General features: G+C 61.5%; 40 protein-coding genes and 3 pseudogenes. 15 read left to right on the plus strand and 28 right to left on the minus strand.

What is annotated here, in order from left to right; translation table 11 throughout:
- Window positions 1-124: 124 nt before the first annotated feature.
- The 8 genes from QZ409_RS10135 to ccoN form a co-directional block, all read right to left on the minus strand.
- Window positions 125-574 (minus strand): peptidylprolyl isomerase, encoded by a 450-nt coding sequence (locus QZ409_RS10135; protein ID WP_296710255.1) that lies wholly within the window; start codon window positions 572-574, stop codon window positions 125-127.
- Between the two features lie 64 nt (window positions 575-638).
- On the minus strand, window positions 639-788 hold the full coding sequence (gene ccoS, locus QZ409_RS10140) for a cbb3-type cytochrome oxidase assembly protein CcoS (RefSeq protein WP_296710258.1): 150 nt from the start codon (window positions 786-788) through the stop codon (window positions 639-641).
- Entirely contained in the window at window positions 785-1,633 is an 849-nt protein-coding gene (locus QZ409_RS10145) for a DUF2189 domain-containing protein (RefSeq protein ID WP_296710261.1), read from the minus strand. The genes ccoS and QZ409_RS10145 overlap by 4 nt, the downstream gene beginning before the upstream one ends.
- A gap of 7 nt (window positions 1,634-1,640) precedes the next feature.
- The gene (locus tag QZ409_RS10150) at window positions 1,641-1,847 is read right to left on the minus strand and encodes a hypothetical protein (RefSeq protein WP_296710264.1); all 207 of its coding nucleotides are present in this window, start codon (window positions 1,845-1,847) and stop codon (window positions 1,641-1,643) included.
- A complete protein-coding gene (gene ccoP / locus QZ409_RS10155; RefSeq protein ID WP_296710267.1) occupies window positions 1,844-2,722 on the minus strand; it encodes a cytochrome-c oxidase, cbb3-type subunit III in 879 nt (292 codons plus the stop codon). The genes QZ409_RS10150 and ccoP overlap by 4 nt, the downstream gene beginning before the upstream one ends.
- Window positions 2,713-2,871, minus strand: a complete 159-nt coding sequence (locus QZ409_RS10160; RefSeq protein WP_296710271.1) for a cbb3-type cytochrome c oxidase subunit 3 — start codon at window positions 2,869-2,871, stop codon at window positions 2,713-2,715. Before QZ409_RS10160 ends, ccoP begins: the two co-directional genes overlap by 10 nt.
- A gap of 10 nt (window positions 2,872-2,881) precedes the next feature.
- The gene (ccoO, locus tag QZ409_RS10165) at window positions 2,882-3,625 is read right to left on the minus strand and encodes a cytochrome-c oxidase, cbb3-type subunit II (protein WP_296710362.1); all 744 of its coding nucleotides are present in this window, start codon (window positions 3,623-3,625) and stop codon (window positions 2,882-2,884) included.
- 9 nt (window positions 3,626-3,634) lie between these two features.
- Window positions 3,635-5,323 (minus strand): cytochrome-c oxidase, cbb3-type subunit I, encoded by a 1,689-nt coding sequence (gene ccoN, locus QZ409_RS10170; protein ID WP_296710274.1) that lies wholly within the window; start codon window positions 5,321-5,323, stop codon window positions 3,635-3,637.
- Window positions 5,324-5,739: 416 nt separating this feature from the next.
- On the opposite strand from ccoN, the gene QZ409_RS10175 reads away from it, so the two are divergent.
- Window positions 5,740-6,153 (plus strand): helix-turn-helix domain-containing protein, encoded by a 414-nt coding sequence (locus tag QZ409_RS10175; protein ID WP_296710276.1) that lies wholly within the window; start codon window positions 5,740-5,742, stop codon window positions 6,151-6,153.
- On the opposite strand, the gene QZ409_RS10180 is transcribed toward QZ409_RS10175, so the two are convergent.
- Window positions 6,050-6,448 (minus strand): DUF3422 family protein, encoded by a 399-nt coding sequence (locus tag QZ409_RS10180; protein ID WP_342394835.1) that lies wholly within the window; start codon window positions 6,446-6,448, stop codon window positions 6,050-6,052. The two genes, QZ409_RS10175 and QZ409_RS10180, sit on opposite strands and share 104 nt — an antisense overlap.
- A 109-nt stretch (window positions 6,449-6,557) precedes the next feature.
- Between QZ409_RS10180 and QZ409_RS10185 the strand changes: the two genes are divergently transcribed.
- A complete protein-coding gene (locus tag QZ409_RS10185; protein ID WP_296710279.1) occupies window positions 6,558-6,878 on the plus strand; it encodes a hypothetical protein in 321 nt (106 codons plus the stop codon).
- Window positions 6,879-6,890: 12 nt separating this feature from the next.
- Here QZ409_RS10185 and QZ409_RS10190 read toward each other — a convergent pair whose 3' ends face one another.
- The 8 genes from QZ409_RS10190 to QZ409_RS10225 form a co-directional block, all read right to left on the minus strand.
- Window positions 6,891-7,811 carry a DUF2493 domain-containing protein gene (locus tag QZ409_RS10190; RefSeq protein ID WP_296710283.1) on the minus strand — a complete coding sequence of 307 codons (921 nt, stop codon included), beginning with the start codon at window positions 7,809-7,811 and terminating at the stop codon, window positions 6,891-6,893.
- 314 nt (window positions 7,812-8,125) lie between these two features.
- The gene (locus tag QZ409_RS10195; protein ID WP_296710286.1) at window positions 8,126-9,160 is read right to left on the minus strand and encodes a toprim domain-containing protein; all 1,035 of its coding nucleotides are present in this window, start codon (window positions 9,158-9,160) and stop codon (window positions 8,126-8,128) included.
- Window positions 9,160-13,482 (minus strand): strawberry notch family protein, encoded by a 4,323-nt coding sequence (locus tag QZ409_RS10200; RefSeq protein WP_296710289.1) that lies wholly within the window; start codon window positions 13,480-13,482, stop codon window positions 9,160-9,162. Before QZ409_RS10200 ends, QZ409_RS10195 begins: the two co-directional genes overlap by 1 nt.
- 155 nt (window positions 13,483-13,637) lie before the next feature.
- Complete coding sequence (locus QZ409_RS10205) at window positions 13,638-13,865, minus strand: DUF6117 family protein (RefSeq protein ID WP_296710291.1); 228 nt, start codon at window positions 13,863-13,865, stop codon at window positions 13,638-13,640.
- Window positions 13,862-14,278 carry a hypothetical protein gene (locus QZ409_RS10210; RefSeq protein WP_296710294.1) on the minus strand — a complete coding sequence of 139 codons (417 nt, stop codon included), beginning with the start codon at window positions 14,276-14,278 and terminating at the stop codon, window positions 13,862-13,864. The genes QZ409_RS10205 and QZ409_RS10210 overlap by 4 nt, the downstream gene beginning before the upstream one ends.
- Before the next feature lie 71 nt (window positions 14,279-14,349).
- Window positions 14,350-14,571: a hypothetical protein gene (locus QZ409_RS10215; protein WP_296710297.1), complete on the minus strand. Its 222-nt coding sequence runs from the start codon at window positions 14,569-14,571 to the stop codon at window positions 14,350-14,352.
- 53 nt (window positions 14,572-14,624) lie between these two features.
- On the minus strand, window positions 14,625-16,769 hold the full coding sequence (locus QZ409_RS10220) for a ParB/RepB/Spo0J family partition protein (protein WP_296710301.1): 2,145 nt from the start codon (window positions 16,767-16,769) through the stop codon (window positions 14,625-14,627).
- A gap of 168 nt (window positions 16,770-16,937) precedes the next feature.
- Window positions 16,938-18,134 (minus strand): DUF932 domain-containing protein, encoded by a 1,197-nt coding sequence (locus QZ409_RS10225; RefSeq protein ID WP_296710304.1) that lies wholly within the window; start codon window positions 18,132-18,134, stop codon window positions 16,938-16,940.
- Window positions 18,135-18,815: 681 nt separating this feature from the next.
- Between QZ409_RS10225 and ltrA the strand changes: the two genes are divergently transcribed.
- Complete coding sequence (gene ltrA / locus QZ409_RS10230) at window positions 18,816-20,390, plus strand: group II intron reverse transcriptase/maturase (protein ID WP_296710308.1); 1,575 nt, start codon at window positions 18,816-18,818, stop codon at window positions 20,388-20,390.
- Window positions 20,391-20,867: 477 nt separating this feature from the next.
- Entirely contained in the window at window positions 20,868-21,170 is a 303-nt protein-coding gene (locus QZ409_RS10235; RefSeq protein WP_296710312.1) for a hypothetical protein, read from the plus strand.
- Between the two features lie 113 nt (window positions 21,171-21,283).
- On the opposite strand, the pseudogene QZ409_RS10240 reads toward QZ409_RS10235, so the two are convergent.
- Window positions 21,284-21,415: pseudogene (locus QZ409_RS10240) on the minus strand (antirestriction protein ArdC); the annotation flags it as partial.
- Window positions 21,416-21,826: 411 nt separating this feature from the next.
- On the opposite strand from QZ409_RS10240, the gene QZ409_RS10245 reads away from it, so the two are divergent.
- From QZ409_RS10245 to QZ409_RS10255, 3 genes are all read left to right on the plus strand, one after another.
- A complete protein-coding gene (locus tag QZ409_RS10245) occupies window positions 21,827-22,246 on the plus strand; it encodes a type II toxin-antitoxin system MqsA family antitoxin (protein WP_296710316.1) in 420 nt (139 codons plus the stop codon).
- A gap of 140 nt (window positions 22,247-22,386) precedes the next feature.
- The gene (locus QZ409_RS10250; RefSeq protein ID WP_296710319.1) at window positions 22,387-23,109 is read left to right on the plus strand and encodes a hypothetical protein; all 723 of its coding nucleotides are present in this window, start codon (window positions 22,387-22,389) and stop codon (window positions 23,107-23,109) included.
- A 17-nt stretch (window positions 23,110-23,126) separates the two neighbouring features.
- Window positions 23,127-23,732 (plus strand): RES family NAD+ phosphorylase, encoded by a 606-nt coding sequence (locus tag QZ409_RS10255; protein WP_296710366.1) that lies wholly within the window; start codon window positions 23,127-23,129, stop codon window positions 23,730-23,732.
- A 54-nt stretch (window positions 23,733-23,786) separates the two neighbouring features.
- On the opposite strand, the gene QZ409_RS10260 is transcribed toward QZ409_RS10255, so the two are convergent.
- Together QZ409_RS10260 and QZ409_RS10265 are read right to left on the minus strand one after the other, a co-directional pair.
- On the minus strand, window positions 23,787-23,957 hold the full coding sequence (locus QZ409_RS10260) for a hypothetical protein (protein WP_243065728.1): 171 nt from the start codon (window positions 23,955-23,957) through the stop codon (window positions 23,787-23,789).
- Between the two features lie 457 nt (window positions 23,958-24,414).
- Window positions 24,415-24,525: pseudogene (locus QZ409_RS10265) on the minus strand (ATP-binding protein); the annotation flags it as partial.
- A gap of 375 nt (window positions 24,526-24,900) precedes the next feature.
- Here QZ409_RS10265 and QZ409_RS10270 point away from each other — a divergent pair.
- Both QZ409_RS10270 and QZ409_RS10275 read left to right on the plus strand, forming a co-directional pair.
- On the plus strand, window positions 24,901-25,308 hold the full coding sequence (locus QZ409_RS10270) for a hypothetical protein (RefSeq protein ID WP_296710327.1): 408 nt from the start codon (window positions 24,901-24,903) through the stop codon (window positions 25,306-25,308).
- A 165-nt stretch (window positions 25,309-25,473) separates the two neighbouring features.
- Window positions 25,474-28,200, plus strand: coding sequence for a phospholipase D-like domain-containing protein (locus QZ409_RS10275; protein WP_296710330.1), 2,727 nt, complete (start codon window positions 25,474-25,476; stop codon window positions 28,198-28,200).
- 278 nt (window positions 28,201-28,478) lie between these two features.
- Here the strand turns inward: QZ409_RS10275 and QZ409_RS10280 are convergent, their stop codons facing one another.
- The 6 genes from QZ409_RS10280 to QZ409_RS10305 form a co-directional block, all read right to left on the minus strand.
- Window positions 28,479-30,341 carry a thiamine pyrophosphate-binding protein gene (locus QZ409_RS10280; RefSeq protein ID WP_296710333.1) on the minus strand — a complete coding sequence of 621 codons (1,863 nt, stop codon included), beginning with the start codon at window positions 30,339-30,341 and terminating at the stop codon, window positions 28,479-28,481.
- A gap of 20 nt (window positions 30,342-30,361) precedes the next feature.
- A complete protein-coding gene (locus QZ409_RS10285) occupies window positions 30,362-32,029 on the minus strand; it encodes an FAD-dependent oxidoreductase (RefSeq protein WP_296710337.1) in 1,668 nt (555 codons plus the stop codon).
- A 36-nt stretch (window positions 32,030-32,065) separates the two neighbouring features.
- Window positions 32,066-33,052: a hypothetical protein gene (locus QZ409_RS10290; protein ID WP_296710340.1), complete on the minus strand. Its 987-nt coding sequence runs from the start codon at window positions 33,050-33,052 to the stop codon at window positions 32,066-32,068.
- A gap of 23 nt (window positions 33,053-33,075) precedes the next feature.
- Window positions 33,076-35,277 (minus strand): pyridoxal-dependent decarboxylase, encoded by a 2,202-nt coding sequence (locus tag QZ409_RS10295; RefSeq protein ID WP_296710367.1) that lies wholly within the window; start codon window positions 35,275-35,277, stop codon window positions 33,076-33,078.
- Between the two features lie 5 nt (window positions 35,278-35,282).
- On the minus strand, window positions 35,283-39,272 hold the full coding sequence (locus QZ409_RS10300) for a M36 family metallopeptidase (RefSeq protein ID WP_296710342.1): 3,990 nt from the start codon (window positions 39,270-39,272) through the stop codon (window positions 35,283-35,285).
- Between the two features lie 171 nt (window positions 39,273-39,443).
- Window positions 39,444-39,788, minus strand: coding sequence for a hypothetical protein (locus tag QZ409_RS10305; protein ID WP_296710345.1), 345 nt, complete (start codon window positions 39,786-39,788; stop codon window positions 39,444-39,446).
- 8 nt (window positions 39,789-39,796) lie between these two features.
- On the opposite strand from QZ409_RS10305, the gene QZ409_RS10310 reads away from it, so the two are divergent.
- Complete coding sequence (locus QZ409_RS10310) at window positions 39,797-40,126, plus strand: hypothetical protein (protein ID WP_296710347.1); 330 nt, start codon at window positions 39,797-39,799, stop codon at window positions 40,124-40,126.
- 494 nt (window positions 40,127-40,620) lie between these two features.
- Here QZ409_RS10310 and QZ409_RS10315 read toward each other — a convergent pair whose 3' ends face one another.
- Together QZ409_RS10315 and QZ409_RS10320 are read right to left on the minus strand one after the other, a co-directional pair.
- Window positions 40,621-42,645, minus strand: coding sequence for a prolyl oligopeptidase family serine peptidase (locus QZ409_RS10315; protein ID WP_296710349.1), 2,025 nt, complete (start codon window positions 42,643-42,645; stop codon window positions 40,621-40,623).
- A 373-nt stretch (window positions 42,646-43,018) separates the two neighbouring features.
- Window positions 43,019-43,240: pseudogene (locus QZ409_RS10320) on the minus strand (hypothetical protein); the annotation flags it as partial.
- Between the two features lie 394 nt (window positions 43,241-43,634).
- Between QZ409_RS10320 and QZ409_RS10325 the strand changes: the two are divergent.
- The 5 genes from QZ409_RS10325 to QZ409_RS10345 all read left to right on the plus strand — a co-directional run bounded on the left by QZ409_RS10325 (window position 43,635) and on the right by QZ409_RS10345 (window position 50,495).
- Window positions 43,635-44,582, plus strand: coding sequence for a hypothetical protein (locus QZ409_RS10325; RefSeq protein WP_296710352.1), 948 nt, complete (start codon window positions 43,635-43,637; stop codon window positions 44,580-44,582).
- Window positions 44,583-44,707: 125 nt separating this feature from the next.
- Window positions 44,708-46,429, plus strand: a complete 1,722-nt coding sequence (locus QZ409_RS10330; RefSeq protein WP_296710355.1) for a M4 family metallopeptidase — start codon at window positions 44,708-44,710, stop codon at window positions 46,427-46,429.
- Window positions 46,430-46,528: 99 nt separating this feature from the next.
- Window positions 46,529-47,860 (plus strand): hypothetical protein, encoded by a 1,332-nt coding sequence (locus QZ409_RS10335; RefSeq protein WP_296710356.1) that lies wholly within the window; start codon window positions 46,529-46,531, stop codon window positions 47,858-47,860.
- Window positions 47,850-49,463, plus strand: a complete 1,614-nt coding sequence (locus tag QZ409_RS10340) for a hypothetical protein (protein WP_296710358.1) — start codon at window positions 47,850-47,852, stop codon at window positions 49,461-49,463. Before QZ409_RS10335 ends, QZ409_RS10340 begins: the two co-directional genes overlap by 11 nt.
- A gap of 210 nt (window positions 49,464-49,673) precedes the next feature.
- Window positions 49,674-50,495 carry a ferritin-like domain-containing protein gene (locus tag QZ409_RS10345; RefSeq protein WP_296710360.1) on the plus strand — a complete coding sequence of 274 codons (822 nt, stop codon included), beginning with the start codon at window positions 49,674-49,676 and terminating at the stop codon, window positions 50,493-50,495.
- The last annotated feature ends 96 nt before the right edge of the window (window positions 50,496-50,591 follow it).

Here is a 50,591-nt window from a genome sequence, read left to right on the forward strand (position 1 = left end):
ATCGCCGACGGCGCTCGGCGCCGGAAATAACCGTCATTCGTCCCATGCTGCGCAGCTAACCTCGCTCATAAAGCCGACTTAGCTGCGAAGCATCGCTCTGGGGCCCTAATTACTGCAAGGCGCGTCACGCCGAAGGGATACCGAGCCGGAACAGCGCCTGTTCGAATTCAGGCACGACATCGCCCGGGCCAATCTGGCCGAGATTGCCACCGTGCCGCCCAGACGAGCAGTTGGAAAGCTCGGCGGCCATCGCGGCGAACCGTTCGGGGTCGCGCAGCAATTCGTTGAGCGCCGCCTCCGCCCTGGCGCGGACTTTCGGAACGGCCGTCAGGGGCGTCACCTGAAACAGAATGTGGCGCGCATGCACCAGGTCGCCGCAGATGGATTCGTGCGGATGCTTCTCGTAATAACGCCGGCGCTCTTCGTCGGTGGGCGCCGGCGTGACGACCTCGCGGGCCAGCAGTCCCTCGATAGCGTTATCGATTTCAGCTTCATCTTTTTCGGCACCGTCCAGCAGCTTCACGGCGACCGCTCGCTGCCTCAGCTGTTCCCGCGCGGCGGAAAGCTTCGTCAAACTACGTCCGCGTTACGCGCCCAACTCAAGCTAACGAACGCCATCGATTTTACGGGTCCAAGCCCTAAAGTGGCCGGTCGTCATCATGGAGAATACGCTCCGCCGCCCCTTGCAAGTCATCGTATTGGCCATCGCCAAGCGACCAAAAGAAGGCGGCGAGGCCGATCACGCCCATGAACAATGAGACAACAATCAGGAGTATCATATCGCTCATACGGTCGATCGCCCGATGTCCTGGGCCGATGCGACGCTTACCGGCGGGGCGCTCATTGCTCGATAGGCGTGCCACGCGCCGTGGCCGACAATCGGGAAGAGAATGAGCAGTCCGAGGAAGCCCGTCGCCAAGGAGACAAGCATCAGCGCCAATACGATCGCGCCCCACGCGAGCGCTGCGCCGAGGTTGTTCCACACTAACGCCACGCTCGAACCCATCGCGGTGAACGCGTCGACCTGCTCGTCGAGCAGCATCGGCAGCGAGAAGGCGCTGATCGCGAAGGAGAAAGCGGCAAAAATCGCGCCGACGAACGTTCCCACGATCAAGATCATCCAGCCAACCTCAGTTGTGAACAAGACCTGCGTAATGTTTTGAAAACCCGGAAAAGGGCGCACTCCGAAGAAGAGCGCGTAAATGATCACGGCCGCGCGAAGCCACGTCAGCATCAAGAGAGAGAGAAGCGCGCCGGTAAAAAGAACCTGTCCGCCCGACGCCGGCCTCACGAAAATCATCGAATTGAACGTCGGCCGCTCGCCGGCCTCAAGACGACGGCTCTTCTCGTAAAGCCCGAGCGCGAGCAGCGGTCCGACGACCATGAAGCCGGACAGAGCGGGGAGCAGGATGTAATCCGCGCCGAAGCGAAAAAGACCGAACACGACGACGTCTGAAACGAGAAAAACGAGGACGCCGTACGCCAGGCTTTGGCCCGGATAAGCGGTAAAATCGCGCCAACCGGCCGCCAGCCAGTCGAGGGCCGACTTTGCGGAGACGTCGCGCTTCCATCGTTGTACGTGCGGCAACGGCGGAGAGACGGGAGGAAGGCTGCTCGACACGTTTCGCTCCATTCTCGCCCTATGGCGCGCAGGCCGATTCCGCCGCGCTGAAGACGCCATCGCGGAGAGAGCTGTCGCCGAGTTGTTTATGGGGTATGCAATGCGGATCGGTCGCGAACGCGACCTGGATCATTCTCCAGTTCGCGGCGGCGAACAACAACGTCGCGCCGACCACGAGGATCCATGTCACGGCGTGGACCCGAAGAGCCGAGACCTTGGCTTTCACGGCGCTTTGCCTCGCATGTCGACGATGTACAACGCCAAAATCTTCCGTTGCGTCACAGAAAGCCGGTTCTCCCACGTCGGCATGTGGCCTTGGCGACCGCCCCAGACCGTTTCGTGCAAGGTCGCCAGGTCCCCGCCGTAGAGCCAGGCGTGGTCGCGAAGCGTCGGCGCGCCCATGTCGGGATTGCCTTCGGCATTCTCCCCGTGACAAGCGGCGCAATTGGACGTGAAGACAGCTTTCCCTGCCGTAACCGCTGAGGCGGAGCCGTCAGGAGCACGGTTGGAAAGGCTCGCGACATAGGCGACGACGTCATTGACGTCGGCTTCAGAGATCATCTTGTCGCGGCCCCAGGCCGGCATTTGCGACGCTCGCGATTTCGGATTGGCCGAGTTGACGCCGTAACTGATCGTATCAAAAATCGCATCGGCCGAACCGCCCCACAGCCAATGATCCGTCATGAGGTTCGGGAATCCCTTTTGACCTTTTAGATCCCGCCGATGGCAAGCGGCGCAATTGTCGTTGAATAGCGCCGGCCCGACGTCGCGCACCGCGCTCATGAGGGCCGCATCCTTCTGGATCTCGGCGAAAGGCTTTTGCGCGATCTGCTCCGCCCAGTCGCGCCGCGCCACGGCCGCCTTCGCCAGGGCGGCCTCGACATCGGTTTTTTGGTCCTCGCCGAGCAATCCCTTGGTGAAGCTCTTGCCCGTCGGCCACGCGGGCAGCAGGATCCAAAGCACAACCGCGACAGCGAAGAAGATTGCGAAAATGATGTAGATCACCTTTGGGACGGCCGTGTTCAGTTCAATGATGCCATTCCATTCGTGACCGGTCGTCAAATGGCCGGTATATGGATCTCGCTCTTGTTTTACCGCCACGGCTTATCCTCCTCTCCTTCGTCGAGGACGGCTTTCGCCGCCTTCCGGAACCGTTCGCGGTTGGCCGGCCAATAGGCGTACGCGATCACGGCTACGGACAGGCCGATGAAGATAAAAAGTCCGTAGGCTTTGGCGAAGATCGCCAGCATTGCGTAAAGGTTAGTCATTGTCTGGCGGCTTTTTATTTGCGCCGGCGTCATCCTCGATGTTGGTCTGTTTGCCGACCATCTGCAGATAGGCGACGAGCGCGTCCATTTCGGTCACCCTCGACGTTGAACCGGCAAATTCGCGGACGTTTGTCGCCTCGCCATAACGCTTGAGGAGCGCGGCGGCACCCGAGGAATCGGCGGCGACCTGGGCGGTCGCGTCGGCGGACGCGTTGTCGATCATGTCCCGCGTATAGGGCACGCCGACGGCGCGCAGGGCGGCGAGATTTTCGCCCAACTCCGCCGTCTTCAAGTCCCTTTGCGCGAGAAAAGCATAGCGCGGCATGATCGACTGCGGGACGACCGCGCGCGGGTCGATCAAATGCCGAACATGCCACTCGTCGGAATATTTTCCGCCGATCCGCGCCAGATCGGGCCCGATGCGCTTCGAGCCCCAAAGCATTGGATGGTCGTATTTCGACTCCACTGCAAGCGAATAATGGCCGTAGCGATCGACCTCGTCCTGGAGCGTGCGGATCATTTGCGAATGGCAGAGATAGCAACCTTCGCGGACGTAAATGTCGCGGCCGGCCACCTCGAGAGGCGTCAGGACTCGCATATTCGGCGCCGCCTCGACCGTGCCCTCGATCGTGAACAAAGGCGCGATTTCGACCAAACCGCCGATGCTCGCGGCGACGACGATGCCGATAAGAAGCGTCGTCGTTCTACGCTCAAGGCGATAGTGGACGTTGAACAACATCTCGGATCACTCCGCAGGCCGGGGTAATGGGGAAGACGCAGGCCGGGGTAGCGGGACCGGGCCGAGCGCGTCCTCGACTTTGCGCCGCGCCGGCCCGAAAGCGTCTACAGGCGTGCGTACGGTCTTGAAAACGTTGTAGCAGCAGACCAAAACGCCGATCAGGAAGATGAGGCCGCCGAGGGCGCGCGCGATGTAATAGGGATGCATCGCGACAACGCTGTCGACGAAGGAATAGGCGAGCGTGCCGTGCTCATTGTAGGTTCGCCACATGAGCCCTTGCAGGATGCCGGAATTCCACATCGCCAGCACATAGATCACCGCGCCGCTCAGCGCGCACCAGAAGTGCACTTCGACGAGGCGCGGCGAATACATCGACGGTTTTTTCCAGACCCAAGGCACCATCGCATAGAGCGAGCCGAACGTGATCATCGCCACCCAGCCGAGCGAGCCGGCGTGCACATGGGCGATCGTCCAATCGGTGTAGTGCGAGAGCGAATTCACGGGCCGGATCGCCATGAACGATCCCTCGAACGTCGTGAGGCCGTAAAATACCGCCGCGACCATCATGAAGCGCAAGGTCGCGTCATCGCGAACCTTGTCCCACGCGCCATTGAGGGTCATCAGTGCGTTCCCCGCCGACGCCCACGAGGGCACGAGGAGCATCAGGGAGAATGACATCCCCAGGATCTGCACCCACTCCGGCAAAGCCGTATAGTGGAGATGGTGCGAGCCCACCCAAATATAGAAGAACGTGATGCCCCAGAAGCTAATGATAGAGATTCGATAGGAGTAAATCGGCCGTCCAGCCCGCTTCGGCATGAAATAATAGAGCATGCCGAGGAAGCCGGCGGTCAGGAAGAACGCCACCGCATTGTGGCCGTACCACCATTCTGTCATCGCATCCTGGACGCCCCCGAATAAAGAATAGCTTTTGGCGCGCGTGAATGAGATCGGAACGGCGAGGTTGTTGACGACGTATAGGATGGCGACGATGACGATGAACGCAAGATAATACCAGTTCGCAACATAAATATGGGGTTCTTTTCGCCTTGCGAGCGTCCTTAGGTAGATAATGAGGTAAACGATCCAGACCGTCACCAACCAAAGACCGGCGTACCATTCCGGCTCCGCATATTCTTTGGACTTTGTGACCCCCATCAAATAGCCGGTCGCGCCCAGGACGCAGAAGAGGTTGTATCCGAGAACCACGAACAGCGGCGCCACCTGGTCGGGCATACGCGCACGCGAGCTTCGCTGAACGACATAGAACGACGTCCCGATAAGAGCGTTGCCGCCGAAGCCGAAGATTACGCCGGTCGTGTGGTCGGGCCGGATTCTGCCAAAGGAGGACCAAGGCAGATCGAAACTGAGACTCGGCCACGCGAGTTGAAGCGCCGCCCAGAGGCCGAAGAGCATGCCAACTACGGCCCAAGCGAGCGAAAAGACAACCGCGACTTTGATTGGCTCATCGTAATACGAGCCGGCGCGATCCACATTGGACGGCGGCAAATTGTAGCACCGGATCAGGAATATCGTTGCGACGAGACCATATGCCATGACCACGTAGCCGTGGATGCCGAAGGGATCGCCGTTTCCCAATGCAGCCATCGTCAACCCGATGACAGTGACGCATATCGCGATGGCGAGAGCCGCCTGCCGCTCTCCAGTGGTGAGCGTTCGAATGATCTCTTTCATCTCTCGCCTCTATCTTCGGCGGCGATGCTCTGACCTCTCCACATCATCCAGTCGGACTGGAGTCTGGGATTGAGCTTCGCGCCAGCGAATGAATAGCGGGCGTAACAGCCCGTTCACTAAGTAGGCCGGTTGATCAATCGCCTCGAGCACGGCGAGGTAAAGAGCGCGTCGATTTTTCGCGATTGACCACGGCTACATTGGCCAAGACGAGAGTATCGGCGGCTTGATAGGCGAGAATAAGCGCGTTTTTTTTGCGCATGCGGCTCCCTGGCAAGATTATGCGCCAATAGGCTCAGTAGTCGGAGAAGCTATAGCTTTCCGCGAGGCGCAGGGTTAAGAACCCCATCCCTGGACGTCTCCGAGCGACCCGTGCCAACTATATCGCATTACGATAATTCTCAACCATAGATTCAGCGATGTCAAGAAGATCTGCCCCCCTGCACGACAGCGACTATGCCGCGCTCGCCGATTTCCGGGCCGCGCTGCGAGGTTTCACCGCCTTCAGCGAAACGAAAGCCGCCGAGGTCGGGCTGACGCCCCGGCAGCATCAGGCGCTGCTCGCGATCCGAGGGAAGGCGCCGGGACAGGCTACGATTGGCTATGTCGCCGAGCGGCTGATCCTGAAGCCGCACAGCGCGTCTGAACTGGTTGACCGGCTTGATGCAATGGGCCTTATCATTCGCCAGACTGCCGCAGGGGATCGACGCAAGACTATCCTCGTTCTCACTAATCAAGCCAACGCACTTCTCGCAGCCCTGTCCGCCTCGCATCGGGAAGAAATCCGGCGGCTAAAGCCACTTCTGCTCGATCTGCTGAACCGTTTCGGCTGATGCGCTGTGTGACCCCATCACCGCAACTCCCAGTCGCCCAATGCGAAGTGATAAAATTCGGCATCCTCCGGGGGGCCTTCTCCCCGCTCGCTTCGCATAACGCGAGAATTGCCCGGCGGTCCGCGCGTGCTTCCTCGTCACTGGTTGCAAAGGCGAAATGATAGACGCGCCGTGGCGCCTCAACAGGAAGGAAAGGGCGCGCATGGAGTTCGGCGAGGATGGCGGAGCGCGCTTCGTGTTCGCTCATGCGTGTCTGGTCATTTGCCATGCCGTGCCCGCCGTTCGGGCGCTCCATTGTTTTTTATCCTCTCATTCGCTCAAGGCAATTCCCGGTATAAACCGGTCGCCGCGCCTCAGCTATTTTCGTAGCGCCCCAGCACGTTAATGCCGAAATAGCAAAGAGTGTGAAGCCGCTTGCAAAATCGATCCCTGATTCAGCAAGCCGCGCGCGGGCCAAGATTGCAAACCTCCTGGCGGCGCAGCAAGCGCGGCCCAGCCGGCGAACAACAACCAAGAGCCAAATCGAACGAGCATCCGATTTTGGCCATATCTTGCCCTTCGGTCTAAGACTGCTTGCCGCCGTCGTCGAAGGTTTTGACCGCGAATTTCCGGAAAGGGTCAAAATCGCCTGTTCGGGCGTTGACCGCTTTCTGCCGATGCCTGTCGACGGCGCACCCCTGCGGGGTGTGCCTAAGGCCGGAGCACGACAGCAAGATATTGCGTGATAAGCGACCGGACTAGCCACGGTCGAAACGATAGACCGGAATGCCCATCTTGCGGGCCTTATCGGCAAGATTGTCCTGAATGCCCGTGCCGGGGACAATGATGACGCCGATCGGCATCACGTTCAGCATCTGATCGTTGCGCTTGAAGGGCGCGGCCTTGGCGTGCTTGGTCCAGTCGGGCTTGAACGCGATCTGTTGCACCTTGCGGGTGTCTGCCCAACGAGCGGCGATTTTCTCGGCGCCTTTCGTCGATCCGCCATGCAGCAGCACCATGTCGGGATGTTTGGCGTGGACCTGATCGAGCTTGGCCCAGATCAGCTTGTGATCGCCGGCCTCGCCGCCGGAGAAGGCGATTTTCGGACCGGCGGGCATGAGCACTTGCGTTTCCGCGCGCTTCTTCGCCGCAAGGAATTCTCGGCTGTCGATCATTGCAGAGGTGAGATTGCGATGATTGACCATGGAGCCGGCGCGCGGTCTCCAGCTTGAGCCCGTCTGCCGCTCGAAATGCTCCGCGGCCTGGTCGCGCATCAGTTCGAATGCATCGCGGCGCTCGATCAGGGTCTGACCTTCAGCCGTCAGGCGCTCCAGTTCGACCGATTTGACCTCGCTGCCATCCTGTTCCTTTTGCAACCGGCGTTGCGCCTGCTCGTTATCATCGAGTTCGCGTTCGATGCGGCTGGCGGCGCGGTGGAACAGGTTGACCGTCGACCAGAGCAAATCTTCGAGATCGGGTTCGAGGCGCGTGTCGGACAGCGTGGCGATCAAAGCATCGAAAATATCGGCTATGGCGCCGGCGACACGATTGCCCTCGGGGAGGGGCCGCGGATCAGGCTCGTCGGCGAAGGGACGAAAGCCATAGAGCTGAAGCTCTTGCAGGACATGGTCGGTTGGAGAGGAATGATGCCGGGGTTCGAGGGTGCCGCGCTCGTTCATGGGATGCTCCGTCGGATTGGACCGCGCCCGTCGCGGCCTTCCTGGGCGCCGGAGCCGGCGGGCGGGCGGGACCTGCACCCGGAGCGAAGCGCAGGGCCGCAGCGTCAGCGGAGGATGGCGAAGGCCGGCGATTTTGCTTCGCGATGCAAAGGCGCGCAGCGCCGGCGGAAAATCGTCGGCCGCAGCCATTGCCGGTCCTGACCGTTTGCCGGCCGATCGCCCCTCTGGAAGGCCCCGGGCGCGGCTCTTTCCGACGGTTGCGCCACAACCCGAAGCACCGACGCTTCGAGTTCCCGTGCTCCTCCCATTTCCGGCTATGCCGCAAGGCTCATGAAGCGCGCGACGTCCTCCGGCGTGACCTGTACCCGCACATGCGCCCGAAGCGTGGCAATGCCAAAGCCGACCAGATCGTCATTGAAGTCGCCGAGCATCGGCGTCAGCGCGACCGCCTCGATTCCGGCCTCGTTCGCTCGTTGCGTCAACTGGTCGCGCGCCCAGTCGCCAGCCGGATCCTTATCGCAGGCGATATAGAGGCGGCGTAAGGAAGGTGGGAACAGGATGGCGGCGAGATGGGCAGCGGAGAGCGCCGCCGCCATCGGCATATGGGGCAGGGCGGATTTCAGGGAGAGGATGGTTTCGACGCCTTCTCCCACCGCCATGATTTCGGACGGACGACCGAAACGAACCGCGTGACCGAGCAGGTCGCCCATCGCTTTGCGCTGCGTGTCGATCGGCGCCTTGCCCGAGCCGTCAGGCGAAAGCCAGGTGCGCTGCGCGCCGGTGACCGCCCCGGCAAGATCGGTGACGGCGGCGATCATGGCTGGCCATGTCTGCGTCGGGCCATGGTCGTCTGGCCGATAAAAGCAGTGTGGATGGAAGCGCAGATTGGCCAAATCGCGGAAGACAGCGATCCGGCGTTGGCGCAAATAGTTCTCAGCGGTTGTGCCGGCGATCGGTTGGGACATCGCCCATAACCGCCGCGCGGCTTCGGTTGAACCTGATCGCGCTTTGTCGCCTCTTGGCGCAAGCTTAAATTGCGCCACCTGCGGCAAACCAAGGAAGCGGCGGGCTTCTTCGGCGACATCGCAGAATTCGGTCAGGCCGCACACTTCGCGGATGACATCGAGAAGGTCGCCATGTTCCCCAGTGGCGGCGTCGAGCCATTTTCCGGCGCGGCCTTTTCGCGAATCCCTCAGCCGGACGAACATCGAGCGGCCCGGAGTGTTGCGAACATCGCCGACAAGCCAATAATTGCCCTGGCGGCGGCCATTGGATAGATAATGGCGGCATGTCGCCTCGGCGTTCTGGCCGAGGCGACATGCAAGATCGGAGGCGTCGCTGCGGGGCATCACGCCGCCTCGCGTTCGCAGACCCGTTCGATCGGATAGGTCTCGAACAGCCTGCCGAGCACCGTGACGCCATTGGCGTCCGCCGGCACGAAAAACCGCAGCTTCCACGAAATGATCTCGCTGAACAGGCCATAGGCCCGCAGCCGCTCACGCATGGCTTCGCCAAAGCCCGCCAATTCGATGCGATTGGCGCCCATGACCCGCGACCGGCGAAGCAGAAGCCCTTCGGCAAGTTGGAGAATTGCCGCGCCTTCCAGCAGTACGGTATGCGCGTCCTCTGGGCTCAGCGGCGCCATGCCGGGCATCGCGGCATTGGCGGCCCAGGCTGCGGAGACGCGACGACCGATGATCCTTTCGCCTTCATCGGTCTGGAGCCGATAGACGCGCGTCGATTCATCTGGAAGCCGCTTCCACACCGGCAACAAAAGGCCCGCGACAACATGCAGGATGTTTTCGGAAAATTCCGGCAATTGCGCCAATTCGGCGTTCCAGCCGGCGACGAAAACATCCCGTTCGGCTTCTCGCCAATGGCTGTCGTCCATCATTTTCAGCGAGGCGTGATGCTGCTCCATCGGCCTGACCAGCCGGACGCGTCGCTCGATCTCGCCGTCATCGAGCATGATCGACGGCGCCGGCGTTTGAACCGCGGCGCGGCCCGAGCGCTCATTGACCAGCAATGTCCCTTGGCCATCGCACAGGTAGGCCATGGCGTCATCAAGCGCGACCGGGCGGTTGCGCCGCTTTTCCGCAATCGTCAGCAAGCGGGTTTCGGCGCCGCTCGACGGATGGGTGTAGATGGCGCGCCGATCCGTGACGACAAAACTCTCGGCCGTCAAGGTTTCCAATCCGAGATCATAGACGCCGGAGGCGACGGCGCCGGCAATCTTGGCGTCGAGCAATTGTTCGAAGGCGGTGAACAGCACGCCTTGAAGCGCGATGGTCAGAGCCAGCAGGCGGTTGAGGAAAGTGGTGATTGGCGGCAGGTCGTCCTTGACGCCATTTGCATCCACGAGTTTCAGGCCGGTCGCCTCCTCGAACCTCTCCAGAGAACAGCCTTCGATTTTGCCTCGCGCCAGCAGCAGATAGAGCTGCCGCAGCGCGTCTCGGGCATAGACGCTTTCGAGATTGTCTTCGGGTCGAAACAGGCCCTGGCCGCCGGTCTGACGCTGGCCGCGGGTGATCGCTCCCAATGTGTCGAGCCGGCGGGCGATGGTGCTGAGAAAGCGCTTTTCCGCCTTCACATCGGTCGCAATCGGCCGGAACAAAGGCGGCTGCTTCTGATTGGTGCGGTTGGTGCGGCCAAGCCCCTGGATCGCCGCATCCGCTTTCCAGCCGGGCTCCAACAGATAATGGACGCGCAGCCGCTGATTCCTGGCCGACAGTTCCGCGTGATAACTGCGCCCGGTCCCGCCCGCGTCGGAAAACACCAATATGCGTTTCTTGTCGTCCATGAATGCGGCGGTTTCCCCGAGATTGGCGGAAGACGCACGATTTTCGACCACCAGCCGGTCGCCGCCCGCTACGGACTTGCGGATGATGCGGCGCGAGCGGCCGGTCACTTCGGCGACCACATCCACGCCAAAGCGCTGCACGATCTGGTCGAGCGCGCCGGGAACCGGAGGCAAACCCGCCAGATGTTCGATCAGATTGTCGCGGCGGCGGACCGCCTCACGGCTTTCGACCGGCTGGCCGTCCCGATAAACCGGCCGCGACGACAGATTGCCCTCGCCGTCGGTGAAAGGCTCGTAGAGCTGAACCGGGAAGGAATGGGCGAGATAGTCCAGGACATATTCCCTCGGCGTAATATCGACGCGAACGTCGTTCCATTCCTCCGTGGGGATTTCGGCGAGGCGGCGCTCCATCAGCGCCTCGCCGGTCGAGACGATTTGCACCACGGCGGCATGGCCCTGTTGGAGATCCCGCTCGACGGACGATACAAGCGTCGGCGTCTTCATGCTGGTGAGCAAATGGCCGAAAAAGCGCTGCTTGGCGCTCTCAAACGCCGAGCGCGCCGCGGATTTGGCCTGCCGGTTCAATGTCCCTTCCGAGCCGGTGATGTTGGCGGCCTTCATCGCGGCGTCGAGATTGTTATGGATGACGGCAAAAGCCCCGGCATAGGCGTCATAGATGCGGCGCTGCTCGTCGGTGAGTTTGTGCTCGAGGAGTTCATATTCCACGCCGTCATAAGACAGCGAGCGCGCGGTATAGAGGCCGAGCGCCCGTAAATCGCGAGCCAGAACTTCCATGGCGGCGACGCCGCCATCCTCGATCGCAGTGACGAATTCCGCGCGGGTGGCGAAAGGAAAGTCCTCGCCGCCCCAAAGGCCCAGCCTCTGGGCATAGGCAAGATTATGAACCGTCGTGGCGCCGGTCGCGGAAACATAGACGATGCGAGCGTTAGGCAGCGCGTGCTGAAGGCGCAACCCGGCGCGGCCCTGCTGCGAGGCAGCGATCTCGCTGCGCTCGCTTTTGCCACCGCCAGCATTTTGCATGGCGTGGCTTTCATCGAAAATCACCGCGCCGTCAAAATCGGCGCCCAGCCATTCGACGATCTGTTTGACGCGCGAGATTTTCTCGCCACGATCATCCGAGCGCAGCGTCGCATAGGTCGTGAACAGGATCCCTTCCGCCAGCGCGATTTTCCTGCCCTGCGGGAAGCGCGAGAGCGGCGTGACCAGCAGGCGCTCCATGCCGAGCGCCGACCAATCGCGCTGGGCATCCTCGATCAGCTTGTCGGATTTGCTGATCCACAGCGCCTTGCGGCGCCCGCGCAGCCAATTGTCGAGAAGAATTCCGGCGGACTGGCGGCCCTTGCCCGCGCCTGTGCCATCGCCAAGCATGAAACCGCGACGAAAGCGCACCGCGCCCTCAGCACCTTCGGCGGCGGCTTTGACCAAGTCGAAGGTCTCATCGACCGTCCAGGCGCCGGCGAGAAACTCGCCATGGGCTTCGCCTGCATAAATCACGGTTTCGAGCTGAGCGTCGGATAGCAAGCCGTCGCTGACGATGTATTGCGGAAGCCTCGGCCTGTAGCTCGGTTTGGGCGGGGCGACGCTGGCCATGGCCGCCGACTGCACCAGCCGGGTCGGATGGGGCAGGGCGCCTGAAATCCGAATCGACTGCAATCCATAATCTTCGTAGATCGCCTCGGTCAGACGCCCGCCTTCCGGAGGCGTCCAGTCCACGGCTTCATAGACGAGATCGACTGCTTCCAGCTCGTCTAGGGTTTGCCGGCGGAGGATGGCGGTTGTTCCGCTCGATCGTCCGGGCCTGGTCGTTGCGGCGGGGGGCAGGGGGCTTTTCGCCGGGGGCGGCGAGACAGGGAGACGGGTAGGGACATGCCGCTTGATCCAACCAAGCAAAGTCGCGACGTCGGGCGCGACACCGACGGAGGCAGGGAATTGGTTTGGATTTTCGGCTGGGCGCTTGTCAAAGACCGTGAGCCGCGTCGCGAAATTCGTACCGTGCCGGGAATAGACCGCGCCATCGATGGCGGCAGTGAAGACCATGGCGGCGCGTTCCTGCAAGCCCACGAAAGCCTCGCGCCATGCCGGCGTCTCCGGCGAGAGATTGGCGCCGGTGATGGTCACCAAACGGCCGCCGGTCTCCAAACGGCCTAATGCCGAGGCGATATGGCGAAGGGCGGCGTCGGCCACGCGTCCCTCCACATGCGCCATGGCCGAGAAGGGCGGGTTCATCAGCACGACGGTCGGCGCGGCGCTGCCGGCGAGATGATCGTCGATCTGCGCCGCGTCAAAGCGGCTGACGGATGCTGCCGGGAAAAGAGCAGCAAGCAAATCAGCGCGCGTTTCCGCCCATTCGTTGAGGATTAGCCGGCCGCCGGCGATTTCGGCGAGAACCGCGAGCAGGCCAGTACCGGCCGAGGGCTCCAGCACAACATCCGTCGGCGCGACGGCGGCGGCGGTGAGCGCCGCAAGGCCCAGCGGGACCGGCGTAGAAAATTGCTGAAGCGCCTGGCTCTGTTCGGAGCGCCGCGTATGGCTCGGCAAGAGCCCGGCGATTTTGGTCAGGGCAGCAAGACGCGCCGCTGGCGAAGCATTCTTGCGAAAAAGGGCGCGACCATATTTGCGGAAAAACAGCACACTCGCTGCCTCGCATGCCTCATAAGCGTCTTTCCAGTTCCAAGCGCCCGACGAATCCGATGCGGCGAAGGCCAGCTCCATGGCTTCGCGCAGAATAGCGGCCTCGATGCGTTCGCCACGTTCGAGATTGGGAAGAAGAGCCTGTCCGGCGGAGAAGATTGCGGCGGCGTTGGAACCGGACGCGACCGGCGCGGCGATCACGGGGGACAAAATGTTCATGGGAAGAGCCCTTGGAGAGCGGCAAGGGAAAAGGCCGGATGGCGCTCTCTCTCAAACCGCCCGGACCTATCCCCTCCCGGCGACCCTCTTCCTCTCAACAGGCTGACATAAAAAAAGCGCCCGACATGCCGCCGGGCGCTGAAATTCCAAGTGCATCAAGACGAGGACTTAGGCGGAGGAACGTAAGCCTCATAAGGATTCCCATCCGCGAGATGGCCGAAGGGGGTGAAGAGGAAATCGGATCCCTCGCGCCCCACGGCGCAAATGACGTAACGCGGCTCGCCGGTCAGGGCGTCGGCGCATTCCATCAATGCGAGATGGCCGTTTTCCGCGGCGCGCAGCAGCGTCTGGAAATTGGCGTGTGCGTGATCGGGGATGCTCATGATTTGCCTCCCGCGTCGGCGATCGTCTGCGCAATCCAGTTTTCGGTGTCGATCCAGTCGACAGTTTCGCCAGTGGCGAGATCGAGCACATGAGCTCCGCCGCCAAAGCCATCGAGTCTCGGCTTCGAGCATGTGTTCGAATATTGGAAGCCCCAACACCCGGATAGGCCGAATTCCGAGGCGCAGATTTTGACGAAGCGGATCACCGATTCCGGATCGCCCGCGCCCTCGTCGCGCATCCAGAGCTGACTGCCCGCGTCCTCCGAGGGAACCGAAACGAAAAACCCATTGCTGAACTGCGCCTCCAGGGCGCCATCAGCGCAATCCGCCTCGTAGATTTCGATCGCGCGCGCCGCGTTTTCTGGCGCGCTGACATCAAGCAGGCACGAGAAGTGGGTGAAATAATCGGCCATGTCAGGCTCCTGAGAAAAGAAAGCCCGGCGCGAAGCCGGGCTCGGGGATCGGTTTGAAATCAGGGGAGGGCTCAAAGCCCAAACTCCCAGGACGGCCAAGCCTGACCGTCATCGGCGGCGGCGACCGCTTCCGCGAGATAGGCCGCGTCGCCCGCGACGGCGGTCGGATCGCGAACCGGCGTGTCGTCGATGACCGTCACCCGCGCGACAAGCCCATCTTCGACCTCGACATGCACCGGCACGAAATATAGAAACACCACGCGCCGAACAGGCGGAGAATTTTTCTGCAACATGAGACTGCTCCTTGAAAAAGGCGGAGAGCTTTTTCGCTCTCCGCCCGCGCCGTTCATTCGGCGGCGAGGACGCCGCTTTGGTCGTCTTCGGCTTCAGAGACCTCATCGTCATCGCCGCCGTCGGCAAGGAATGCGGGCAGCGCATCTTCGCCCTGGTCCGCGTCGGCAGAGCTCTCGACGAGGGGCGCCGCATCGGGATTATCGAGCCGCAGCGGCTCGGGCAGCCAGTTGCAATCGGCCAGCAGCCGCTGTGCCTCCTTGGCCATGTCGCCCTTTTTGAGATGCTCGAGCATTTGCGCCGCCCTGTCGCCGGCTCCTTCGCGCACCGCTTCGAGTATCCGCGCCTTGGTGACGCGTCCCAGGTAATTGCCGACCATCGGCCGCCAGCCGGCCTCCACCATGTCGAGGCCTGTCGCCCGCGCCAGGCGATCGGCTTGGCGCATGCGGCTTTTCAGGCCGTGCTCGGTGACGCCAGAGGCCCCATAGGGATTCGGCCTTTCGTAAAGCGCATTGACGCCATAGCTCACGCAATGGGCAAGCAGCGCCATGCGGCTCCCCTCGTCAAGCGCCGCCAGCCAATCCCACAGCGCTTCATCATCGGCGGGAATATGGTCGCCCCAGCTTTCGCGCCGCTCGTCGATGGATTTCGCGGAAGGACAGTCTTTCAGCTCCTCCGTCTGCGCCGAGAAGAAGACGTGCCGGACGTTTGCCTCCAGACATCCCGGGCCAGCCGGGTGCAGGAAATTGTCCGACACCAGTTTGTGCAGCAAGGCCGTCACGGCGATATGCGGGTTGTTGGCGACGGCGTCGCGAAGCGCCAAAGTGCGGTGCGCGGTCAATTCGGTGAGGAGACGGTCGGGCAGGGGCTTGATGCCCTCGTCCTCCTCTTCGTCCGGCTGCGCGGGCTCGCCGCCGAGGGTGATGACCGCGCGTTGAACCGCCGCAGCTTCGACCGGCTCAGCGGTCAAAGCCTCGCATTCGGGCGCCTCCTCGCCTTCGGCCGTGATGGGCGGTTCATCCGCTGGGCGCACATAACCGCGATCGACGGAGAGCGCGCCATCCGCGGCGATGCTGACGAAGGCGCCCGCGCGCGCGATTTCGACAGGGTCGCAGCGAAGGGGACGATTTTCGAAATTCTCGAGCGCCGTCTCGATTTCGCCGAGACGCCGGTCGATCTCTTCCGGCAGTTCCTCGGCCGTCTCATATTCGCTTTCGAGCTTGTCGCGTTCAGCCTGGAGCGCTTCCATCGCCGTCCGTTCGTCCTCGGTCAGCTCGGGCGCCGCGCCCAAAAGCTCCCGCAATCCATAGGCGACGCCATAGGGCAGGCTGACCGCGACCTCGATCCATTTCCAGCCCTCGGCGGCGATTTCTTCCGCCGCGGCCTTGAGCTTGTCCGCCGCCAAACGGTCGAGCAGGGCGACGTCCTGCAGCCAGCCGCCATCGTCGGACTGGAACAGGTCGCGCAAGACAACGCCGCCAGCGGCTTCATAAGCTTCGATGCCGACGAACAGCCCGCGCTTGTCCGAGGCGCGCACCGTGGTTTCCGTCAGCATGCGACGGATCTGATAAGGCTCCTTCTGCCAGCCGTTCCGGATCGCCTCCCAGACCTGTTCCTGGCGGGCGTGATCCTGCGAGACGGTGAAGGCCATCAACTGTTCGAGCGTCATGCCATCATCGGCGTAAATATCGAGCAGCGCGGTCGACAAGGAAGCGAGCCGCAGGCGCTGTTTCACGACATTGACGCCGACGAAAAAGGCGGCGGCGATGGCTTCCTCGCTCATGCCTTTCTCGCGCATCGCCTGAAAGGCGCGATACTGGTCAAGCGGATGCAAAGGCGCGCGCTCGATATTCTCCGCGAGCGACACTTCCTCGATCAGGATGTCGTCATTCGCTTCCGACACGATGCAGGGCACGGGCGCGGTCTTGTTGAGCCGCTTCTGTTTCACCAGCAGCTCCAGCGCGCGGTAACGCCTTCCGCCCGCCGGGACTTCGAATGTTCCGGTCTCCTGGCCACCGGCGTCGAGCACGGCGCGGACGTGCAAGCTCTGGATCAGGCCGCGTCGGCCGATGGATTCAGCCAATTCCTCAATCGACAGGCCAGCCTTCAAGCGGCGAACATTCGCCTGGCTCAATACCAGCTTGTTGAAGGGGATGTCGCGCGCGGACGCGAGGGTGATTTTCTGGACGGCAGTCGCCATGGTCTTTACTCCGCGACGGGCGCCGAGAGCCTCTCTCTCCTGCCAAAACCCGTCACGACGCGAAGCGCCGCCCTTTTCCTCTGAAGGGCGACGCAAAGGGCTCGGGTCGAGCAGGTGAGAGCAGGTTGGACCGGAAGCGCGCGCAACTGCGTTTCCGATCCATGATGTTCAAGCCGCGCGATCCAGCAGCTTTTTCGCCTTGGCCTCCATGTCCAGGCGGGCGTCCTGATGCGGTCTGTCCCGGGCGACTGCGGTGATGCCCTGCACGAAATCGAAAATGCTTTCGGGCGGGCGGCCTTCTTCGGACAGCATCGCGTCGATGATCTTGCCGGTTTCGGCTTTCGAGAACCCGCGCCGCCGAAGGAATTCGCTGCGATCCTCGTCGTTGCGCGCGACGATCTTTTCGCGCGCCGCCTTGACGCCGTTGACGAAAGGCATGGGCGAAGAATTCGCGAAATTCAGCAGAGCAGGGGCCGCCTCATGGGCAAAGCGCGAGGCGGCATATTTGGAGTGGCGGATGGTGATTTCCTCGAAATCCTCGACGCCCCAGAGGTTCCGGTTCTGGCAGACCGCGCGCAGGTAAAAGCTCGCTATGCCCAGCGTCTTGGCGCCGACTTCGGAATTCCAGCAATAAAAGCCGCGAAAGAAAATATCGGGCGAACCGTCGGGCAGGCGGCCTGCCTCGATCGGATTCAGATCGTCGACCAGAAACAGGAAAACGTCGCGGTCGCTCGCATAAAGCGTCGTCGTATCCTTGGTGATGTCGACGCGCGGATTATAGACTCCGGTGGACCAATCGAGCACGCCCGGCACTTTCCAGCGCGTGTCGCCCGTTCCATCGCCGGCGATGCGCTGCACCGCCTCTACCAGCTCATGGTCAAAGATACGGCCATAATCGGGACCCGTGACCGCGCGCAGCTCGACGCGGCCGTCTTCGGTTTCGAGGGTCTTGACCTGCTCGGCGCGGTGTTGGGTCAAGCCATATTGCAGATTGATGCCCGCCAGCGCCGCCGGAAGCTGGCGCAGATAGGCGGCCGGGGCGCCCACCAGGCTCGCAAGCTGCCCGAAACTCCAATGGGTGGGCGCAACAGGGCTTTTCGCACCCGGCAAGGACAGCGACAGCCTTTCCGGATTGTCGCGACTGGCTTCGACCTGAATCAGCGCGCTCTCGACGACGCGGGAGCGGCTGCGCTCCGCGCGGCCGCCGACCGCGCGCGCCAACTCCGTCAATGACAGATAGCGCTCGTCGGCAGGGCGCGAAAACCACTCCGACGAGACGCGGCCAACCCTCTGGCCGCGACTCACATCCACCTTATAGCCGCTGCTCGCATCGCGCCGCGCGTCCAAAACCTCAACCTGGGTCATGATGAAAATCTCCCTGACGGGCGCGAAAGACTTCTCTCTCGACACTCAACCCGTCATTGCGCCAAGCGCAGCCCTCTAACTCTCCGTACGCCAAGTGCACAACCCACTGACAACAAAGGAGGATCAACAGCTGGGTTAAAACTACCGAACAGTCCAGCGGGGTGCAAGTCCCTGACCGCCACACGGTGCAGCGTGGGGCGAGAAGCAAACGGGTGAGGTAAGCCGGGTACTTCCGGCAAGCCATAAATCAGTAGAACCCGTTAAAGCCGGGCGCGAGGGGACTTCCGATCCCGAGGCGGCCCGGCCAGCAAGTCCGTCATGGAGAGGGCAACCGAACCGATGGCAGACGCCCCGTCAAGAGGGATTTCACCAACTCGGAAGTGGGTGAAATGGTCGCAAGACCTGTGAAGCGCCGGCGCGTTGTTCAGAGGTGCGCGCCAGGGACATCGGAAATTTTCCGATGTCAGCCACCGAGAAAGCCTGCAAGGCTCGATGGCCAGAATTCACACGGGGTACAGTCGGCTCCTGCAACGGACAAGGGACGGCGGTGGAACTTGGGAACCCGCCCGCATTTCCGCGCTCTCTCCTTCTGGGAGGAAGGGCGGATAGCCGAAATGACCGGCGATCATGCGGACGGGGGCGGAGCCTGCGTAGTAGTCCGAGGGCGGGAAAGCCGTCCACATGGCGAAGGCAGGCAGTGAATACATTTTGCAAGCAGGAGAAGGACTCATGTCCGACGCGGCGAATACCGGGTTTATTCTCGACATGCAGCGCAAACTGTATCGGTGGAGTACCGCGAACCCCGCCAAGGTGTTCGCGGATCTGTTCAATATCGTCTGCGACCGCAGAACGCTCACCCACGCCTGGCAAAGGCTGGCTCGCAACGCGGGCAGCAACACGCCGGGTACGGACGGCGTGACGCGGGAAATGATCCAAAAGCGCTCCAATGGCGTCGCGGGACTTCTGGAGGAAATCCGGCAAGACCTGCGGCACGGAACCTACCGGCCCCAACCGGTTCGGCAGAGGTTGATTCCGAAACCGGGCAAACCGGGAAAGTTCAGGCCATTGGGCATCCCCACGCTTAAGGATCGACTGGTCCAAATGGCGCTCAAAATGGTGCTGGAGCCCATATTCGAGGCGGATTTCTATCCTATCTCTTATGGTTTCCGGCCCGGTCGAAGCACCCACGATGCACTGGCGAGAACTCAACAACGCCTGCACCCTTCATCCGTTGGTCCATCGCGGACCCGCTATGTGATCGAGGGCGACATCAAGGGCTGCTTCGACGCCATCGATCATCATGTGCTGATGGAGCGAGTGCGCCGCCGCATCAAGGATCGCAAGGTCCTGCGGCTCGTACTTGCCTTTCTGAAAGCCGAGATCATGATCGAGGGCAGCCTTCGGCATTCGGTGACGGGCACCCCGCAAGGGGGCGTCATTTCGCCGTTGTTGGCCAACATTTATTTGACGGCCATAGACGAGCGATACCGACGCTGGGTTCCCGGCCCACGGGAAGAAGCGGCAAAAGCAACCAATCGCCACAACTGGGATCGGAAGCTTGGCCGCCCAATCTTCTATATGGTGCGCTACGCGGACGACTTCGTCGTCCTTGTGCAAGGGACCCGCGAAGATGCCGAAGGAGAGCGGCAGGCGCTGGCGCAGTTCCTCAACGAGGAGCTGCACATGGAACTGTCGATGGAGAAGACCAGGATCACCGATGTTCGCGAAGGCTTCGACTTTCTGGGATATCGGGTCGTGCAGAAGAAGTCGCCCGCAACGAGGCGACACGTCGGCAACCTCTTCATCCCGAAGGGGAAGCTGCAACTTTTGCGCGACAAGATCAGGGCTAAGGTGAGAAAAACGCCAACTGGCTGGACCCTCGCCGATCTCATCGACAAGCTCAACCCAGTCATCGTCGGATGGCGGAACTACTATCGCTATGCCTCCCGGGCATGGAAGGAGTTCTCGAAACTCGACTGGTGGCTGGATCAGCGTATCGCACTCTGGTTGCGCAGAAAACACGACAAAACAACGTGGGCGGAATTGTTCCGCCATTATGCGCAATCCAGATGCGGGAAGCGCAAAAGGTGGCGTCAAGAGAAAAGGGAAATCGCCCTCTTCGCCGAGGCCCATCAGCAGCGCTTCCCCGACCGGGGCATACGAATACCAAACGGATGGAACGCCGTCCAAGACGAACGGTTCCGCAAGGGAGCCGACAAGCACTGGGAGGCGTTCAACACCCTCGCCTTTTTGTGAGGGCCACCCGTGGCAATCGCCACGCATGGAGAGCCGGATGCCGGGAAACTTGCACGTCCGGTTCGGGGAGAGGGATGAAGAAACCTGCCCCGGCAACGGGGCAAGGCGCTTCATCCCTACTCTACGAGATGAAGGGAGAACGCTCAGTTCGACGCTTAACTCGGCCAATTCCTCGACCGAAATGCCGCACTGAATCCGGCGTAAGTTCGACTGGCTGAGAACGAGCTTGTTGAAGGGAATGTCCCGGGCGCTGCCTAGGACGATTTTCTGGATGGCGGGCGCGAATGCCTTTCCTTCGCGGAGGACCCGGCCGAAAGCCAAACTCGTGACCTCCCTATCCGTCGCGAAGTCCTCGGCCTATTGCCCCTCTATGTGAGCAAGGTTGCGGCCTTGCGCAGCAATAGAGCCTTCACCTTTCGGCCGTAGGATTCCAAAGCTCGGGCGCGTGGACGCAACACGCCCGAGCGGGGGGCTTTGGTGAGGAATACAGAACCGCACGAATCGCTGGAAGACGACGCGATCGATGCTCATCGCGCCTATTTGCAAGCGCTGCTCGCGTGGGAGCGGACGACGCACGAAGCTTCCTGTCCGATCTGCGGCTCAAAGAATATGTCCGTCGAGGCCCACAAAAGCGCCATTGTCGCCGCAGAGGCGCACAAGGAGGCTTGCCGCGTGCGGTTTCGCGACTTCGTCGACCAGTTGGGATACGTGCCGCGACAAGACGACCTCGCCCTGCCGGACGAGCGGTATTCCCCGGCTTGCGGTTCGCGCGTGAACTGACGCGTGCGCCGGCGCCGCAGCATCAGAATTTCGCCACGCGCCCTCCCAATATCTGACTGATGAAACGGTGGAATTGGCGGAGACGGTCCATCGCCGCCAGGGACTGGAGCGCCTCAGGCGACTCGAGGGTCGGTCGCGTCGGTCTCGGGCTCATTCACAGCTATTGGCAGAAAGCCAAAGAGGTAGTCGGCGGCCTTGCTCGCCTGCGAGGCGGCGCGGACGATGGCGCGATTGCCCGCGCGCATGCCCGCCACGGCAGGGCAGCCTGCCCAGCGATCCCTGGCCGATCGCCGGTCGCGCGACCGATCGTCACCGGAGGCGGAGACCCACATGGGGCTCCGTGAAGCCGCGCAGCCGGCGGAATAGAGCGGGGCCGGTCTCGGACGCGCCCCTTGAATTGCCCTCTTTATGGTGGCATGTTGCGACAACGGAAAAACGTCGGCCGACTTACGATCTCGAGGCCATCAAGCTCGCGATCGGTTCGGTTGAGACGCTGGCGATGACGCGATCGGCTTTGCGCGACGCGACGGCGCTCGGATTCGGTCGCGGCGGGATCGTCGAGATGATCAGCGGATCGAACGGTCGTTGTTCTTCAAATCGATCCAGGCGGACGTGATCACCGAGTTCGCCGTGATGTCGTTCAAGGAGAAATCACCATGGCCTCGCAAGAGAAGATTCTTCCCGACACGATGGCCTCACCCGAGACCGGCGAAACGCTGACGCGCGGCGTGCGCCCCTTCGTTGTCGCTTATAAGGGCGAGACGATCACCGTCGATCTGCCGGGCTATTATCCGGTCGGAGAGGGTGATGGCGTGCATGTCGGCAAGGACATGGGCGTGGTCGACGAGGCGCTGCGCGCTCTCAAGGAAAAGCTCGAAGGCGTGCCCTCGCCGGCGACGATCCGGCGCGTGCGAACCAAGCTCAAGCTGTCTCAGCGCGAAGCCGGCGCGCTTCTCAAAGTGGGCGAGAACGCCTTCGACAAATACGAGCGCGGCCTCGTCGAGCCGAGCGGCCCGACGAGCCAGTTGATTAAGATCCTCGACCGGCACCCCGAAATCATCGACGAGCTGCGATAGACGCCTGCCGGGACCAGAGAGAGGCCCGCCGGCGGGGCCGGTCCCCGGGCGCGCCCCTTGTTCTCCGGCCGGGCGGCAGAAAACTGACGAACTTGACGAAACTGACAACAATGACCATATTGCTGGCCGGAGGCCTGTCCATGACAGTCACGAAAAGCAAGAGCGGTCGCTCCCCCAAGCAGGGATCGAAGCGGGCCGCGTCACTGACCATCGGGTTGGCGACGAGCGGGCCGGTGCCCCGCGTCACTCCGTCTTCGGGCAAGATTTCGCTCGCTCCCAACCTGTTGAAAGGCGTCGTCGCCCGCAAAGGCGCGGCAAAAGGCGTTCTCTCGGGCTTCGGCCGTGCGGTGTTGCAAGCCGAACGCACCGGCAAACCCGTCCGAATGACCATTTTGGTCGAGCCGAAGGCCATTTCGCCACATATCGCCGTCGAGGAAGTGGACACGCCAACGGGCGACGCACTCGATACAGCTCTGGCCGCGGCGAGGACACGCGGCGACGCGCGCGCAGCGGACATACTGAACGGCGAGGACATGCTGACCGCCGACGCTTTCGCGGAGGAGATCGGCGCGACGCGCGAGACGGTTCACAAGAAACGCCGTCGACACGAAGTGCTCGGGCTGGAAGGGCCGAAGCGCGGCGTTCGCTTCCCGAAATGGCAGGTGAGCCGGTCGGGCGAGCTGCTGCCGGGCTTGCCGCTGCTGTTTCGCAGTCTCGGTGAACATCCCTGGGCGGTCTATCGGTTCTTGCTGCAGGAACACGCTGAACTCGGCGGCAGCACGGCGCTCGAAGCGCTGCGGCGCGGCCGCGTCGAGGACGTGATCGCGGTGGCAGGCTCGATCGGCGCCGGCGCGTTCGCCTGAACATGCCATTGTCAGGCATGCTCCCACCGAAGGGATTCGCGTCGCGACCGCTGGCGCTCGCCGATATCGCGGCAGGCACGGTCTGGCGGCGGCTTTATCAAACCCGTTTCACCGATCCGCTCGGCTACGGCTTGGGGCCAAGCCGTTTCAGCGACCCGGAAACGAGTTTCCTTCCACCCGCACGTTTCGGCGTCGTCTATCTTGGCAGCAGCGTGAAGGTTTGCTTTCTGGAGGCGATTCTGCGCGATCGTGGCGTCGGACGGACCCGCGCCTTTCCGATCGAATGGGCCGAGCTCGAAATGTGGACCTGCGGTGAGCTCCGGATTGACGCGGCGTTGAGCCTCGTCGACCTCCGGGGCGACGGTCTCGTGCGGATGGGAATCCCGACCGATGTGGCGCGCGCGAGTTCGCAGGATCTCGGGCGCGCCTGGTCACGGGCGTTCTGGTCGCATGACGCCAAACCGGACGGGATCATTTACGACTCGCGGCTGAACGGCGAGACCAATATCGGTCTCTATGACAGGGCGCTGACCAAGGTCGCCGCGACCGCGACGCCGCGGCTCGTCGACTGCCGGGCCGAGCTCGCAAGCATCATCAACGACTTCGATCTCGCGATCGTCTGACACTTGTACGACGACCGCGATCGGGAGCCCCTGAGGCTCCCGAGGAACCCGCCGTCAACGCGTCCACGGGTCGTATTCAAAAAGTATCATTGCGGGATCACCGTCGAATTCGTCGGAGGGCAGGACGCCGTAGCCGCCGTCGGATTTGAAGAGTGTGACACAGACCATCAGCGTCTTGGCGAGGCTCCAGGCGTGGGTCTGAGCGAGGGTGAGATTCTGCGACATTGTTCCGGCTCCCGTCTTGGGCGGGGCCATCCCCGCTCGACAGGCGCCCGAAGCGTCCGGATCGTGGGCGCGATCACCTCGCAGGCGGAGCCGCAGAGGCCGCATGCGCGCATAGCGGACCCCTTGCGGGTTGATCGTCAAGGCCGCGGCCGCGACCAAGGAGTGCGCTGAGACAGAGCGGGTTGGCGCCGCGCGAGGCGAGAGGCCGAACGGCGGCATGCCGCTATAGATCGCTTCATAGCACCCGGCCCTAATCCGATAGGTCTCCTGCCAGATGCCGACATCGCCCCGACCATCCTTGACGCGGCGGATAAACTCGCCACGCTGGCCAGTGGATTCGCGCCGGCGCGCGGGTATAGGCCTCATGGTGTTCGAAAGATCGCCAATATTGCACGATCAGGCGGGCCGACAGTCCGCTATGTCCCAGAAATCGGGGCTTCCGGCACACGGATATTTCGGCGGCGACGCTCGCCTTGAAAGGAAAACGTTCGTTGCCGTTTTCGACGATGTGGCAATAATGCGTCAGGCAATCGAGCAAGGCAGTTGCCATTTTGGCGTTGCAGAACATGCCACCCGTTAGCGAGCCGAATGCATGCTCTACTTCAGCTACGATGCGCTTCTCTCTTACAGAAATCTCGACCGGAAGCGGGACGCGCTCATCGCGGGGAACGAAAACACCATTGCGTCCGGGCAGTCGGGAATTGGTACCGCCTTCGGCCTCCGAAACATTGCCACAACATGGAATGTTGACCGCCCGATAAATAAAATCTCTCCGTTCGCGTAGGTTGTCACAAATATTCCAACCAACGTGCGGCTTAATTTATGGTCTGCAAGCGCGACAAGGGAGGCGTACGTGAAATTCGGAAAATTCGATAGTTTCGAGACGTTCATCGATTCTTATCGGGCGGCCGAGCGGCGCAAGGCGTCCGAGGACCTTGCGACCATGCCGCAGGATCTTGCTCTCGAAAAGATCCGCAGCGACAAGGTGCGCGCGGTTGTCGAGGTCAAAGCTAAGGTCGCCGAGGATCTTGGCAATGAGGGAGGCGAGGCCTCGCACCAACATTTCTTGATCAACATCGATAGCGCGAAGCAGATTGCTGAGGCTGTTGAGGACGACGTCAATCGTGTCATCGAGGCGCAAGAAAACGTCTTTCTCGCCATCCGTTATGGCGATTCCATGGGCCTGACAGCGCCCGTCGAAGGCATGACCGTCGGTGCCGCGTTCGACGCGCAGGGCGAGTGGATTCCGAAAGACAAAGCCTATGCGCACGGCGGTGAAAATATGTCGGTGCTTCATTTCACGCACCATCCGCTCGGCTTCATATGCTCGCCTTTGCGCTGTTACAGCTGACCACCTACCAAAGAGGGGAGACCGACAATGCCTCTGGACGCCTACCAGGCCGAACAGACGCGCAAGCGCTTCGACGAGCGCAGGGCCGAGCGCGCCGAAAACGAGCGGTTGATGCGCGAAGGACGCCTACTCTCGATTGATACGCCGCAACGCGTCGCCAAATTCTTGGCGCGTCGCGGCCTAGTCGACACGCCGGCAGGTTATGTCTTTGCCTCCGGAGCGCCGGACACGGTGTCCGACGAACTCGCGGGCGCGTCGGGGGCGGAAGTCCTCGAACGCATAATGGGCAACAACGACCTCATGGGCATCGCCTTTCTCGAACAAGGCATGCGCCTCTCGCGGACCGTCTGCCGTGTCTGGGTCGACGCGACTGCCGCCGGCGGCGCCGCCGCCTTTGGTACCGGTTTTCTCGTCTCGCCCAGTCTCATGCTCACGAACCACCATGTGCTCGGTGATCCGGAGGTGGCGGCTCGATCGCTCGCACAGTTCGACTATGCGCTGCACGAGGATGGAAGCCCTTATCCTGCCGCGCTATTCGAAGTCGATGTGGACCGGTTTCACCTCGCCGACAAAGCGCTCGATTTCGCGCTCGTCGCGTTGAAGCCAAACTCAAGAGAAGGCCGCCCACTGCCGGAATACGGCTGGAACCAACTAATTGCCGACGAAGGCAAGGCCATCGAGGCGCAGTACAGCAATATCATCCAACACCCCGCCGCCGGCTACAAGCAACTGGCGCTGCGTGAGAACCGCATCGTTGATATCTTCAGCGATTATTTGCATTACACGGCCGACACACTCGGCGGCTCGTCGGGCTCTCCCGTGTTTAACGATCGCTGGGAAGTCATCGCCCTTCACCATTCGGGCGTTTGGGCGACGAATGCGGCGGGCAAACCGCTTTGCGTCGATGGCGTCACCGTTTGGCGTCCAGAAATGGGCGAGGACCAGCTGAAATGGCTCTATAATGAGGGAGTGCGGGTCAGTTCGCTCGTCAGGTTCATACAGGCGCAGCCGGTAGGCGCGTCGCGCAAGGAACTCGTCGAAGAAATGCTTAACATGGTGGCGCGCCCGACGGCGTCGGCACCCGCAGCCACTGGCGGACGACAAGCCGAACAGACTGCCTATGCCAACGCAGATGGCGTCGCTACCTGGACGATTCCCTTGCGCATATCCATGTCGATCGGCGACACTGCCCCGGCGCGTGTCCGACCGCCGGCCGCCGTTGCGCCACCCCTTCCTGAGGTGGCCGCGAAAGCGCCAACCCGACCAGAAAAGCCACCGAACGCCGGCGAACATGTCGGCGATGCCGAATTATTGCGCGAGGCGCAACAGGCTTTCGGTCGGTATGGCGCGTTGAAAGTGCGCCTCGGTTACGAGTTCCGTGACGGCGTCATAACGAAGAACCGCGCATTGGTCGTAACCGTCGCGGAAAAGGCTTCGATGACCACACTACGGACGCTCGGTTACGATCGCCTGCCCGATACGTTTCGAGGGATGCCGGTGCAGGTAACACCGCAAACCCCGGAAGATATCATGGCGGAGCAATTGGGGCCGGCTGGTCACGAGCGACTTGCCAGCTTCGCCATGCCCCGCGCCGAAGAAATCACATACAAGCCGCCGGCGGGCGTCAACCTTGGACGGGTAACAGACCGCATGAAGGTGACTGCGCATGTCAGCCCCGACGTGGGCTGGCCGACGCTCGCGCCATTCCTTTCAGCGACGCGCCGCCGACTCGTCGTTGGCATGTATGACTTCGGTGCGCCGCATATTGTTAAAGCGACGGAAGCCATGGGCAAGAAGACCGGCTTCCAGAAATTCACGCTGAGCATGCGCGAACACGGTTCGCTTGGCGATCCCGAGGGCGACGGCGTCAAAGCGAACGATTACGACAACGCTGACGCGGCGAAGGAGCTTGCCAATCAGCTCAAGGCGAAATTCGAATGCGCCTTTGTCGCGCAGGGCCTAGTGAACGGCTGGATAGCCAAAGCGTACCACATTAAGGTCGCTGTGCGCGACAGTTCGGCATTCTGGATTTCGAGCGGCAATTGGCAATCGTCAAACCAGCCCGACGTTGCACCGCTAAACGACAATCCGCAGACGATCGAGCCCCTGCACACATATAATCGCGAATGGCACGCAATTGTCGAACATGACGAATTGGCGAAGACATTCGAAGCCTATCTGCTCAACGACTTCAACAACAACCCGGCCGCTGAAGAAGCAGCCCAAATTCCGTTGCCCGATCTCTTTGTGCCCATCGAATTGCCGGGACTCGATCTCGAAGCCACGCCTGCTTTTCGCTATTTTGAGCCTTTCATCGATGACCGGCAATTCTCAGTGACCCCGCTGCTGACGCCCGATCGCTTTGTCGAACCTGTCGTCGAACTGATCAACCGCGCGCAAAACGAAATATTGCTCCAGAATCAGACCTTCGCCGCGCCCTTGGACGGGCAGGACGAACTCGCCCAACTCATCGACGCGATCATCGGCCAGCAGAACCGGGGCGTAAAGGTTCGCATCATCATTCGCAAGTTCATGGCCGCCAAAGACCGACAGAACCTTGAAATGCTGGCCGATCGCGGCCTCGATCCTGCGAGCGTGCGCTATCAGATCAACAGCCATACAAAAGGTCTCATCATCGACCGCAAGGAAGTGCTCCTCGGTAGCCAGAACTGGACGCAACTGGGCGTCACACTCAATCGTGACGCCAGCCTGCTGTTCGAGGACCCAGCTCTCGCGCAATATTTTGCGCAGATCTTCGATCATGATTGGAACGTGCTGGCCTCGCCGAAGATCGGCAGCGGCAAGACCGCGACACGCGTCGCCAGAGCCAATGAGGCGACGCCGCCGGGCTTCGTCCGCATCAGCGCGGCGGACGTCCTTAATCCACCCTAATGTAAGTCATGACCTTCCTCATTGGAGCGCCCTAGTTCTGAACTGGGCTCCGCCGCGAGGCGATAGGGCAGGAAGAACCGTTTCAGTGACGAGCATATCGTTGGGATTTTGAAAGAGCATCACTCCGGAATAAACGGGATCAACGATGCAACCTTTCGTGGCCGGCGTCGAAATACCGCAGGATGGAAATCTCGAATGCGTGACACTCATTTCGGCGGTGCGAAGAATCATTTTTCCACGTGTCAGCAAACATTGTGTGTCAATCGGTTTGAGCGCCATCAGTCGAATGCCGCAGCGACCACGGTCGTGGCACCTTGCCGGGTATTTGCGATCTCGCCCAAGAGGGCACGAGCTGACGTTTGGGGGCCGAAGGTATCCCGGAGCGCTTGCGGCAAATCGCGGGAGTCCAGTTCAACGGCCACGATTGCCGGGCGCTCGCGTTCGTCAGCGAGCGCCTCGAGTACCGCTTCCAGTTCAGCGTGTGTTTGGACGGCATAACCGATGCCGTGCAGTCCTTCCGCAAGCTTGACGTAATCCCAGCGCGGCAACACGTCGAAGAACGACGGCTCTGTGCCGGGATTTGGGAAGAATTTTTCGTCAGCGGGAAGCACCTGCATGTCAACCAGGTATTGCTCGACGGCATAGATGCCGTTGTCGAAGACGAACAGAATCGCCGGAATCTTTTGCCGGGCGAGGGTGGAAAAGGCTTGCGGGATCATCTGGAAGCCACCGTCGCCGACAAAGGCGATAGGGCGGCCGCCCGGCACCGCAGTGCCGGCGCCCAAGGCTGCCCCGACCGTATAGCCGATCGAGAGCCAGGCCGTTTGCGCCACCCATCGCCCCGAGACTTGCAGAGGGATCGCCGCGGACGGGAACAAGGCGACGCTGGTATCGACCAGATAGACCCGATCCTCGCCCTTGGCGGGTGTCATCGCCCATCCGCGCATGCGCTCAAAGAACGAATCCCAGGTGAGTCGAGCCGCCCTGTTCGCCGTGGCGGCAGCCATGGCAAGCGGCGGGCTCGCATTGCGAGCCTCGATCAGCTCTGCGAAGCCGGACGGAGCAGCGTGTGAGCGCGATGCGGCCGACCCGCCAGACGCGCCCTTGACGAGATCCCGTACGAGCAGGTCGAGCGGAACGTTCTGATACGTGTCCCCCATGACCCGAACGCTGCGCCGGGCTGCGACCACGAGCTGGTCTTGCGCCCGCTTGGCGACGATGCCGTAAAAATCGCTAAGGATGGTGCCCAGACCGATCAAGCAATCGGCGTCCTCCACTACCTGCCTGATGTTGGCCGGTGCAAACGCACTATCATAGACGCCAATGAACCGGTGCGCGTTATCTGTTTCAGAGATCAGCCCCTTCGCCATGAGCGTCGTCGTGTATGGGATACCCAGCGCATCGACGAGCGTCTGGAACTCACGCTCGAGCTGCAGCCGCTGCAGGAGTTCCCCACCCCATAAGACTGGGCGTTTTGCGCGTTCGAGCCGGTCGAGGATGGCGGTGGCTGCCGCCCGGGCTGCGACCGCTTGCTCCTGGGGTTCTACGATTTCCGGCGCCGCCGCAAGTGGACCAGCTGGGTCCGCGCAGTGCTGGCCCCAGAGGTCCTGCAAGACTTCGATGTAGACTGGGCGGCCCGTCGCCAGGCAGCCGCCCAGAACGGCATCGATCTGTGCCGGCGCCTCGAATGGGTCGCTGATCACAGCGGTCAGGACGAAGTTCTGGCTGCGGAACGGATCGGTAATTTGCCGGAAGACATGCTCGTCCGTCCGCATGGTATCGATCGCGTGTGCGAACAGCACACCCTGACTGATCAGTTGTTCGACCTTCGTCGTGGGTGCGCTGCCGTTGATCAGCACGACTGGCAGCACCTCGACATACGACCCGGCAAACGCATTGAGGGCACTTAAGGAACCCACACCGTACGTGACGCAGCAGATTCCGATCCTGCGGGTCAGCCGGGCGTAAGCGTCGGCGGCGTAGCCAGCTTCCATTTCGTTGCTCGTTCCGATCCAGGTGAGCTTGCCGGAACGTTGGGCAGCTAGCAGGAACTCGGCGTTGTAGTTTCCGGGAACGCCGAACATGTGCTTGCCGCCGAGCTCGGCGAGGCGGTCGATCAGGTATTGCTTGATTGTGGTCATCCGATCCTCCCGAACCCAAACTATCGCGGCCGTGCTTTGTCCCATATGGTTTTGGTGCTCGGCGCGACCGCGGCCCGCAGTGCGGCCGGGGAGGCCGGTTTCGCCGGCTCCGACAAACCGAATTCCTCTTGCAAAAGATCGTCGGTCGTCTCCAGCGCGCCTTCGACCCAGCCCTGCTGATGCGACCAAGCCTCGCCGCAGATATAAACCGGTGCCGTCGGGACCGGGCGCCGGATGCGTTGCGCTACCTGCCGCGCGTTTACGCCGATTTTCCAGAAGTGCCAGCCGCCGCCGAAAGGCTCCTGCGTCCAATCCTGATAGACGGCAGCGTAGGGGGCGATGATTTGGGCGGTAGCCGGATCGGGCACGTCACTAAGCCCGTGGATCTCGCGCAATTGGTCCTGCAGTTCGGCGACCATCGAGGCGGAGGCGGAGCGGTCGCGAATTGGATTGGGGATCGGCACGCCCGGCGGCACTGCGAACGGCGGCGGTTCGTAATGGGCCGTGTCGCGCGCCAGTCCGGACCAGTACTGGACTGAACTGCTGTCATTATAGCTGGCCATCAGAATGGCGTTGACGTCCCTTGGCCGGCTGCCCCCCGGCGGCCTGACGTCGTCGTCGGGAAGCCAGTAGTAGCACTGTCGCACGGGCAGATCCGTCACCGATCGGCCGGAGAAGAGGCTACGTTCTTGCCACCAAGGGCGACGATATGCGGCGAAGATCTTGAACGCGGGCTGCGCCAACACCGTTTTCAGGTCATCTTGGAACTGCGGATCGGAGAACAAGAAACTATCCTGGTGCAGCAACTCGATCGACCGCCGCGGCAGCGCCAGGATCACGTGCCGCGCCCGTATGATCTTTGCCGCCGCCGGGTCGAGCTGCCGGTTCCGAAACGTGGCTGGATTTGTATCGAAGGTGAGTTGCACCGCCGTGTCGTGGAGGTCCAGCCGATGAAGGCGATGTTGCAGCCGAATCGTGGCCCCGTTTGCCTCCGCTTCCGCGCCGAGCCGGAGCGGGATCGACTGATAGCCGTCATCGAAGGCGAAATAGTCCAAACCCGGACCGAAGTCGGCCAGAAGGAAAGGGATCGCCTCGGCCGCGCTCCAGTTGCCAACGATGCTTTCGTAGCCGCCCGCGTCGCGCACCATTTGGTAGGCTTCGAGGCTGCATTCGTCGAGGAGCAAGTTCCAGAAGCCGACGTTGCGGAGCTGGCCGAGCCGATGTCGATGCTTGAGGCAGACCTCGACGAGCAACTCGCCCGGGGAGCGTCCCCGCTCGCCCCGATCCAGCCGATAGGGTGGAACGAAGGATGGCCGGGACCAGTCGGCCGAGGTAAAATGTTGGCCTCGCAAATAGTAGAGATTGCTCTGGGTTGGATCCACGACGCTCAGCGGGCGCGTTTCGAGCTTGAACCTCTCCTTGAGCGCAACAACGCGCCAGTGGCTGTTGAGGTAGCGCATGCCGCCCAGCTCAATCTTGCGATGCTGGGTGCCCGGCAGGTCCATGGAGAGTAGCCGGCCGCCGATCCGATCACTGTACTCGAACAGGCCGACCCGCGGCTTCTTGCCCGACTCGGTCCAGAGCTTGGTTCCCTCCCCCCCGGTAAGGATCCGCCAGGCTGCGTAGACGCCGGCGACGCCGCCGCCTACGATTGCGACGTCCAACTCCTCGATCGGTTTATCCGGCATGAGCCACCCCCAGTCCTCGACCGTCTTCCGGCCGGGTTATTTTCGTAACGCGGCGAGGTTGCGCCAAAACGTTTCCAAACTTTCGAGGCCTTGGAACGCGGCGCTCCAAATCGTCGCGTCGCAGACGAGCAGCGTGCCCGCGAACATGTTCGGGCGCGCCTGCAGCAACGCGTTAAACGACTTATGGCCGGCCTGGACGAACGGGTGTGGCGCAGCAGCCGGGTTGATCGTCTGCAGCGCCAACACGTCCATTGTCTCGTCCATCCCGGGAAGCGAGAGGTGCGGCAGATGCGGATGCAGATTGAAGGTCCGCACGCCGCGTAGCAGGCCGTTTCGGTCGAGGTCGGCGCGTGTTTCGAGCGGCGCGGGCGACCCGTCGGGCGCCGTCGCCGGATTGAGGCCATACAGGTTTGCGAACGGCAGACCGAGTCCCCGCGCAAGCGACAGGCAGAAGGCGCCGAAGCGTTGCTGCGGCGGGATTGTCGGGTCGCCGTGATGGCGGTACTCGATCTCTTGCGACCGCAGCGCGTTCTCCCCTGGCACCAGCGCGGTCCCGCCGATGTCGTGGTGGGGACACAACACGAGGCAGTGGCTCTCGTCGGAGAGGAAATGACGGACGAGCTCGATCTCGCCCGGCGCTGCTTCCTGCCGGCCGCCGGATGCAGGCGCACGGACGTGGTCAAGACTAACCACGATCAGCGTGTCAATATCTGCGAGCAGCCTCTCGTCGAGGTGTCCCGTCGGCGGCTTGTCCCCTTCCCTCTGGATCAGCACGACCTCATTGCCGGTCGCCTCCCGGATGACTCGCTGGAAGTGCTGGAAGTCAGAGAGGATGACGTGGTCAAGGAAGCCCTCGATTCCCTGCGGAAAGCGTGCGGGATCCCGCAACTGCTCAAACTCCGGCCACAGAATCCGCCGGAACTCGAAGAGAGTTGGGTAGCGGTTGTCGAGCACGTGGAGATTTGCCCCAATCTCCCGCGGGCGACTCCATGCGAAATACAGTCCGAACCGGCGTGATTTCATACTGGGCCCCTCCGCGGTCCCGGTCAGTAGCCTCGGCTGCCCTGCAGCTCGCTAATCGCATCGAGCGCGGCCTTGCGCAACTCGCGCGCGAGCACGTCGATGAAGGAGCCGTCGCTGGTTTCGGTGACCCAAGGGTCCATGACGACTGAGCGGAGCACGGTGATGACCTCCTCGCCTTCTGCCTCCACGGACGCCAGCCCGAGCCGCGTCCTGAGGTCTTGCATGAACGTTTGGCCATACGCGCTCTTTGCAAAGTCCGTGGTGCTGACGATCATGTCCGAGCTGTAAATGTCCGCGCCGGGTTTAATGCTCAGCCGGCCGTAGATCGCGCGGTTCAACCGGTTTGCTCGCACGAGCTCCGAGTTGCCGCGAAAGTTGAATGCGTAGGACAGGATGTTCTGGTCCGGCCCGATTTCCTGCAGCAGCGCCATAGCTGCCGGATCGCTTCGGATCTCGTCGTTCGTCTTGGTGTCGATCAGCTCAAGGATCTCGGTCCGCTCTGCGGCGATGGCGGCCTGATCCTGGCCGCGCCGTTCCGCCGGCAGCCGCGGGACGGGCACGACCACAAACGGATCGGAGGGACCGGCTAGGGACAGCAGCCGGGCGTAGAGCTTACGGCAGCTGAAAAGCGCCTGGCAGATAATCTTGCCGTAACCCTCCCGGGTAGGACGGATCACCCGGTGGCTCAGATAGACCGCCGCTGCGGCGGCGCCTGGCTTGGAGCCTTCCACCCCATAAATGCCGACCGTCGGTTCGGCGTTTCCATGGTAGATGACTGGCGCGCTGAAGGTCACTAGATCGCGCATGGCGCCGTTCCGGTAGCAGAGCGCTCCAGCCGGGTATGGGATGTAGCCAGACTTGTGGGGATCCACGGTGATCGAATCCACACGGGCGAGCGCCTCCAGTTGGCGCGCGGTATATGCGCTGATTGGAGCTCCAACCGGTGGGCCACCAACGAAGCCGACCCCGGGATGCGGCAGGTCGAACGGCTCGTTGATGACAGAGCGGTGATAGCCGCCCCAGGCAGCGTCCGCGTGCACATGGAACACTAGGCCTTTCTTCGCATATTCCTCGCGCAGTGCCAGAATCTCGGCTAGCGGATCGACCGCGCTCTCCTCCGTTGTGCCGATGACCGCAACGACGGCAACGATTGGGTGCTGGCCGGCGAGGCAGGAGTCGAGATGTTCACGGAGATCCTGCAGGTCCTGCCGCGCATCGCGGTCCACCGCGATGTTGACGAGGCTGGCCGCCCCGAGCCCAAGCAGCGCGACTGCCTTCGGGTGCGAGTAGTGCTTGGTGCCCGGCACGAAGACACGTGCTGCGCCCAGGCCGCCCAGGAAGCGCTGCGAGAACTCGGCCATGCCGAGTTGCTGCAGCGAGAAGCGCCCGATTGCCGCGTTCAGGTCTGCGGATGCGATCTCAAACTCGCGCTCAAGCCGCGCCGGGATATTGAGCACTACGTCGGCCTCGAGATTGAGCATGGACCAAGCGTCGAGGTCCACCAGCCTCGCCCGCGTTCCGTCAGGCCTCGTGATTTCGAAATGGGCTGCAGCGCCCAGGTTGGGCGAGGCCGTGTCGGTAATGGCCGCCTTCACGGCAAGCGGGTAGAATCGGAGGTTTCGCGCCGACCAAATCGCTTCGATGTTGGCTACCGTTCCGTCGCAGGTTATGTGTCCCCAGGGGCGGATGCCAGCGCCGTCCTTCGGGATGACGTAGCCCAACATCCGACACAGGTCGTCGCCTACGAGCAGCTCGAGATATGTGGTTGCGGTCGAGCCCTCGAAAGCAACGTTATTGGGGTTGTAGAGCATGGCTGAGAAGTAGCCAAGCATGCCAGGGATCGTCAGATCCCAGTTCATGTGACCCTGGTAACGCATACTGAAAAACGGAACTGATTTTTTCAGGAAGGCGAGCAGTTCGTCCAGCCCCTCTTGAAGCGCGTCCAGCGCCCGCACGTAGTCGTCCGAGCGCTTGATTGCCTCCGTGATGTGGGTAGGGTCCGCGGGGTGATAGTTGCGGCGCCAGAACACATGGTCGCGTATTGCGAGCGTGACCATACGCTCGAACATGTCCGCGTTCTCTCCTTTCGTCCCGAGGAACCACGCTTCCGGTCCACGTGTACCCGGTCCTGCCAGGGTGGGGCGGTTCTCGGCCGCGGCGATCCACGCGAGCGCGGCCCGGGCTTGGTCCAGCTGCTGACCACTGGCGTCGCGAGGCTTTTCCATTCCGGTCACGCGACCGGCACCGGAACAACATCCTCGATGATCCCATCCACCCCCGCATCCGCCGTCGTCGCGTTCGGGCCCATTCCGAACCGGCCGAAGGCTGCGAGCGCCGCCCGGCGCGCGGTTACATGAACGGTCTGCGGGATGCGGCGCTGATCCAGCATGTGGTCGAGTGCTAGCAGGATGGCATCGCGCGCATCGAGGAAGGACGGGTTGGCAGGGGTGAGCTTCAGCCCATCGACCACCATCTGCCAGCCGAGCCGGTAACCGTCCACGTTGCCCAGGACTGCACGCATGCGGCGGATCATCATCATGAGGGCGGCGCACCAGATCTCACCCGTCTGATGGACGTCCGGCAGGCCATTGGGGTCGGGGTCATCCGTTTCAGGATTGAAGCGCGGGAACGTACTCACGTTGCCATATGTGAACGGGTAGCGGTCGTCGTAGGGGTTCGAACGGATGCCGGTCTGGTTGTTCACGACCCAATTCCCAGTAATGACCCGCTCGTCCTGACCGTTCTGCGCTCGGTAGAAGTTCTGAATGGTGAGGGCGAAGAAGTCGCTCCACCCCTCGCCCATGCCTCCGCTTTGCGCGGCGTCCAGCGTGTGCCCTTGCCGCGTCCCGCCGACGAGGCGGTTAGTCAAGCCATGCGTGAACTCGTGGAAGACGACGTCCGCGTCGAAGGCGGTGTGCCGGTTGGTGCTCTGGACGAGGCCCATGTTCATGATCGGCGGCGTTCCGTCCTCGGCGGTGGACATGTTCGCGGTGCCGCGGACCGCGCCGCTGTGAGCGAGCGCGCGGACCTGGTCGCCACCGACGCCCGTATGGGTGAAGTTCACTTTCTGGAAGTTGCCGGCCGCTTCATCAAAGCCGAGAATATACAAGAAATCATGCATGTAGTTGCAGAAGTAGAAGATGTTGAGCAACTTCTGATTGTCGTCGAACCGGTCGGCCGGGTTGAACTCGACCACATTCCCGTTCGGGGCCCCAGTGAGCGACCTAGTGCTGAAGTTGAGGGTCGCGACAGTTGCGTTGCCGACCGTCTTGTCCACCTCCACCCAATCGGCGGGAAAGCCCGCCAGAGGCGCGCCCGGCATGACTGGGAAGTCGGCGATCGGCCGGGGGAAGTCCGTCATGCGTCGGTCGGCGATGCCGGGACTGAACTCGAAGACGTTCCCGCGCGCCTGGGCCATGTGCATCATATCGCGTACGTACAGTATTTCGCCAGCGGTCCGATCCGCCGAGACGATCACCGCATACTGCTCAAACTCGGTCTCCCGTGTGAATACGCCATACCAGCCGAGCCTTGGACCGGCGACCTGGTCGAATATCACAAGATGGGCCGGGACCGGTTTGGAGAACGGTTTTTCCGAAGCTTGTGCGTCCGGGGACGTGGCGACCCAGTCCACCACGCTCGGCTGCGAAGGCAGGGTTGGGAAGCCGGCGATCACCTTCGGCTCGAACCCGTCCAGCTTGAATGATGCCTGAGTGGCCTCTTGGCCGAACTCGTCCTTGACGGTGCGCGCCCCAGCAGACGCCAGGTACTTGGCGGCGGTGGCGACAGCCTGCTCCGCTATCATCATTGGCGCGGTATCCACTTCCGTGGCGAGAACTACGCCGTCTCCGAGCACATCAGCTTCCTGACCTCCTGGCGCGAACCGCACCGTATGCGTGGTCCGGAACATTGGCACGCCGCGGTAGAATTGCTGGAAGTGAACGATTTCTGCGGCTGAGCTGGTCCGTTGCGGCACCGGATCGGGCACGAACTCGGTTCCGTCTGAGGGCCTAGCGGCCGTAAAGCCTGCGGCCCGCACCCGCTCGGTCCGCAAAACAGAGAGCGCGCGGCTAATCACAGAGCCAGTAGGCTGGCGTGGGGCCGAGGCGGCCCCAGGCATCGCCTCAGCCGCGACAAGAGCCTCTGGGAAGCTAGAATGAGCGTTCAGGCGCAGGCGGCGGGCGCCGGGCGGCGCGGCGGTCTCCAGCGGCCGGACAGCCTGGTTGAAATTTCCGGTGTCAATTTCCCGTGCCATTTGTGTCCTCCCCGTCATCAAGTTGGCAGGTGTTGTGGCAAATTGCGGCGCGACGCCGGCCACGCCTTTTGCTGATATCCAGGCGGCAGCGGCAACGGCGCGCGCGATATCTGCGGCGAAGTCCGCAACGACGACCCTATCGCCAGCCCGGTGATAGTTCGGGTTGGCTTGAGGCGCGGGCGAGTCCGGTGCCGGACCGACGAAGAAATCTTCGGAGACGACACAGGCTGCGTAACCCTGGGCCTGGAACGGGGCATGGTCGCTACGCCCTGCCGCCGGGTCGTCGGCGCCATAGACCTGCACCGGCTCCAATGCTGGCGAGACGAGCGGGGCAACCTGGCCCAGCACGCTCGCCAGGGCGAGTGAACGCGCCTGGACCTCCGCCGACGGCGCGTAGCCGGCGTGCACCTCCCAGGTGCGCGGGGGCCGCTCGTGATAGCCGATCATGTCCATCTGGTATACGGCGACGATCGGCGCCTGCTGCGCCCGCTGCTGCCGGGCATAGATCCGGCTGCCGATAAGGCCCTCCTCCTCGGCGTTGAACAGGACGAAGCGGATCGTGCGGGCGGGCGGCGCCGCCGCCGTCGCCGCGAGGCGTGCGAGGCACTCGGCGGCCAGAAGCACTGCCGCAACCCCGCTCGCGTCATCGTCCGCGCCCGGGGCCGCTCCGTGCACTTCGTCATAGTCGTCATCGTTCGCGGCCGTGGAGTCGAGATGCGCCGTGATCAGGACCAACTCCGGCGAGGCTCCACGGAGCTCGCCCTCGACGTTGTAGAGCGTCAGTCCCCGATGGCTGAAACGGCCCATTCGCACCTGGAGGCGGCCATGGCCCGCCGCTTCCAGGTCACGCGCAAGCGCCATCGCGGCCCGTTCATTGTCGCCGTCGACGTCGGCGATATGCCGGCTCCGGATCGGTCCGGAGTCGTCGGAGGAAAGCGGCCTGATCCCGCTGTATCGTTCCACAAGGGCGAGAATGGCGTCGCTGCCGATGCTGGAGAGGACCTCACCCTCCTCAGGGGAAAGCTTGGCCATCGCGGCCGCCTCCCCGGCGAACCCGACTGAGGCGCCCCCGCGCGCCGGTTCGAGCAGGTGGGGGTCGGGCATCAGCTTGAGCGTGTGGCCATGCCGCGCTTCGGCAAAGTGGAATTCGCCGGGAGAACGGCCTGGGGGCAGGGCGGCGAGCAAGCCGTCCTCGGTCGCCGACAGCAGCAGCGGGCCGTCATCGCCTGCGAAGAACCGCCGCGCGGCACCGCCGGTCACGCCGAACCCGCTCCTTTGCGCCAGATCGTCCCGAAGCAGGTACAAGTCGGACTCGTTCGGCGCGTCCGGGTTGCCCAGGAAATCGACCTGCAGCAGCAAGTTGGCGATCTCGGTGGCAGCACGCTGGCTCGTGATCCCGTACACCACGCGTCCGCTCCGGCCGGCGACGTGCACCGGGACGAAGGCGCGCCGCCGCAGCAACTCGTATCCCTCCTGCATATGTGCCGGCGGCATGGTCACGCGGACGTAGCGCAGCCGTTCGCCCGCAATCACCTCATCGATCAGCAGCGGATGCGGACACACGCGCAGGCCAGCCTGCATGGCAAAGCTGCGCTCGACCGCATCCTCTCCTACGAACAGGCACTTCTCAGGCGTTGCCGCACACCCGGCCAGCTCCGCGGCGCAACCGAAGATCGCAGGTGAATTCTTGGTCAGGCCCAAATCACGCGAGTAGAGCCGCAACGCCGGGTCGAAATATTGCAAGATCGCGGCCGTCTCGAGCACGGCATCCATTGCCGCCTTCCCGTCTTCTCCCGTGTTGGAGATGATCCCGAGATGAAGTCCCTTGGCCTGCAAAACGGACAGCAACCCCGGCACGAAGGGATAAGGATCGAAACGGACTAGGTGCAGGGGTGGCGGTGACAGGACCGCAGATCCGAGAGTGTCGCCCAGATCAAAGAATATGGCGCAGGGCGTTTCCGGCAAGCGTCCTCTCCCTTGTGGGTCGCATTTAGCATGCGCTAAAGCTAGAGCGATGTCCTGGCACAATCTCAGCTTCGATGAACAATCGCTTGATCGTTTTTGTCATGGACTTGACTGGCGCGACAAATTATTCAAACAGATGGTTTCGCGGTCCCGATCCGGGAAGGCGACGTGTCAGCAACCGATAGCGACACTAGCGTCGCCGCCCACGACGCAGCCTGCGCGCGCTATCGGTGCGGATGGTTCAGACTCCGGCGAGCAGGCCATGTCGCCATGCCCAATCCAGTATTGCAACGGCATGTGAGTCGATAACGAGACCTGCGAGGCATCCGTGAACAGCACATGGCCGCTCTGCGGATCCCGAAGTGAGTTGACCGCGTAATGGGTGATATCGAATGCATCGGGATCGCGGTCGGAGCTCGGGTTGAGCTCCCGCAATTCGACGAGAGCCTTGCGGACCGAGTCATTGCGCTTGCGTTCTTGCCAGAGCTGAAGGTCTTGGCCGAACAGGACCGACATGACTTGCAATGGCTCAAAGTTTCGGTCTGTCCCATCGTGGCGCCGACATCGCTCAGGACCCGGCCGATTTTGTCGACCTCCATGCCGTCCGCACCGACCTTAACGAAGCTCACTGGATGGACCCGCGTGCCTATCGAAAGCGCAACGCCGAGAGCGGCTTGTGCGGCCGTGCCAGCGATCTCATGCTGGGATTTCTCGATGGCTTGGCCGGTCTGGGATCGCCGAAACAGAAGCTGGTCTTCGCCAATGTTCGTGCTCAGTTGCACCTCGAAATCTCGATGGAAGTCGAGCACTGCGTCGCTGATATCCATTATATGCCGCAGGCTAATATTCCCTAGCGCACTCTTGGGATCCTCGTTGTCGACAATTCGTCCGCCACCAAGAACAGCCGCGCGAGCCTCCTGCGTATTAAATACACTTACGAGCAATTTCCGATTAACTCGTCGTCCCGGTTCAGGAAAACTCATATGCCCGTCCCCGCAATTTTTTTTGGTGCAAATGATTGAAAGTTGCGAGTATACAATACTCGTTCTACAAATTGAGCAAGATAGATTTCCGGTGAATAACTGCCGTTCACGCTAATGTGAACTTGCCGAAACCGCCGTCGAAGCACGTGTCTGTTTGGACCGCTTCCACCGAGCGTCGGAGCTCCAAGCCGGCGCCGGCGCACAGGCGCGCCACGACCGCTTGCCACGACGAGGAACGCGGCCTCGAGCGCGATCTCCTCGTTCGGCGTGGCCGCGACTGCGCGCCACCCTTCCGACCGTCGGGAGAGAGACACGACCCTGGCTGGCTGCAGCAACCGCACGTGCCGCGCCCGGGCGGCCCGGGCTCAAAGATAATGCAGACCGGAGCGGGTCAGCAGCGCCGCGTAGAAATACAGCTCCGCATCCATTGCGCGCCGGATGTTTTCACCTTTGCGGAAACCGTGTTGTTCGCCATCGAACAGGACGTAGCCAACAGGGACGTTACGGTTTTTCAGCCCGTCCACCATCAATTGAGTCTGGTTCGGCGGCACGATCTTATCCTCGGCCCCTTGGAAGAAGATCACCGGCACCGTGAGTTGGTCGATGTGATTGATTGGCGACCGCTCGGCATAGGTCTGCTGCTCCTGCGGATAGGGTCCGATCAGCCAGTCGAGATAGTGCGATTCAAACTTGTGCGTGTCGCGCACCAGGGCGGCCAGGTCGCTCACGCCGTAATAGCTCGCGCCTGCACTGAACGTCTTCTCGGCTGCTGTCAGCGCGCGCAGCGTTGTATATCCGCCGGCGCTGCCACCGCTGATGGCCAGCCGGCGCGGGTCCGCATTGCGCTGGTCCACGAGATAACGGGCGCCAAAAGCGCAGTCGTCAACGTCAAAAACCCCCCACTGCAGCGCCAAGCGGAGCCGGTAGTCGCGACCATACCCCGTGCTGCCGCGATAGTTAACGTCGAGCAAGCCGATTCCGCGGCTGGTCCAATACTGGACCGAAAGGGACATGGTGCTGGAAGCGGACGCGGTCGGCCCACCGTGGCACTTGACTAAAACGGGTACCTTCTCGTCCGGGGACGCCGTGAACTCGGCCGAGAGAGGAGGATAGTAGAATGCGTGCGCGACCTCGTTGCCGCTCGTCGTGAACTCGATCGCCTCTGGGGTTGAGATGTAGGGGCCCACTGCATCGCTCAAGACGGCGGACGCCCGCACTACTCGCTCGGTGCCTGTCTGTAGATCGAGATCTATCAGTCCTTGCGGTTCGGAAGCGTTCCCTCCGAGAAAGACGACCCGGCCGGCGCTCGCACGGACTTGCGAGATGTCGGTGAACCGCGTGGCGATCGGCGTCAGCTTGCCGGTCCGGGTCTCGACGCTGCCAAGCCTCCAGATGCCATCACTGACGTAGCAACACACGAGCCGCTCCGCGGATTCGAAGGCGTATGTGGACATGTTGAAGTTCCACTGCGGCGCCCCAAACTCAGCGTCCATGGGCAAGACCGGCTCGACCTGCCCGTTCCGCTCACGATACAGGTTCCACCACCCGCTGCCCCGGTCCGACACGAAGTAGAGGACGCCGTCGGGGGACCATTGCGGCTGGAACAGGGCCTCGTCTGGCCCGCCCGCGACCCGGCGCGGTTTGCCGACGCTCTCGTCGTCCAGCACCTCGGCGACCCAGAGGTCGGTCGTGACCCATGGCATGTTGGGGTGGTTCCAAGTAAGCCAGGCCAGCTGTCTGCCGTCCGGGCTGAGCCGGGGCGCCGCGTAGAAATCGTTGCCCGAAACGATGACGCGCGGCGGCTTCACCCCGGACATGTCCACGCTTGCCAGCGTGTTGCGTGCCTGCCCCTGTACCGTGTGATCCTCATGCACACAGAACATCCGGCCACGCTGCGCATCGATCACCGCGTCGGCGTAACGGAGCGCATCGGGCGCGATGGGCGGCGGTGCGGGATCGACCGCTGCAGCTTGCGAGAGTTGGTCGCCAGGGTGGGTCGCCGGCAGGCCCTGCACGTTGCCGGCAGGCTCCGCCGTTCCGGCCGCCGGCGTGATGGGGCGCGGCGCCTGTCCGGGATCCTGACGGTACAGCCGCTGATCAGCGTAATTGGAGAAGTAAACGGTCCCGCCCTGGATCGCGAACGCACCACCACCATACTCATGCACCCGCGTGCGGACATTGAACGCGTTTGTGTCGTCAGGCGTGACAGGCTCGATAGTCCCGTCCCGTCCCAGCCGGTAGACGAAGTAGCGGCCCTGTTTCTGCGGCTCCGATTCGGTCCAATAGAGATCGGCGCCGTCCAGCAGGACCTGATCCAGCCGGATCGCATCAGCCAGCACAAGCTCGGATGTGATCGGGGAGCTCCAGGATCCGTAAGGACTGATTGCCATCGGACGCTCCTCGTTACATTCTGCCGCGCGGGTAGCAGTTGCGCGGAGCGCAGATTAATTAAACTGTCGGCAGCAAGTCAACGCCTCCCGGCAGGGGCCTCGCCACCCGGCTGTTCAGTTCTCTTCTGTAACGGGCCTCTGGTAGTCAATCCTTTTTTGCGCTGTCCTATCGCCGGATCGCTCTTCTGTCCGTGGTCGGCGCATGGCCGCCACCTGATGGGATTAGATGAGGATGAAGCCGGCCAATCTAGTTGCGCGTGGTCGTTGACGCCACGGAGCGTTTTGCGGTCTGACCTCGTCCATCGTCCCGGCGATGGGACTTCGCATCGGGAAGGCTGGTGTTTTGACCCGCCCGAAAACTGTTATCTCTCTCCTATACGGCTACAGACTTGAACGAGCGAACGGGCTCGCCAGCGAACGACGTTCCATCGACCCACATCCGGCGCAAGATGACTCCGAGCTTGCGCGCCAGCGCCACCTTCGCCTTTTTCATTCCCGCCCGCCCAGCCAATTTCATCGCCCAGCTTTTGAGCATGTTCGCTCCCTTGAGCGGCCGCGTCAGAATGATATGGGCCGCCTCGTAGAGAGCCGTGCGCCACGCGAGGCGTGGCATGAATGTCGATATTCTTTCTGCGCAGCGAGAGGATATCAGCCAAGGTACCGCCCACTCCAGCTTGCCCTGTGACATGAATTCCCTGGGAAAGACGAAGAAAACTTCCGTCACGAGAAATCGGGGTCCCACCGTCCTTGTTAATCTCAGCGTGCCAGCGATAGTCCGCTCACTGGTCCCTCATGCATCTCGATGACAGAAAATTCGGCATCCCTCGGCGCGCGAGCGCGAGCCGGCCCGCCCCGAAACGTATTTACAGGCCACGGCAGGGCCTCAACGACATTCTAGTCTGGTCAAAGCCTTGCTCAGGGCGTAGTCTCGGCCGCGACAAGGCTGCCATCTGGCGAATGTCGGCTGAAATGATACTGGTGAGGCCAAAATGTTGACGAAATTGGCCGACAAATGCAAAAGTCTGGGTGTTATCGGTGCCGCGATAATTGTAATTATAGTGCTTTTAGCAACAATGCGCGATTTATTTGACAGTCGGCAGGAGCTTATTCTTCTGACAATACCTAAGCAAATATCAATGCTAGGCTATACAAACAACGATATTGCTAAGTTGGTTACATTAAAGACAATTTTAACCAAGATAAATGCCGAACGCGACTTTGATCTTGCAACTCAGCGCTATGGCCTTCTTCCCCAAACGGATATAGAAAGTTTAAAAATCCCTGGTTCCGAATTTTCCGTTCGGGGGTTATCCAACTTAATTAGAGACCTTCTATTCTTGCCTAGCCGACGGATTCTAGCTTCTGTCACGGCGGGCAAGGATGAATACACATATTTAATAGCGGCCCAGAGCGACTTCGAGAATGGTACGGCACCCCGCTCAGATACTGATATTGACGATATTATCAATAACTTGTCTCAGTCTACCTTAAAGATCATGAGTCCATACACGTTGGCGGCAAGTTTATACAATGATGAGAAAGTAATAAATGGAACGTCTTTTCACAATACTTTGTCTATTATTAATTATATTCTCAGTCATGCGGTCAAGGGTTCTAGGCAAGAATACCTTGCAAAGAATCTAAAGTGTATAGTATCAAATGATTTGCATCTCTACGATGACGCCGTAACGCAATGTACAGACGCGATATCTATTGATAAAAATGATTGGCCGGCTCATGCGGCATTGAGCGAGGTTTATTTTTTTAAAGCCCTCCCTCGCATAAACCCAATGACGGGTGCCGCGCCTGACGATGCGAAGGAGCTGTGTCGCAAATCTATTTATGAGTACAATATTGCCTTTAAGGCGCATCAAACAGAAAATATAAAGGGCCTGCGTAAACTAATCGATCTGTGTCAAAAGGCTGCTGGAGATTGATGCCTTACAACCGCGCGATGAGATATGCTTGCTTTCAATTTCGTGAGTCAAAACGTAATCAGCTCACTTGACGCGCGCGGCGCGACCGCACATGCTATCTCTTGAGCGAGCAGATGGGGGGCGTCATGCGTTCGTTCAAGAATATAAATGTCGCTGGTCGTGGATCGGACATCGAGCCTAATCAGGTTCGCCTTCGAAATATGATGCGGTTTGATCAGGCTGTGACGGTTCCCGGACTCGAGGCCGTTCACAGGCGCCTTGACGGTCTCAGCGACGAGTCGGCAAGCCGACTGTTCCTTCAAACCTATCTGGAGGATTCCGGCGACGACTCTCTGCAAGAGATCACGGCTCCGCTGCGCCCGGAGCTCGTGCCCGACTTGCTGTTGAGCAGCGTATCTGACCAGCCCGCCTTGAACTCGCATTCACTGGCTTTTCAGCAGTCCGCGCGAAACATCCCCGTCTTCGGGGCGCGCGTAGTCGTCGACATCGACGCCGACCACAGGACGCTGGTCTCGATCAATGGAAAGGTTGCTCCGGTCCCCGATGCTCCGCCGATCGCGACGCTTAGTCCCGCAGTGGCTTGGGACCGATTGGTGCATTGGTCTAACGCCAAGAATGTCCTCCCCGATGCGTTCGTGCCACCGGTCCTTACCTGGTTCTTGGACGAAGAAAAGGACGTCTGGCATCTCGCGTACCACTTTGCGGCGGCGCCGTTCCCTCCGCCGGACGAGGGACATGACGATGAGACCTCCGCGCATGCCTGCATCCGACCAAGCTTTCGCGCGTCGCGGCCTGAATTCGATTTTTTCGTGGACGCAAAAAGCGGGGAAGTCGTTTTCTGGTTCAGCTCGACGCCGGGGCTCGATGTTCCGACCCCGATGTCGGGCATCGATTGTTTCAACTGCGCCCAGCAGTTTTACGGACTTGCGGGCCAAGCCGGCTATTCACTGGTCGATCCGATCCGCAACATCGAGACTTACGACTACAATTTCCAGGACATGGATCTGAATCCGCCCTTCCCCAAGGGGCCGATTTCGAATGCAACAGTTGACCTGGCCGCAAGCTCGCCCCAAGCGGTTTCCGCGCATTATCACGCGACGCTGGTTTTCGACTTCTACAATAACGAACTGAAAAGGAACGGCATCGACGGCAAAGGCATGAAGCTCGTGTCGGTGGTGAACGTCTATTCGAGTGGGAACAATCCGCTTCCGGCCCCGCAATGGGGCAATGCCGTCTTCTGGCAGAACAGAATGTGGTACGGGCAGGAGAGCGGTCAAAGTTTTGCGAAGTATCTCGACGTCATCGCCCATGAACTTACACACGGGGTCACGGGGTCTTCCGCGGGCTTGGTGTATCGAAATTTGCCGGGCGCACTAAACGAGTCGTTCAGCGACATCTTCGGCATTGTCATAGCGAACTGGTTTCCGCAAAGGCCGAACGCGATCTCAGGCTGGACCTGGGAGATCGGTTCCGGTTTGGCTGCCGGAGGCGGGCCAATTCGCAATTTTGCCGACCCCGCCGCCGCCGGTCAGCCTGATCACATGAATCAGTACAAGAAAATTACCCAGGACAATGGCGGCGTGCACATTTACAGCGGCATTCACAATAAGGCGGTTTACAAGCTGCTTACCGCCGTGGATGCGAACGGAAATCTGTCATTCCCGACGCGCGAAGCCGTCCTGCTTCTGTATGTGGCCCTCACAAGGCTAACGCCGATGTCCGATTTTTCGGACAGCAGACGCACTCTCGAAAATGTTGCGACTGTTTATTACGGATATGATCCCGTCGTTCGCGCCGCTCGGCTGGCGACGATTGGTTCAGCCTTTGATTCGGTAGGCATCCATTAACAAACGCACTTACGTGTAGGCGTCTTCGCGCCGAGCGCATGACGATTTATGTGCGGTTCCAAACCCGCAATTTTTTTGCCGATCAGAGGAGCGTTAGCGATGTTCAAGTATGCGCCTCCAGCCGACGTGGACGACCTTGCGGGTCGCCCGTCGCGCGCAGCATTTCTCGATGATTGGCACGCTGCGATCGCTGCAAATTTTGCCGACGAGATTGCCAATCTGCCGCCGAATAACAAGCTTTTCTTTTCTGAGGTCGCAACGCCTGCGACGAGCGCCGATGCGCCGATTTCTTGGAACGCGTTCCCGCTTTCAATCACCCGCGACAATCCCATCGACCCGGTCGCGCGATGGGACGCCGCAGACAGGCTCGCTAATGTCGATCGTTCGCCCGACAAGAACTATAAGATTCCCATGCCATGTCGCGTCCAGGATGAGTATTGTGAATGGTTTGCATATAGGCAAACGTTGAACGGTCCGATTACGCGGATCGTGTTCACGGCCGAGGCTCCGGAATATTGGATTGCGCTCGCCGGGCACGATTTCGACCGAGTTGTCGAACTCTACCGACAAAATGTATCGCCATCCGTGCAACCCGACGAGTTGGAGCTGCAGCAGGATATCGTGTTCGGAGATCGCGTTCTCAAAGCGGGAACGTACAACCCTTACAACGAATGGAACACGACCAAGGGCCTCATTCACTTGACGCACCCAGCAAACACGCTCGGCGCCGAAATCAACCTCGCGGCTCGCGCCACCATCCCGCGGCGCGATGCGAATGGCAACCGCGTTACTGACGTACGTCGTTTTGCATGCGCTTCGAATTTTGGCGACCCAAACCGCAGCAGCGATCCGAACATCGGTATCGGAGTTAATCTCACCGCGATACCAGCAGCCGCTGGCGCGCAGGTCCAATCGATCACGCTCGCGAACCCGGTTGCCTTGTACATCGATCAGCTGGCGGCCGGCACGGTTACCGACGCGGGCGGAACGCCACTTTCTGGATGGTTCAAGATTGTTCGAGGAGTTACCGGCCGTGGCCTTATGGCGGTTCTCGAACCGCCGCCTGCATCGCCATTCGGACTCGATAAAATTCACATCCGCGGCAGGGCATTGACGCATGGCGGTCAGGTCGCCGATCGGATCCAGATGGTTCTATATGGAAAAACAGCGAATCTGGGAGAGCATACGCCGCCGCTCCAGCGCTGCATCATGCATTGCTGCTGCGCCACGGCTATTCCCGACGTGGGCAAAGTGAATCTCGATCACAACCCGGTTGCAGACATCTGTGATCCGGTGACATCCAAGGATGCCTTTCCCGAATTGATCGGTCCTGATGCCGCTCCGGCGTTGGCGGCCGCAAAGAATGAGAGCGGAGCAACCGTGACCAAGCTCGGACTGACGCGGCTCGCTGGAGGCCGCGATGTCCAATGAGCAGGAGCCGCTCCTCGACGGAGACGACATTCAAGGGAACATACTGCCGGGCTTCAATAGGACCGAGCGCTACCTCGTAGCTTTCACCTGCGCTGAGGGTCTTCGGCTTCAACGGGCTCTGGCGCGACTACGCCCCGAGATCACCACCATGTCGCAAGCGCTCGGTCACCGCGATGACCGCAAGCTGGCATTCCTTGCAGGCGCGCCTCCGCCGCAGCGGACCGATCTTTGGGTCAATGTCGCATTGGGGATCGCAGCAACCGAAGCGCTGGGCGCTCACGGCGTCGCAGCGCTGGACATCGGCGAGAATATGCCGTTCACGCAAGGCATGACCCCAAGCCTCCTGGGAGACCCCTACGCCCAGACGTTGCCTGATGGCGCCGAAAATCCTGCGGCGCTGGCGAACTGGAAAGTCGGCTCCCCTTCCAAACGTGCCGACCTGCTGCTCATCTTCGCTCATGACGCCGACGTCGTCACGGAAGCCGCGCCCGTTGTGGCTGAAATTGCGGCGCTGCTTGGTTGCCAACCGATCTATTGCGAAGCCGGCCGCATGCTCGACGGCGAAGCGGAGCATTTCGGATTTCGCGACGGCATCTCGCAGCCCGGCGTGCGCGGCAAAATCATGCAAAACGGAACGGAAAGGCTGGTCACAACCCGGTATGGAGTTCCATCTCGCGATGGAATCGATTTTGGGAAAGCTGGACAGCCGCTTGCGTGGCCAGGTCAGTTTCTCACCGGGCAATCGACGGGCCCGACCGATCGCCCGATGCTGTCACCCGAGCTGACCAACGGTTCATTCCTGGTTTTCAGACGGTTGCTGCAGGACGTCCACGCATTCTACGCCGACACTGATTCGCTTGCCCGTAAACTGACCGTCGACAGTAAAGTTGAGATCGATGGCGCCGGGCTGCGCGCCCGCATCGTCGGACGCTTTCCGTCCGGCGCGGCCCTCATGCGGTTCGACAAGGACCCGATCAGGCAGGAAGATCCGAACGCGGTCAACTACTTCGAGTTTGGCACAGAGCTTCCGCCGATCGTTCTGGACGATCAGACCAAAATTGATGGCTCCGCTGCCGATCCGGACGTTCTGCGCGGCCGTCGCTGCCCGGTGTGGGCTCACACCCGGAAGGTCAATCCCCGAGATCAACCAACGGATCGCGGGGGACGCGTCGAGACGCAAGGCTTTCAGATGCTTCGGCGCGGCATTCCATTCGGGCCGCCGTTCGATCACGCCAATCCCTGCAATCTGAGAAACAAGGAAAGCCGAGGACTGCTTTTTTTGGCGTATCAACGAAGCATCGATCGCCAATTCCTGGTGCTCAACAGCGATTGGATGAATACCCGCACCGGTCCACAGGCTGGCGGTTTCGATTTGCTGGTCGGTCAATACGTTCCCGACGAAGCTGGAGGGCAGTACGCTCCGAAGAGCGCGAGCTTTTTTGGACCGCGTTCGCAAGCGGCAGAACCGGACTTCATTGAGCCTCAGAGGCAGTGGATTATCCCAACCGGAGGCGGCTTCTTTTTCGCGCCTTCTCTTGCCTTCATAGACAAATACGGCGCTCCGCTGTTGGCTTTACGAGAGACAGATCGCGCTCCGGCCTGACCTTGCGTTCGAACGACATGCGGCGGCGCCAACACGAGATCAGGACTGCATCTCATCGATTTTCGTCGCGAAGCGCTTCGAGTTCTTCGCAAAAAGCAATTGCAGAATGTCTGACTTGCCAAATTGACTGCAGCCAGCATACCTTGCTGATGGGCCAATATTCAAGCCAACCAGGGGGGCGGCGAATGCGGGCGCGAAGCGAACGGCACCTTGAAGCTATTTTTTTTTGATCGCGTGACAAGCCGAGACGGCCCATTTTCAACGCTCGCGCTCCGAGCGGCGATCGCTCTGCCCGTCGAGTTCAACTGGCGTGAATACGCGATCTATCTGCTCACGATTGGAGCGCAGATCGAGCATTCGCTGATGGTGCAGTATCTCTATGCCGCCTATTCTCTGGGCGGCCCCCAAATTCCTGAAGATCACCGAGCGGCGGTAGCGGGATGGCGGCAGATCATCCTCGGGATCGCCAAAGAAGAGATGGGGCACCTCGTTACGGTTCAAAATCTGTTGAAGTTTCTCGGCGCGCCGCTGGCGCTCGATCGCGAAGACTATCCTTGGGATATTTTGCTGGCGCCTTATCCATTCACACTTGAGCGCCTGACGCGAGCCACGCTGGCGAAATATGTTGTGGCGGAAAGCCCGGAGAATTGGCCTGCCGGCGTTCCGGCTGAGGAGCGGAAGGAAATTGAAGGCTTGGCGGCGAAAGCAAATGGCAAGCAAGTCAACCGCGTGGGGAAACTGTTTGATGCGTTGACCGACATCTTTGGTGACGACAGCAAGTTGCCCAATTCAGCCTTCCATCCGGAAACCTATCCCCTACAGGCCTCATGGGACGAGTTTGCGCGTGGCTACGGCAAAGGCGCGCGGGGCTCCTCGATTGCGGTCACGAACAAGACGCCGGATGTGCTCGTGATTAGGGTCGCCTCGCGTACAGACGCGCTCGCCGCGCTCAAAGCGGTCGCCGAACAGGGCGAAGCGCCGGGCGATTCGTATCCATCCGGCGTAGCACGCAGGCGGCCGGCATCAGGTTGATCGCCTCGCCAGGATCGTCGGATCGTCTTTGTGCATTTTGATGAGGTCGATCAGGTTCTCGATGCCGAAATCGGTGAAGGCCATCTCGCCATCTTC

This window comes from Rhodoblastus sp., from assembly GCF_019449565.1.
In the GTDB taxonomy this organism is placed as follows: domain Bacteria; phylum Pseudomonadota; class Alphaproteobacteria; order Rhizobiales; family Beijerinckiaceae; genus Rhodoblastus.

Bases quoted from the DNA above. Each gene is read 5' to 3' on its own strand.
- QZ409_RS10215 (WP_296710297.1), bottom strand. From the start codon at position 14,571: ATGTTGCAGAAAAATTCTCCGCCTGTTCGGCGCGTGGTGTTTCTATAT.
- QZ409_RS10305 (WP_296710345.1), bottom strand. From the start codon at position 39,788: ATGTCGGTCCTGTTCGGCCAAGACCTTCAGCTCTGGCAAGAACGCAAG.
- QZ409_RS10340 (WP_296710358.1), top strand. From the start codon at position 47,850: ATGTCCAATGAGCAGGAGCCGCTCCTCGACGGAGACGACATTCAAGGG.
- QZ409_RS10175 (WP_296710276.1), top strand. From the start codon at position 5,740: ATGTCAAGAAGATCTGCCCCCCTGCACGACAGCGACTATGCCGCGCTC.
- QZ409_RS10280 (WP_296710333.1), bottom strand. From the start codon at position 30,341: ATGACCACAATCAAGCAATACCTGATCGACCGCCTCGCCGAGCTCGGC.
- QZ409_RS10255 (WP_296710366.1), top strand. From the start codon at position 23,127: ATGCTCCCACCGAAGGGATTCGCGTCGCGACCGCTGGCGCTCGCCGAT.
- QZ409_RS10190 (WP_296710283.1), bottom strand. From the start codon at position 7,811: ATGAACGAGCGCGGCACCCTCGAACCCCGGCATCATTCCTCTCCAACC.
- QZ409_RS10315 (WP_296710349.1), bottom strand. From the start codon at position 42,645: ATGGCAATCAGTCCTTACGGATCCTGGAGCTCCCCGATCACATCCGAG.
- QZ409_RS10290 (WP_296710340.1), bottom strand. From the start codon at position 33,052: ATGAAATCACGCCGGTTCGGACTGTATTTCGCATGGAGTCGCCCGCGG.
- QZ409_RS10295 (WP_296710367.1), bottom strand. From the start codon at position 35,277: ATGGAAAAGCCTCGCGACGCCAGTGGTCAGCAGCTGGACCAAGCCCGG.
- QZ409_RS10145 (WP_296710261.1), bottom strand. From the start codon at position 1,633: ATGGAGCGAAACGTGTCGAGCAGCCTTCCTCCCGTCTCTCCGCCGTTG.
- ltrA (WP_296710308.1), top strand. From the start codon at position 18,816: ATGGCGAAGGCAGGCAGTGAATACATTTTGCAAGCAGGAGAAGGACTC.
- QZ409_RS10200 (WP_296710289.1), bottom strand. From the start codon at position 13,482: ATGAACATTTTGTCCCCCGTGATCGCCGCGCCGGTCGCGTCCGGTTCC.
- QZ409_RS10205 (WP_296710291.1), bottom strand. From the start codon at position 13,865: ATGAGCATCCCCGATCACGCACACGCCAATTTCCAGACGCTGCTGCGC.
- QZ409_RS10325 (WP_296710352.1), top strand. From the start codon at position 43,635: ATGTTGACGAAATTGGCCGACAAATGCAAAAGTCTGGGTGTTATCGGT.
- QZ409_RS10245 (WP_296710316.1), top strand. From the start codon at position 21,827: ATGGCCTCGCAAGAGAAGATTCTTCCCGACACGATGGCCTCACCCGAG.
- QZ409_RS10225 (WP_296710304.1), bottom strand. From the start codon at position 18,134: ATGACCCAGGTTGAGGTTTTGGACGCGCGGCGCGATGCGAGCAGCGGC.
- QZ409_RS10330 (WP_296710355.1), top strand. From the start codon at position 44,708: ATGCGTTCGTTCAAGAATATAAATGTCGCTGGTCGTGGATCGGACATC.
- QZ409_RS10160 (WP_296710271.1), bottom strand. From the start codon at position 2,871: ATGCTGGCGATCTTCGCCAAAGCCTACGGACTTTTTATCTTCATCGGC.
- QZ409_RS10335 (WP_296710356.1), top strand. From the start codon at position 46,529: ATGTTCAAGTATGCGCCTCCAGCCGACGTGGACGACCTTGCGGGTCGC.
- QZ409_RS10210 (WP_296710294.1), bottom strand. From the start codon at position 14,278: ATGGCCGATTATTTCACCCACTTCTCGTGCCTGCTTGATGTCAGCGCG.
- QZ409_RS10310 (WP_296710347.1), top strand. From the start codon at position 39,797: ATGGCTCAAAGTTTCGGTCTGTCCCATCGTGGCGCCGACATCGCTCAG.
- ccoN (WP_296710274.1), bottom strand. From the start codon at position 5,323: ATGAAAGAGATCATTCGAACGCTCACCACTGGAGAGCGGCAGGCGGCT.
- QZ409_RS10260 (WP_243065728.1), bottom strand. From the start codon at position 23,957: ATGTCGCAGAATCTCACCCTCGCTCAGACCCACGCCTGGAGCCTCGCC.
- QZ409_RS10180 (WP_342394835.1), bottom strand. From the start codon at position 6,448: ATGGAGCGCCCGAACGGCGGGCACGGCATGGCAAATGACCAGACACGC.
- ccoS (WP_296710258.1), bottom strand. From the start codon at position 788: ATGAGCGATATGATACTCCTGATTGTTGTCTCATTGTTCATGGGCGTG.
- QZ409_RS10285 (WP_296710337.1), bottom strand. From the start codon at position 32,029: ATGCCGGATAAACCGATCGAGGAGTTGGACGTCGCAATCGTAGGCGGC.
- QZ409_RS10270 (WP_296710327.1), top strand. From the start codon at position 24,901: ATGCCGCAGGATCTTGCTCTCGAAAAGATCCGCAGCGACAAGGTGCGC.
- QZ409_RS10250 (WP_296710319.1), top strand. From the start codon at position 22,387: ATGACAGTCACGAAAAGCAAGAGCGGTCGCTCCCCCAAGCAGGGATCG.
- QZ409_RS10195 (WP_296710286.1), bottom strand. From the start codon at position 9,160: ATGCCCCGCAGCGACGCCTCCGATCTTGCATGTCGCCTCGGCCAGAAC.
- QZ409_RS10220 (WP_296710301.1), bottom strand. From the start codon at position 16,769: ATGGCGACTGCCGTCCAGAAAATCACCCTCGCGTCCGCGCGCGACATC.